Below are 55,788 nucleotides of genomic sequence, written 5' to 3'. Positions count from 1 at the left end.
ATTTTCTCGGCCTGGCGCACACTGAGACCTTCCTCGATAATGCGGGCCGCCAGCTTTTCCGGATTTTCTGCCGTAATCAGGGCGCGGGCATGGCCCATGCTCAGCAATCCATCCATCAGCATATCCTGGACTTTTTTCGGCAGGGCCAGCAGGCGCAGGATATTGGCGATATGACTGCGGCTTTTTCCGACGATCTTGCCCAGTTTCTCCTGGGTATGGCCGAATTCATCGATCAGCCGCTGATACCCCAGCGCTTCCTCGATCGGGGTCAGGTCGTGGCGCTGGACGTTTTCAATAATGGCGATTTCCAGCGCTTCGCCGTCGGTCAGCTCGCGGACAATGACCGGCACCTTGTGCAGGCCGGCGGCCTGGGCGGCGCGCCAGCGCCGCTCCCCGGCGATGATTTCATAGGCCTCAGCCCCTTTGGGACGCACGAGGATCGGCTGCAGGATCCCCTTTTCGCGGATCGACTCCACCAGATCCCGGGCCTTTTCCTCGTCAAAATACTTGCGCGGCTGATAGGCATTGGCTTTCAGGAACTCAATCGGCAGCTCCCGGTCCGGCCGGGCCGGCGCACTCTCTCCCTTTTCAACGGCGGCATATTCCCGGTCGGTGGACCCCAGAAGGGCGGAAAGGCCTTTGCCCAGCCCTTTCTGGCTTTTTGCTTTTACTTTTTCTTCTTTGGTCATATCACTTAAGTCTTTGATATTATTATGTTATTTATGCGGCACGGAAGTTTTTCTCACGCCGGAGAAGCTCGGTCGCAAGCCGGATATAAGCCTGGCTGCCGGTGCATTTATGATCATAGAGCAGCGCCGGCTTGCCGTGCGACGGCGCTTCGGAAATCCGTACGTTCCGGGGAATCACCGTCTTGAACACCTTGTCGCCCAGATAGCTGCGCACATCCTGCGCCACCTGGCCGGACAGGTTATTACGTCCGTCATACATGGTCAGGACAATGCCCTCGATTTTCAGCTTCGGATTAAAGTTGGCCTGGACGGTTTCAATGGTCCGGAGCAGCAGGCTTAGCCCTTCGAGGGCGAAAAACTCGCATTGCAGCGGCACAATCACGGAATCCGCTGCCGACAGGGCATTCAGGGTCAGCAGATTGAGCGACGGCGGGCAATCAATCAGAATATAGTCAAATTGCTCGACTGCCGGGTCCTTGAAGGCATTTCTCAGCCGGAAGGTGCGCTGCGCCTGGTCCACCAGCTCCAGTTCCGCCCCGGTCAGGTCAATGGTGGACGATACCAGAAACAGCCGCGGGATATCGGTTTTCTCGATGGCATCGGACAGAGTTGCTTCCTCCATCATCACGTCGTAGCTGGTGATGTCCCGGTTATCGCGCTCGCGGCCGACGCCGGTGCTGGCGTTGCCCTGGGGATCCAGATCCACAATCAGAACATTTTTCCGGGCCGCCGCCAGGGCCGTGCCCAGGTTGATGGTGGTGGTGGTTTTTCCCACCCCGCCCTTCTGGTTGGCGATGGCAATAATTTCAGGCTTTTTCCGGTCTGTGGATAAGTTTGTGGACATTTATTTTTATTCCTGCTCTCTAATCAGCCGCGAGGCCTTATTCTGCCTAGTTTCAGGATCATACCCGATTCTTCAGTTTTGCTTGTGTATTTTTCCACGTGAAACTGCCAGTTTTTTTCCGCTTCCGCCAGTTCCTCCTGCCAGGTCTTCCCCTTGGGAAACAGGCAGACGGTCTCCTCCGTAATAAAACCGCTCAGCAACTGTAGCAGTTTATCGATGGTGGCCAAAGCCCGGGAGGTGACAAAATCGACCGAAAAGGGGGTAAGTTCCTCAATCCGTTTGCAATGTACCGTCGCCGGCGCCCCGGTCTCCCTGATCACCTGGTTCATGAAGGTGCATTTTTTATTGTTGCTTTCCACCAGATGGACTTCCCCAGCCCCCATAACGGACAACACCAGCCCCGGAAAGCCGGCGCCGCTGCCGATATCGAGGATTTTCAGGGTTCCCAGCCGTTCTTTCGGCAAAAGCTCCATGACCTGGGCGGAATCATAGAAATGGCGCCACCATTTGTCGCTGATGGTTGTCGGGCTGACCAGATTGATGCGTTTCTGCCATTTTTCCAGCAGATCCGCATATATCTCCAGCTTTTCCCGGGTTTCACGTGGAACATTAATCTCGTGGAAAAAGTCGTCCGGCCCAAATCTCATGTTATGCCGAGGCCCTGTTGTCTTTTCTTTTCACAAAACGCAACAGGGTGGTCAGCGCCGCCGGAGTCACACCGGAGATTCGGCCTGCGGCACCCAGTGTCGCCGGTTTGGCCTGTTTCAGCTTTTCCCGGATCTCGTTGGAAAGGCCGTCGATTTTCTGGTAATCCAGATCCAGCGGCAGCAGCAGGTTTTCATCCTTGCGGAAAGCGAGGATATCCGCCTCCTGGCGCTCCAGATAACCGCTGTAGGTGGCATCGATTTCCAGCTGTTCGGCGATTTCCGGGGAAATGTTCCCCAGTTCCGGCCAGATAGCGGCCAGTTTCGGCAAATCAATATCGGGATAGGACAGTAACGTCATGGCCGAGCGGGCCACCCCGTCCTTGTTGATTTTCAGGCCGTATTTCTCCGCTTCATTGGGGGTAATCTTCAATTCCGCCGCCAGATTGCGGTATTTGGCCAGAGTTTCAGCTTTTTCGGCAAAAGCCCTAGACCGGTCCGAGGAAATCACCCCGATCTCTTCCCCAAGCGGGGTCAGGCGCTGGTCGGCATTGTCCGCCCGGAGCTTGAGGCGATATTCGGCGCGCGAGGTGAACATGCGGTAGGGTTCCCGGGTGCCCTTGGTAACCAGGTCGTCAATCATCACCCCGATATAAGCGTCGGCGCGGTCGAGATAGAATTCATGTGAATTGCCGGCCGCCAGCGCCGCATTGATTCCGGCCATCAGGCCCTGCGCCGCCGCTTCTTCATAGCCGGTGGTGCCGTTGATCTGGCCTGCGAAATAAAGGCCGGCGGCTTTCTTGGTTTCCAGCGTCGCCAGAAGCTCCCGCGGATCGACGAAATCATATTCGATGGCATAGCCGGGCTGGAGGATTTCCACATGTTCCAGACCCGGGATACTTCTTATATAGGCGTCCTGCACGTCCACCGGCAGGGAGGTGGAAATACCGTTGGGATAGACCGTGTCATCATCCAGTCCCTCGGGCTCGAGGAAAATCTGGTGCGAGCTTTTATCGGCAAAACGGACAATTTTGTCTTCAATGGACGGACAGTAACGCGGGCCGGTGCCTTCAATATTGCCGCTGTACATGGCGGAACGATGCAGGTTATCGCGGATAATCTGGTGGGTTTTCTCGGTGGTATTGGTGATATAGCAGTCGATCTGCGGCACCGTGATCCGGTCGGTCAGGAACGAAAAGGGGATTTGCGGGTCGTCGCCCTTCTGCGCATCACAGACGGACCAGTCGATGGTTTTGCCGTTGAGCCGCGCCGGAGTACCGGTTTTCAGGCGCCCCAGTTCAAAGCCGATTTTCATCAGGGTTTTGGACAATCCCAATGACGGCGCCTCGCCGACCCGGCCGGCCGGAGTCTGTTGGTCGCCGATATGGATCATACCGCGCAGGAAGGTCCCGGTGGTCAGTACCACGCGTCCGGCCCGAATCTCCTCGCCCTCCGCCGTGATGACTCCTTCCACCAGCGGACGACCATCCGGGCCTTCGACCACGATCAGGTCTTCCGCCGCGGAAGCTTTCACATCGAGGTTTTCATAACCCAGGACAAAGTCCTGCATCGCCGCACGGTACAGCTTGCGGTCGGCCTGGGTTCTCGGCCCCCGTACTGCCGGGCCTTTACGGCGATTGAGCATGCGGAACTGGATCCCGGCCGCGTCAGCCACCCGACCCATCAGGCCGTCCAGGGCGTCGATTTCCCGCACCAGATGCCCCTTGCCGAGACCGCCGATGGCCGGGTTACAGGACATTTCGCCGATGGTTTCCACCTTGTGGGTCAGCAGAAGCGTCCGGGCACCCAGGCGCGCCGAAGCCGCGGCTGCTTCACAGCCGGCGTGTCCTCCACCGATTACAATCACATCATACTGGAACATCAAAAATTTCCCGGGATATCCTGTTGCCCTGACAAGTCGGCGACTTTACTCAGTCACCCCCGTCATGTCAAAGAAGTTTATGGCTTTATCGACGGATTTCAAGACCCCGGTTTTCCGGGCATTATATCGGCTATGCAATGTTTCACGTGGAACATCACTGGTTAACAAATTGTTAACGATCCGAAAGTGTCTTTATTTCCTGCGCTTTATTAGAAAGCTATTTACCAATGCAAAATTCTGAGAAGACAACATCGAGAATATCTTCCACATCAACCGCGCCGGTAATCCGGCCCAGGGCCCGGGCGGCGAGCCGCAAATCTTCCGCCAGAAGCTCCAGTTCCCCGGTCCGGTTGGTCAGAAACCTTTCCAGATGATCCACTGAGTCTTTCAACGCCTGGCGATGGCGGGTCCGGGTCAGGCTCGGCGCCTCGGCCAGATCCATTTTACCAGCCACCGTCTGTTCGAGGCCCCGCATGAATTGATCTAGGCCCTCCCCGTTCTTCAGGGAAACGGGATAAATATTGCCGCCAGCCGCCTTGATCCGGCGCGCCAGCTCTTCCCGGTCCGGTACCAGATCCATCTTGTTGAGGATGATGATTGTCTCGTCGTCAATCATAGCGGAAGTCTCCGTTCCGATTTCCGGCCATGCCGATGCCTCGGTCATAACGATGCGCACATCCGCCTGTTCCGCCCGCGCCCGGGCCCGGCGCATGCCTTCCGCCTCAATCACATCACCGCTTTCGCGCAGGCCCGCCGTGTCAATGATGGTGACCGGAAAGCCCTGGATATCCAGATGCACTTCCAGCACATCCCGGGTGGTGCCTTCAATGTCAGAAACAATGGCCACCTCCCGGCGGGACAAATAATTCATCAGCGACGACTTGCCGATATTGGGCTGGCCCAGAATCACCACCTGCAGGCCATCGCGGATCCGTTCCCCCCGATGACCGTCCGCCAGATGATCCGTTATTTTCACGTGAAGTTTTTCGATGATCGGGCGCACCCGGGCGGTGACATCCTCCGGAATTTCCTCGTCGGCGAAATCTATATCCGCTTCCAGATAGGCCATGGCAGAGATGATTTCCCGGCGCCAGCCGTCATAAAGTTCCCCCAGCTGGCCGTCCATCTGGCGCAATGCCTGCCGCCGCTGGGCTTCGGTCTCCGCGTTCAACAGGTCAGCCAGTGCTTCGGTCGCTGTCAGGTCCATCTTGCCGTTGTCAAAGGCCCGGCGGGTAAATTCCCCGGGCTCGGCCGGCCGCACGCCGGTGAATTTGGACAGCGCCTCCAGTAAGCCGGCGACCACAGCGCGTCCGCCATGGATATGGAACTCGACCACATCTTCGCCGGTAAAGCTGTTTGGTGCGCTGAAATACAGGGCCAGACCATGATCCAGGCGCACCGAGGTTTCGGGATCGCGAAACCAGGTCAGTTTTGCTTCACGTGGAACAGGCCGTCGGGACAGACCGGACAGTTGCAGCAATACCTCGCCGGCTTTCTCACCGGAAAGACGAATGACAGCCACGCCGGCGCGTCCCTTGCCGCTGGAAAGTGCATAAATTGTCATGGTTTGTCTTGTTTACTTGTCGGATTTACCACCGGTATTCCAGAAAATATTCTGGAATGTCTCGAGCCCCTGGCCGGCCATATTCAGGCTCGGCGCCACCCACATCTGAAACATCTTGTCCATGTCTTCCGGAGACAGACCGCTTGTCATCTTGTCCTGCAATTCAGTCATGAACGCCTGCTGAATAGGTTCCAGGTCGGGCAAGCCGAGAAATTGCCGGGCTTCCTTGGGGGTGCAGTCAATATCAATGGTTACCTTCATGATCTATCTCTGAACAGGTGAAAAATCATTTCCGATCAACGAATAAAAGCCGCTAAAAGGTCTAACTCCTTCATATAAGCAGAGATTTCAAGGATTGCCAATATATTTTTATATATCTAAAAGATATATTTATTCGACCAGGACTGCCGTCTCGATCATTCCGCGGCCACCTCTTCCTCTTCCATCGGCGTGATTTTGAAATTTGTATAACCGTAAATCACTGAAATGATCGGGCTTAAAATATTGAAGAAACAATAAGGAGCATAAGCCAGTGTGGCGATTCCGAGAGTCGCCGACATAAAAGCCCCGCAGGTGTTCCAGGGCACGAGTACCGAGGTCACTGTCGCAGTATCCTCGAGCACACGACTGAGATTTTTGGCGGCCAGTTTGCGTCGCTCGAATTCAATCCGGTACATCCGCCCCGGCAATACAATGGCTATATACTGATCCATGGCGATCACATTGATGCCGAAACAGGTCAGTGCCGTTATTAAAATCAGCGATCCTGTACTCTTCGCCAGCCCAAGCAGGCCGACAACCAGTTTTTGCAGCATCCCCAAATGTTCCAGAATTGAGCCAAAGGTGATGGCACACATGATCAGCCAGATGGTGTTCAGCATATTGGCCATCCCGCCGCGGGACAAAAGACTGTCCATCTCTTCATTGCCGGTCTGGGAATTGTAGCCGTCGAACAAAGCGGTCCACACCCCTTTGAACATGGCTACTCCGCGCATCAACCCGTCGTCACCGACAAATTTAAGGATCGTCGCCTGCTGGAAAATCAACGCCATTATCCCGCCGAGGATGGCCCCGAACATCAGGGTAGGAAAGGCAGGATATTTTTTATAGGCCAGGTAAAAAACCACCACCATGGGAATAAACAGATGCGGGCCGATGGAGAAATTTTGATCCAGAATAAGAAGACGCCCTTCAACGGAAATATTGTTCTGAACCGGTTCCTGGGTCAGTCCGATCACCAGGAATAATATCAAGGCAAGGCTGATTGCCGGGCCCGTGGTCCACATCATATGCCTGATATGGGTGAACAGATCTGTACCGGTAATAGCCGGCGCCAGGTTTGTGGTGTCCGACAAAGGCGACATTTTATCGCCGAAATAAGCGCCGCTGATTACCGCCCCGGCGGTAATTTCCAGGGGCAGGCCAAGTCCTGAGGCAATCCCCATCAGGCCGATGCCAACCGTACTCGCCGTCGTCCAGCTGGAGCCGATACTCATTGAGGTGATGGCGCACAGGATGCAGGCGGTAAAGTAGAAGACTGACGGATTAATCACCTGAAGACCGTAGTAGATCATTGCCGGGACCGTGCCGGATAATATCCACGTTCCGATCAATGCGCCAACCATGAGCAGAATTAAAAGCGCCCCCACCGTATTCCCGATCCCGCGGGAGATAGCCTTCTCCATGGTCCGCCATTTGACGCCGTTTTTCCAGCCGACCAGCAAAGCGATGCCACCCGCCAGGATCAGGGCGATCTGGTTCGGGCCGTATGAAGATTCATCTTGATAAAGCAGGACCGATGTGGTCAGCAGGATAATCAGAAAGACTACCGGGATTATGGCATCCAGCAGACTTGGCTCACGGGCGGTTTCTTCCGTCAAATTTTATCCCCTAAGATATTTCTCATTGTTTGTTTTTTGAAAACTATAGGAAAGGCGGACGGAAAAGTATACGGATATTTGCCTCTTTAGCCGGAACAAAAAAAGCCCCCTGTCGAAGAGGGGGCTTTTGCAAAAGCTCAAGACTTTAATTGTTCATGCTTTCGAAGAATTCCTCATTGTTCTTGGTCTCTTTCAGCTTGCCAAGCAGGAATTCGATAGCATCCACGGATCCCATCGGCATAAGAATTCGACGCAGCACCCACATTTTTGACAGGGTTCCCTTGTCAAGCAGAAGCTCTTCCTTGCGGGTACCGGATTTGGTGATATCCATGGCCGGGAAAATACGCTTGTCGCTGACCTTGCGGTCAAGCACGATCTCGCTGTTGCCGGTGCCTTTGAATTCCTCGAAGATCACTTCGTCCATACGGCTGCCGGTTTCAATCAGGGAGGTGGCGATGATGCTGAGCGATCCGCCTTCCTCGATGTTACGGGCGGCACCGAAAAAGCGTTTGGGCCGCTGCAGGGCGTTGGCGTCAACACCACCGGTCAGCACCTTGCCTGAGCTCGGCACCACCGTGTTATAGGCGCGGGCCAGGCGGGTAATACTGTCGAGCAGAATCACCACGTCTTTTTTATGCTCCACCAGACGCTTCGCTTTTTCGATCACCATCTCTGCCACCTGGACGTGGCGGCTGGCCGGCTCGTCAAAGGTGGAGCTGATCACTTCGCCCTTAACCGAACGCTGCATGTCGGTAACCTCTTCCGGGCGCTCATCGATCAGCAGAACGATCAGGTATACCTCAGGATGGTTGGCGGTAATGGCATGGGCGATATTCTGCAGCAAAACGGTTTTACCGGTCCTGGGCGGCGCCACAATCAGGCTGCGCTGGCCCTTACCGATCGGCGCCACCAGGTCGATCACCCGGGAAGAAAGATCTGTCACGGTCGGATCTTCCATATCCAGCTTGAATTTTTCATCCGGATACAGCGGAGTCAGACTGTCGAAATTGATTTTATGACGGCTTTTTTCCGGGTCCTCGAAATTGATCTTGTCCACCTTGAGCAGGGCGAAATAGCGCTCGCCTTCTTTCGGCGCCCGGATCTGCCCTTCAACGCTGTCCCCTGTGCGCAGGGCAAAGCGGCGAATCTGGCTCGGGGAGACATAAATATCATCGGGACCCGGCAGGTAATTGGCTTCCGGAGAACGCAGAAACCCAAAGCCATCCTGCAGCACTTCAATCACACCGCCGCCGCTGATGGTTTCGCCTCTTTCAGCCATCGCCTTGAGGATGGCAAACATCATATCCTGTTTGCGCATGCTGCTGGCATTTTCAATTTCCAGCTCTTCGGCCATAGACAGAAGGTCTGCGGGTGCTTTTTTCTTAAGGTCTAGAAGATTCATGGTGATTTCCGGAAAGTTGGAATATTCAGAACGAATATAAGATTAGATTACCTGTAAATAACTATGGCGCTTCCCTGGCGGGCGCTTTCTACATTATGGAGAGATAAATTAGACAGATTTCCAATTGTTCTTTTTTTATTGGATCAGCACAGAATAACCTAAAAAAAAGAACAAGTGAAGGCGTTTTCTAGGGAACCCGGATCAGTTTGTCAAGGAAAGCCTCGGTTCTTGCTAGAACGGCCGCATAATCACCAGGAAAACGATCAGGATCATCAGTACCGTCGGTACTTCATTCATCTTGCGGTAAAAACCCTCGGTATGGCTGTTTTCATCACGCTCAAACTGTTTGCGCCAACGGGCGAGAAAACCGTGAAATCCGCTCATCAGCAGCACCAGGACAAATTTCAAGTGAAACCAGGGCTCGCTCCAGCGATCCATGCCGAAAGCCAGACCCAGGCCGAAAATCCAGGACGCCACCATGGCCGGATTGATGATGACCCGCATCAGCTTGCGCTCCATCACCTTGAACAGTTCCGAGGTTTCGGACCCTTTTTCCACCTGGCAGTGATAGACAAACAGCCGCGGCAGATAGAACATGCCGGCCATCCAGGAAATTACCGAGATAATATGAAGGGCGAGAAGCCATTCATAACTGTCCTGCAGAAAATCAATCATACTTTCCTCCCCGCTTTTTATCCTGCGGTTTTGATCACCAGTTCGGCCAAGCCATCGATAAAATCGGGCTGGCACTGCAGGGCCGGCACCCGGATATACTCCCTGACCCCGGCTTTTTCGGCAAACTCGCGATATTCAATATCCAGCTCCACCAGGGTTTCGGAATGCTCCGAGACAAAGGCCACCGGCACGATGATCAGGTTTTTGCCATCTTCGCCGGCCCGGTCAATCTCATCCTCGGTGCTCGGCCCGATCCATTCCAGGGGGCCGACCCGGCTCTGGTAACAGGTCACATACTCGAGCCCGGTGTCGCCGAGTTTTTCAATGATCGCAGCACAGGTTTCTTCCACCTGTTTCTGGTAGGGATCGCCGGCCTCAATGACTTTTTTCGGCAGGCCGTGGGCGGAAAACAGCAGCCGGTAATCTGACGGTGTGTCGATTTTATCCAAGGCTTCCCGGATCAGCGCCACATGGGCGTCGATGAATTTGGGATCGGTCGGATATTCCCGGATGATCCAGCTCGGCACTTCCAGCCCCGCCGCCTTTGCCTTTTTGGTCCAGTCGATCAGGGACGAGCCGGTGGTGGTCAGCGAATATTGCGGATAAAGCGGCAGCAAAATAATACGGTCCGGGCCAAAGGCCTTAACCTTTTCGACAGCTTCGTCGGAAAAGGGATGCCAGTAGCGCATGGCGATGAAACAGCCATAGTCGCCGGTGCCGGACTGGTTGAGCTTTTCCTCCAGCGCCCGGGCCTGGTCCTCGGTCTGTTCCAGTAGCGGCGACTTATTCCCGATTTCCCGGTAGATATCCCGGGCAAAGGGGGCGCGGCGGGTCGAAATCAGCTTGGCCAGGAACCAGCGCAACGGATTGGGCACGGAGATAATGGCCGGATCGTAAAACAGGTTATACAGGAACGGTTTTACCGCTTCCAGGCTGTCCGGTCCGCCGAGGTTGAACAGAACGACAGCGATTTTTTCTTTATTCGCTTCTGACATACTCTTTGATCATTTCTGAAACCAGCGCCACATGTTCCGGCGGGGTCTGCGGCACAATGCCGTGACCCAGGTTAAAAATAAACGGCCGCCCCGAAAGACTATCAAGAATATCCGTCACCGCCTGCTTCAGGGCTTCGCCACCGCTGACCAGCAGCAGGGGATCCAGATTGCCCTGCACCGGACACAGCATCTGGATATTATCCCGGGCCCAGTCTGCCGGCATGGAAGTGTCGATGCTGACAGCTGTCACCCCGGTCTCCCGCACATAGTCCGGATAGCGCGGTCCCGCCCCCCGCGGAAATCCGATGATCGGCATGTCCGGAAAACGGGCACGGATATTGTCGACAATCTTTTTCGTCGGCGCCATACACCATTTACGAAATTCGCCCATGGGCAGATTTCCGGCCCAGGTATCAAATATCTGCAGCACCTCGGCCCCCTGCTCCACCTGACGGATCAGATAGCGCGAGGTAGCTTCGACCAGAAGATCCATCAGCGCCTGGAAGGCCACCTCGTCCCGGTAGGCCCAGAGACGGGCTGCCGCCTGATCCGGAGAGCCCTTGCCGCCGACCATATAGGTGGCCACCGTCCAGGGCGCGCCGGCAAATCCGATCAACGCGGTGTGCGAGGGGATTTCCGTCGACAGGCGGGAAACCGTCTCATATACCGGGGCCAGTTTGTCATGCAGATGATCGAGGGAAAGCGCGTCAAGTTTCGCCACACTGTCGACCGGCTCCAGAACCGGTCCTTCGCCCTGTCGGAATTCCAGATGCTGGCCCAGGGCATGGGGAATGACCAGGATATCTGAAAACAGGATCGCCGCATCCATGTCGTAGCGCCGGAGCGGCTGCAAAGTGACTTCAACCGCAAAATCCGGATTGTAACAAAGGTCCAGGAACGACCCCGCTTCCTTCCTGACAGCCATATATTCGGGAAGGTAACGGCCGGCCTGGCGCATGAACCAGAAGGGCGGTCTGTCCGTCAGCTGACCTTTGAGTGTTTCAATAAATCTCTTGTTTTCCGTCATGAAGCTCGGCCTGAAGTTATGCACTGATAGAATTACTATTTATATTTATATAAATAAAAAGATGATGTTGTAGTGGATCCCTGTGGATAACAGGGATTAAATTTTATCCACAGATTTACTGACATAGCAGCCTGAAAGACAAAAAAACAGGAAATTTCGATCCTTTCTGAATAACTTTGTGAACAGCGGAAGATTCAAAGGTTCCGAAAAATGTGGATAATGTGGATAAGTCTCCCGCGGCCCTGGGGGAGAAAAAATTATTGGTGATTCCCACAGAGTTTCCTTTTATCTTATCCAGAGGGGGATTTTTCAGGGACGAAAAAAGAATAATGTGTGTAAAAACGGCATCTGTCCGGAAAAGTCCGGGTTATCCACATAATCCACAATTCAGCCTGATATCCGGGTTCGACCAGAAACAAAAATACGGAATTTTATAATGAAGCAAGTCACTTTCCATCTGGTTTCCGATGCCACCGGGGATACATTGGAACAGGTTGCCAAGGCCGCCCTGGCGCAGTTTCCTGATATTGAACCGATCAAGCATCACTGGCCGATGATCCGCACCACCCGGCACATGGAACGCATCATCCCGGAATTCAAGGAAAAACCGGGCCTGATCATGTTTACCCTGGTCAATCCGGAAATCGAGGAAGTCCTGGTGGGTGCCTGCAAAGAATATAACTGGCCCTATATTTCGGTGATGCAGGGCATTATCCGCGAACTGGGCATGCATCTTGGTGAAACCAGTATCGCCCGGCCGGGCCTGCAGCATGAGATGAATGAAGCCTATTACGACCGGATTGATGCTATTCATTACACTTTGGCCCATGATGACGGCCAGCTGACGGAAGGCCTCAGGGAAGCGGATATCATCCTGGTCGGCGTGTCCCGGACCTCGAAAACGCCGACCTGTATTTACCTGGCCAACCGCGGCATCAAGGCGGCCAACGTGCCGATCGTGCCCGGCTGTCCCATTCCCCGGGAACTGGAAGAAAACAAACATAAATTCGTGGTCGGCCTGGTCAACAGCGCCGACCGGCTGATCCAGATCCGCCGCAACCGGCTTTTGTCCCTGAAACAGGATCCGGAAACCACCTATGTGGACGAAGATGCGGTGCGGGAAGAGGTGAGAATGGCCCGGCGCCTGTTTTCCAAGCACGGCTGGCCGGTGATTGACGTCACCCGGCGCTCCATCGAGGAAACGGCGGTGGCGGTGATGAACCTGAAACAGAAATATGATGCCGAGAAAAAGGGAACTGTATAAGTCATGACCCTGGTCCTGGCGTCCAATAGTGCATCCCGGCAGAAAATCCTGACACATGCCGGCATCAACTTCCGGGCAGTCGGCGCGGATGTCGATGAAGACACCCTGAAAGAGAAATTACAGCAGGAAGGCTGTGACCATAAGGAAATTGCCGAGCAGCTGGCGCTGGCCAAGGCCAGGGACGTTTCCCGCGACTTTCCGGAAGATCATGTGATTGGTGGCGATCAATTATTGGTCTGTGACGGCCGTCTGTTCAGCAAGGCCCGCAACCTGGAGGAAGCGCGGGACAACCTGAAATTTTTCCGCGGGAAAACCCACCAGCTGATCACCAGCCTTGTTATCTTCCGGGGGAATGAGGAAGTCTGGCGCATCACGACCATCCCGGAACTGACCATGCGGAATTTTTCCGATGAGTTTCTCGACGACTATCTGGACCGCAGCGGACCTGACGTCCTGAGTTCGGTCGGCTGCTATTTTTATGAAGGCCTCGGAGCGCAGCTTTTTTCCCATATAGAGGGGGATTATTTTTCAATTCTCGGCCTTCCTCTGATACAACTGATGAAGGAACTGCGGCAACTGGGATATCTGAACACATGAAGCTGACGGGAAAAGCAAAAATAGCGGGGGTGATGGGCCACCCGGTGGGCCACAGCCTGTCGCCGCGCCTGCATGGTTTCTGGCTGGATCTCTATAAAGTGGACGGTGCCTATGTTCCCTTTGAGGTCAAACCGGAGGATCTGGCAGACTGTCTGCGCGCCCTGCCCAAGCTGGGGATCCGGGGCTGTAACCTGACCGTGCCGCATAAGGAGACGGCGATGGAGATCGTTGACGGGATTGATGATCACGCCCGGCGGATCGGGGCGGTCAATACCATCGTGGTCGGGGAGGATGGCAGACTGTCTGCGCGCAACACGGACGGGCTCGGGTTTCTGGAAAATATTCTGGTGAATGCGGAGGGCTGGCAACCGACCAAGGGACCGGCGGTGATCGTTGGCGCTGGTGGTGCGGCCCGGGCATTGATTGTCGCCCTGCTGGATGCGGGGGTGCCGGAAATCCGGCTGGTGAACCGGACCAAAGAGCGGGCGGAAAGTCTGGCCCGGGAACTTGCCCCGCACCAGGTTACCGTGATTGACTGGGACCGGCGCAGCGCGTGCCTGGAAGAGGTCACTCTGCTGGTCAACAGCACGACCCAGGGCATGAAGGGCCAGCCGCCGCTGGATCTCAACCTCGACCGGCTGCCGGCATCGGCGGTGGTCAATGATATTGTCTACAATCCGCTGATCACACCGCTTCTGGCAGAGGCCCGGGACCGGGGCAATCAGATCGTCGACGGTCTCGGCATGTTGCTCTATCAGGCGGTGCCCGGGTTCGAGGCCTGGTTCGGCGTGACCCCGGAAGTAACGGAAGAGTTGCGCCAGCGGGTGCTGGCCGGACTGGTATGAGTACGGTACAAGAATGAAAAAAGCCTGGCACAAGGGATCCGTGATTATTGTCGGTCTGACCGGGTCGATCGGCATGGGCAAGTCGGAAACGGCACGCATGTTCCGGGCCGCGGGCATCCCGGTATTTGATTCCGACGCCGAGGTCCACCGGCTGATGGGGCCGGGCGGCAAAGCCGTGCCGCTGGTGGAACAGGAATTTCCCGGGGTTGCCGGCGAACAGGGGATTGACCGCAAGGAACTGGGGCGGCGGGTGTTTGGCGATGACGCGGCATTGAAAAAACTGGAGAGCATTCTCCATCCCATGATCGCCCGGGAACGCAATCTGTTCGTTCGCCACATGAGGCTGCAGGGCCACCGGATTGTCGTGGTGGATGTGCCGCTGCTGTTTGAGACCGGCGGCGATCGTGCTGTGGATTATACGGTGGTGGTGTCGGCGCCGGCCCTGATCCAGAAAAGCCGGGTCATGGCGCGGCCGGGCATGACGGAAGAAAGGTTACGGGCTATACTGGAAAAACAGATGCCGGATGTGGAAAAACGCCGCCGGGCCGACTTTGTGGTCCAGTCGGGACTTGGCAAACGCCATGCGAGGAACCAGGTCAACAGGATCATCCGCATTCTTGAGGAGGAAGCCAATGCTTGAAATCGTTTTCGATACGGAAACCACGGGGTTTGATCCCTTCAACGGGGATCGCCTGGTGGAGATCGGCTGTGTTGAGGTGCAGGATTTCATGCCCACTGGCCGGGTCTTTCATAAATATATCAATCCGGAGCGGGACATGCCGTCCTCGGCGGAAGCGATCCACGGCCTGTCAGCGGAGTTTCTGAAAGACCATCCGGTCTTTGCCGAGGTTGCTGAGGAATTTGTCGACTTTGTCGGTGATGCCAAGCTGGTGGCCCATAATGCCGAATTTGACATGAAATTCATCAACTGGGAACTTGAAAACCTGGGATTCAAGCCTTTCGCCATGAGCCGGGCGGTGGATACCCTGGCCATCGCGCGGCGTAAATTTCCCGGGTCGCCCAATACCCTGGATGCGCTCTGTAAAAGATTCAGTGTGGACAATTCCGGCAGGATCAAACACGGGGCGTTGCTTGATGCGGAGCTTCTGGCCGAAGTTTACCTGGAACTGATGGGCGGCCGGCAGACCGGCTTTTCCCTGGCGGCGGAACCGGCGCCGGCAGAATCTGAAGCTGCGGTAAAATCAGAACGCAAATTCAGGGCGCCCCGGCCCCATGCGGCAAGCGAGGAAGAACTGGCCCGGCACCGGGAATTTCTCGATCAGATCTCGGAACCGCTGTGGCTGGCCGGCGAGTAACGCTTTTTAGTTTCCGGCCCCAATAAAAAAGCCCTCTCTTGAGAGGGCTTTTCATTTTGCAAAATACTTTTGCTTAGTTGACGGTAATGTCGTCCTGGGGCGCTTCGGCCTGTGCCTTGGCCTGCTGGACTTGCTGGGCGTAAAGGCCGGCAAAGTCGATCGGCTCCAGCATCAGCGGCGGGAACCCACCGTCACGGGTGGCGTCGGCCACGATCCGGCGGGCAAACGGAAACAGCATCCGCGGCGCTTCAATCATCAGGAACGGCTGCAGGGCTTCCTGCGGTACGTTTTTGGCACCGAACAGGCCGGAATAAACCAGCTCAACCACAAAGGCGGTGTCTTCACCGGCTTTGGCCGTGCTGTTGATTTTCAGGTCAACTTCGTAAACTTCCTCACCCAGCTGGCGGGCATTGAGGTTTACATTGATGTCCATGGTCGGCTTTTCATTGGCCAGCTTCTGCAGAGTCTGGGCCGGGGTCGGATTTTCAAAGGACAGGTCTTTGATATACTGACCCAGAATTCCAACCTGAATCCCTTCAGGATTTTTCGTCTCGGCAGCCTGCTCGGCCGGTTTGGTTTCATTTTCTTCTGACATATTTTATTCCCAGTTAAATAGTCTTAACCCCGTTAAAGGAGTCTGGCTAACATGGTTTGCCTGCCAGCACAAGGTCAACCTGTCTGCAGGCGGTAAAAATAGTTGTTTTTATGCTTTGTGGTCGGGATTATCCCGGTCATCTTCCAGCTGGGACGGGCTTTCATCCTCCTGGCGGTATTCGCCATCAATGACGGGGCCCTGTCCTGCACCGGGTCCGGCCCGCGGTCCGCGGCCGTGGCCGTAATAGTGAACCTCGATATTTTTGACAATCGCCCGCCCGAGGAAATTGCGCACCGGCGTGATGGCCAGCAGGACGGCGATGCTGTCGGTGATGAATCCCGGCAGCAGGAAGAAGAGACCGGCAATGAGCAGGAAAAAGCCGTGAAATATTTCCTCGATCGGGCTTTCGCCATTCTGAAGGTTGCGATGCATCCGCTGCATGACCTCGAACCCCTGCAGGCGGATCAGGTAGACGCCGAGAACGGCCGTCAGGATCGTGGCAAGGAACGCGTTAAAGCCGCCGACGGCTTCTCCCACTTCCATGAAAACCAGGAATTCCAGATAGGGAACCAGCAAAATCAGGATGAGGATAAGAAGAGGCATATAATATTTCCATGTCTGGGAACCGGCGGGAGAGTGGCAAATGATCCTTAAAAGATTTTTTAATCCTGTATTCAAATAATATCCGGTTCGTCCTATATATAGGACAACATATATGTAATAATTCCCTTTCGCCAAGGGGAAAGCGGCATATTACCGATCATTCCGTTAACAGGGTACCTGACAGAGAAAAAGTATGGACAGCGGATCTGACAATATTGAACTGATTATCCTGGCCGTGATCGCGGCATTTATCATTTTCCAGTTGCGCAAGGTGTTGGGCAGCCGCACAGGCTATGACGGATCCGACGAAGAGGATAACGGCACATTCGAACGACGCCAGGAAAAAGAAGACAATGTTGTTCCCATTCGCCGGGATCAGGCGCATGCTGAAGATATCGAGAGCCAGAACAAAGCACCGTCCCTCGGGGTAAAGGAAGACTCCCCCTTTTATGGTGTTCTCAGCCAGATCCAGAATATCGACCGCAGTTTCACAGTGGACACGTTTCTCGATGGGGCTGAATATGCCTACGGGATGGTCCTGGAAGCTTTCTGGACCGGAAACAAAAAAGACCTGCGCAACATGCTCAACAAGGACGTCTTTGGCCAGTTTGAAAAAGTCATCGACGACATGCAGGCGGACAAGCATCATTTTGAAAACAAATTGATGGATGTGGAACGCATTGACTTGGAGGATGTCAGCCTCACCGGGTCCATGGCGGAAATCACCGTCAAATATACAAGTCACATGGTTCTTTGTACCAAGGACGAGGAAAACCGGATTATGTCCGGCGATGTGACCGGCCCGGTCCGGGTCACCGACATCTGGACCTTCTGCCGGGATGTAAAAAGTTCCGATCCCAACTGGACTTTGGTAGCGACCAGAAATGGCTAAAGGAGTCCTGCCGCCCGGCTTTTTTCTCGGGACAGGCTTTGGTCTGGCGGTCGGTCTTGCCGTCTTTCTCCTTTTCAGCGACAGATCTGTCGAAGTGCCTGAACCGGATATCAAACCGGTACGGGACTATTCAGTGCTGCCGGTCTCCGACCTGCCGGGCTGGTCCGGGGACGATTTGTCGCCGGCGGTAAAGGCGCTGCAAAAAACCTGCGAAAAATGGTCCAGCCTGCCGGCCGACTATATCGTGTCGTCCGACCCGGTCCGCATGACGGTGGAAGACTGGATCGGCCCCTGCGAGGAATTGCAGGACGCGGCGGAAATGGACAGCCGGACTTTTCTGGAAAGCCGGTTCCAGGCGGTCAAGCTGACGGACAAGGCGGACGAGAGCGGCGAGGCGCCGGAAAAAGGACTTTTTACCGGCTATTTCGCCCCGGAATATGAAGGATCGCTGACCCGGTCCGAAGACTATAATGTTCCCCTCTATACGGTGCCCGATGATCTGCAGGTGCTGGATCTGGGCGATTTTGATCCCGGCCTTCGCGGCAAGGTAATCCGGGGCGAGGTCCGCGACGGGCAGTTCGTCCCCTATAAAACCCGGCGGGAGATCGAAAGCGGCACCCTTGAAGGAAGAGGGCTGGAACTGGTGTGGCTCAAGCATTCCGAAGACGCCTTTTTCCTGCATATCCAGGGCTCCGGCATCATCCGGCTGGAAAACGGCGACCGGCTTTGGGTCGGGTATGCCGGCAAGAACGGCCGGCCGTACCGGGCGGTGGGACGGTTCCTGATTGAGGAAGGGGAAATCAGCCGCGAACATATGTCCATGCAGGCGATCCGGAAATGGATGGCGGACAATCCGGAACGGGCCCGGGACCTGATGTGGCGCAATCCGTCCTATATTTTCTTCCGGCACCTGGAGATGGAAGGGCCGGTGGGATCGCTGGGGGTGACCCTGACTCCGGGGCGTTCGCTCGCGGTTGATCCGGAAAAGGTGCCGCTCGGCATCCCGGTATGGCTGGATATCAAACCCGAAGAGGACGCGTCCGGCCAGACCGCCCTGCAGCGGCTGATGGTGGCGCAGGATACCGGCGGCGCCATTCGCGGCCGGGTCCGGGGCGACATCTACTGGGGTATTGGCGATGATGCCGGCCGGATTGCCGGACGCATGAAGGAAACCGGCACCTATTATCTGTTGTTGCCCAGACCGGTGGTGACAAGGATGACGCAAAAAGGAGCGGAAGATGGCCAGGCGACCGCTGACTGAGGATGAGAAAAAGCTCTGGTCGATCGTAACCCGCGATGTCAAGGCGATGAATAACGGGCTGGTTACAAAAGACACCGCGCTTGATATGGCTCCCGTCCGCAAAAAGGCCAGGGGAACCGCCCGGGCGTCCCATCCGCCGGGACGGACTGCCCCGCAGGGGCGGGAAATCTCGCCGCCCCTGACCATCGATCATAACTGGCAGCAGAAACTGCGCCGCGGCCGGGTGCCGGTGGAAGGCAAGATCGACCTCCACGGCATGACCCAGGAGCGGGCCTACCGGGCGCTGAGCAATTATATCCAACGCGCCAGGTCGTCCGGCAAACGGGTGATTCTGGTTGTGACCGGCAAGGGCGGGCCGAAAAAGGACCTGTCTTCCCTGTCGCTTCGGGAATTTGAAAGCCGCCGCGGCATCCTTCGCGACCAGGTCCCCAACTGGCTGTCCTCTGGCGAGCTGCGCCAATCTGTAGTATCTTTCTTTTCCGCAAACCGGGAGCATGGAGGAGAGGGAGCCCTCTATGTCATTCTGAAAAAGGAAGGATAGATGACGCCGTTTGGCCGGAAAGTCCGGGAGCTGAGAAAAACAAGAAAAATCAGCCAAAAGCAGATGGCCAAGGACCTTGGGGTCAGCGCCGCCTATCTGTCAGCTCTGGAACACGGCCATCGCGGGCGTCCGTCCTGGGCGCTGGTGCAGCAGATCATCACCTACTTCGATCTGATCTGGGACAATGCCGAGGATCTGGAGGAACTTGCCCGCCTCTCCCATCCGAAAATGTCCATCGATACCGCCGGCCTGAGCCCGGAAGCCACCAAACTGGTCAACATGCTGTCCCGCAATATCCACCGGCTGTCGATCGACGAAATCAATCAGATCCTCAGGTTTCTCGAGAAGAAAGGCGATCTTTCCTGAGTTACTCTTCCGCTTGTGCCGGCTGGATACGGATCGAGGTGATCTGGTTGCGCCGGCGGCGGAGAATTTCAAAAGTGAAGCCGTTGATGGTGAACTTTTGTCCCGGCAGTGGAATCGCCTGGGCCATGTCGATGATATAGCCGGCGATGGTGATCGCTTCCTCATCGGACAGTTTCCAGTTGAATTGCCGGTTGAGGTCGCGGATCGGCGTCGTGCCCTCGACAATAATGGAGCCGTTCTTCAGTTCCCGGATGCCGGTCTGGTGGGTGTCATATTCGTCGGTGATTTCGCCGACGATCTCTTCCAGGATATCTTCCAGGGTGGTGATCCCCATCAGGGCGCCATATTCATCCACCACCAGGGCGAAATGAAGTTTGCGGTCGAGAAAGGCAGCCAGCTGTTCCTGCAGGCTTGTGGTTTCCGGCACGAACCAGGGTTTTTGGGTGATTTCCTCCAGGGTAATCTGATCCAGATGGCCGTTCCGGGCCTTCATGGCGCGAAGCAAATCCTTGGCATGGATCACGCCGATAATATTGTCGGGATCTTCCCGCCAGATCGGCAGACGGGTGTAGGGGCTTTTCACCACCTGCCCGAGGATTTCCTCCATGCTGTCGTCCGCGTTGATCATCTCCACATTCTTGCGGTGGACCATGACATCTTCCAGCTGGATGCTTTCCAGGTCGAGGATGCTGGCCAGCATATCCTTGTGTTCCTTGACCAGGCCGCCTTCTTCTGCCTGCAGGGAAATGGCGCCGCGGATCTCGTCATGGGGGGACAGGACCTTCTGCTGGTCGGTAATGTCGATGCCGAACAGTTTCAGGGTGGCGCGGACCACAATCTGCACGGTGCGGACCACCGGAGAGAAAATAAAGACGATTGCCCGGATCAGCGGTGCGACCGTCAGAGCCATCTTGTCCGGATTGGAAATGGCGTAGGTCTTGGGCAGCACTTCGGCAAAGACCAGTACCAGCACAGTCATGGCTATGGTGGCATAGACCACGCCTACATCGCCGAAAAACTGGATAAACAGGGAGGTGGCGAGGGCCGAGGCCAGGATGTTGACCAGGTTATTGCCGAGCAGGATCGCCCCGATCAGGCTTTCCGCATCGCCGATCAGGCGCTCAACCAGCGTCGCCCGCTTGTTGCCTTCCCGTGCCAGCTTGTGCATGTTGGAGGCGGACGCGGCTGTCAGGCTCGTCTCCGAGCCGGAAAAAAATCCCGACAACAGGACAAGAAACAGGATGGCTAGGGCTGTCAAAATCAATTCTGTTTCCATGGCGATCTCATTTGCCCGCACATATGGGTCAGTAAATACTCAATTCAAGGACTTCCCTGACTTGCTGGGGATTCACGTCCTGGGTGATGAAGGCCTTGCCGATGCCGCGGGCCAGGATGAAGGTCAGCTTGCCGTCGGCAACTTTTTTATCCTGGGCCATATGTTTCATCAGGTCTTCGGCGGTCATTTTCACTTTACAGACCGGATGGTCAAAGCCGGTCAGGCGCGCCAGCAGCCGAACCTCGGTCAAATGGGCGGAAACCCGGTTGGCGTCTTCTGCCGGACAAAGGCCCATTTTCACTGACAGATCAAAGGCCATGGCCATGCCGACCGCGACGGCTTCGCCATGAAAGATGGAATCACTATAGCCGCATTCGGCTTCAACGGCATGGCCGAAAGTATGACCCAGGTTGAGCAGCGCCCGCCGGCCGGTTTCCTTTTCATCCTCTGCCACGACCCGGGCCTTGGCCGCACAACTGGTTTTGATGGCATATATCTGTTTTTCCCGGTCGCCGGCAATCAGGTCGCGGCCGTTGCGTTCCAGCCACAGGAAAAACTCCCGGTCATCGATCAGGCCGTATTTTACCACTTCCGCATAGCCCGCCAGCACTTGGCGCGGCTCCAGGGTGTCAAGGGTGGTGACGTCGGTCAATACCAGGCGCGGCTGGTGGAAACTGCCCACCAGGTTCTTGCCGTGGGCGGTGTTGATGCCGGTCTTGCCGCCGACCGAACTGTCGACCTGGGACAGCAGGGTGGTCGGGATCTGGATGAAATCCATGCCCCGGCGCAGGATGCTGGCGGCAAAGCCGGTCAGGTCGCCGATCACCCCGCCGCCAAAGGCGATGATCATATCCTTGCGTTCCAGCTTTTTATCCAGCAGCTCTTCACAGAGTTTTTCCAGCCGGGCAAAGCTTTTGCTGCTTTCGCCGGCCGGCAGGACAATGGTGTCGAACCCGATCCCGCCGTCGCGCAGGGATTTTTCCAGGCGGGGCAACTGATGGCGGGCGACATTTTCATCGGTGACGATCATGGTGCGCGGCCGATGCAGCACAGGTCTGATATAGTCCGCGGCCCGGTCCAGGAGGCCGGTGCCGATCACGATATCATAGCTCCTCTCCCCCAGGTCGACCCTGAGAGTTTCAACGGGATGCGGGTTGTTCATTCCGGGTGCCTTTGTTTTTAATTCGTTCTTCTGCCAGATAATGGTTCAGCTTGCGGATAATATTGTTGACGACTTCCTCATGGGCGCCGGCGCCGCTTTCCACGCAGATATCCGCTTCCGCATAGACCGGGTATCTTTTCGCCGCCAGATCCCGGAGAATTTGTCGCGGGTCGCCCTGTTTCAGCAGCGGCCGGGTATCCCGGCGCGATGTGCGTTCCACCAGAAGTTCCACATCGGCCCTGAGCCAGACGGTGATGGCTTTATCCTTCAGGGTGCGGCGGGTGTCCGCGTCCATGAAGGCGCCGCCACCGGTGCCCAGCACAATATGCGGACCGGTAATCAGCCGGTTGATCACCTTGCGTTCGCCGTCGCGAAAATCCTGCTCGCCGTATTTTTCAAAAATCTCGCTGACGCTGTGGCCGGCGGCTACTTCGATTTCCGCATCGGAATCCATAAAGGGGATCCCCAGCCGGCGCGCCAGGCGCATGCCGACCGTGGTTTTCCCGGCGCCCATCAATCCGACCAGGGCGATGCTCCTTGTCAGGGGGTATCTCAGTCTGGGAACGGGCTTTTTTCTGGTTTTTTTTCTGAATCTCTTCATTCTGGATTTTTCTTAGCATGGCTTTGACCCTCTGGGAAGCGGCAGATTGGCCAGTCATTAAATAAACATAATCTTCTTGCAGCTTTACGCCTTGGAATTGGGTCGCTAAGATGACTTCCCAGGCGGGAAGAATGAAAAGCGTCCCGAAAGTGACTTAAACGGTGGGGTAAAAACAAACCGATGGGTAAATTCTGGTTAATTCTTATTATGTTGTTGATTTTCCTGATTGGCGGCGGCGCCGGTTATCTGATGACGACGGATATTCCCGCGCCGACGGAACATACGGAAAAAACCCTCCCTGACGATATGTTTCCCAAATAAAATCTCCGCAAGAAAAACCGATAAAAAGCTGGACGAATAGCTATGGCGAGGAAATTTCTGCTTAAAACCCTTCTGGCGGGGCTGGTGTATGCCGGTTTTCTCCAGTTTGTTCAGGCTCAGCCCGTGGCGCAGGATCGCCCTGATCCCCAGGCAACCGGGGAAGAGGTCCCGGCGGAGTCTTCCGATGGCACCACAGACGATTTCCTGCCGGCCGACGAGCCGCCGAAATCAATCCTGTTTCCTGACAGCGAACCAGGCCCCTATTTCCCGGCCCAGTCCCCGGATGCAAATGGGCTGCCGGTGCCGCTCGATGCGGGAAGCCGGACCGGTGGTGCGGAAGTGATCACCTCCGACGTGCCGGGCCTGGACGGGGAAGTGGAAGTTGCGGAACTGGGCGAGGAAGACCCGGCGTCCTTCGGGCTGATCACGGAACGCAATGGCGGATTTCGCCGCAGCATGTGGATCGGCAGCAGCCGGGAAAAAGTCATCCTGATGATGTCCGCCCTGCCCGCCTCGGCAAAATCGCCGGTGATGCATGAGCTGGTTGATCGCCTGCTGTTGTCTGCCGCCCAGGTGCCGGCGGGTGATGGCACGGGGGGAGCGGGATCATCTTATCTGGATGCCCGTATCGCGGCCATTCGCGGCACCGGTGACCTGAAAAACCTGTCGTCCTTTTTCCAGATCCTGCCGGAAGGCACGCTGGCCCCCAGCCGGGATACCTCCGACATCCTGCTGCTGGCCGGCGATCTGTCTGCCGCCTGTCGCATGACCCGTCGGGCCATTGACGATATCAGCCAGTCCGCGGAACGAACCTACTGGCTGAAAATGCTGGCCTATTGCCGGGCCCTGGAAGGAAATGCCGACGGTGCCGGTCTGGCGCTGGAGCTGTTGCAGGAAAATGGCAATACCGATTATGGCTTTGTGGACCTGATCAACAAGCTACTGGCCGGAGGCGATACGGCAGCTGATGTTATGCCCTATGGCTATGGCAGCCTTGATCCGCTGACCTACAGCCTGCTCAGCACCCTGGGGCAGGCGGCCTCGCCCGAGCTTCTGGCCCAGTCTTCGCCGCTGGTGCTTTATGCGGTGGCCGGCAATGCCAATCTGGCCAGAGATATCCGGCTGGAAGCGGCGTCCCGGGCCTGGGACCAGGGCTGGTTCCCGGTCAAAACCCTGCGGGCGATCTACAACCTGCAGGAGTTTGCCGCCTCCGAACTGGACAGCGCCGAAACCCTGGCGACTGTGGATGAAACGGCCCTGGCTGATGTCCTGCTCTATCAGGCGGCGGCGGTGGCGGAAGACCCGCAGAAAAAAGCGGAACTGCTCAAGACCATCTGGGCGCGGGCGCTGGAGAAAAATGACCTTGCCCGGGTCGCGCGCCTCAATGCAGCGACGGTCAGCACCCTGCAACCCTCGGCCGAACTGGTGCAGCATACCCATCATATCGTCCGCGCCCTGCTTCTTGCGGGCAACAGGGACAAGGCGCTGGCCTGGTATCAGTTTATCCGCGGCGAGGCCTTTGCCGGTAATGCCGACGCCACCAAGGCGCTGGTGGATATCTGGCCGCTGCTGCTGGTGACAGAGGCCGACGGCACCATTCCCTGGTCCATGGATATTCTGGACCTGTGGTGGAACGGCCAGATGATCCTGAGCCGGGCCGAACGCGACGACAAGGCGGCGCTGTTCTACAGCCTGGTGGAAGCCCTCGACCGGCAGGTGCCGGAAGAAATGTGGCAGCAGGTCGGGCCCGGCGGCCTGGAAACGGATATCTACAGCATGCAGCCGGCGGTCTGGCGCAGCCTGGTGCAGGCAGCCCGGGATGGCCGCCTCGGCGAGACGGTGCTGCTGTCGCTGGTGGGGCTTGGGCCTCACGGGCCGGCGGCGCTGGACGGGACCGGTCTCAGTGCCGTGATCCGGGCGTTGAGATCCTATGGCCTGGAGGCGGAAGCCCGGGCCGTGGCGCTGGAAGCGCTGGCCTCGCGCGGGTTCTGAACCTGGCAATGTTCGAATGACAGAACAGCGACTGATCAGCAGTTTTCTGGAAATGCTGGCCACCGAGCGGGCCGCTTCGCAGAATACGCTGCAGTCCTACAGCCGCGACCTGCAACAGTTTCTGGAAAACATCCCTGCTGTCTCCCTGCTGGAGATCGGCAGCGGCGAGCTCAGGGACTATTTTATCCGGCTGGAAAAACAGGGCCTGGCGGCCAGCACCGCGGCGCGGAAATTGTCCTGTCTCCGGCAGTTTTTCAAATTTCTGCACGGCGAAGGGTTGCGGCCCGATAACCCGGCCCTCAACCTGGAAACGCCGCGCCTCGGCCGGCCCTTGCCCAAACTCTTGTCGGAACAGGAAGTGGACCGGCTGCTGGAGACGGCCAGGGAAAAAGCCGCGAAGGGCGATCTCAAATCGCTCAGGCTCCGTTCCCTGGTGGAACTGCTTTATGCCACCGGGCTCAGGGTCAGTGAACTGGTCGGGTTGCCGCTGGCGGCGCTCAGAAGCGGTCAGCCCTATCTTTATGTCACAGGCAAGGGCGGCAAGGAGCGACTGGTGCCGCTGTCGCCCCGGGCCCAGGCGGCCTGCGCCGACTATATTGATGCCATGACGTCACAGGATGAAAATTTCAGGAAAAACAAATGGTTATTCCCGTCGCGAGGCAGCGGGGGGCACCTGACCCGGCACCGCTTTGCCCAGTTGCTCAAGGAACTGGGGGCCGAGGCAGGTCTGCTGCCGTCCCGGCTCAGCCCTCATGTCGTGCGCCATGCCTTTGCCACCCATCTGCTGGCCAACGGCGCCGATCTCCGGGCGGTGCAGAAAATGCTCGGCCATTCCGACATCAGCACCACCCAGATCTATACCCATGTGCTGGAAGAACGCATGCGCAGCTTGGTGCAGCAGAAACATCCCCTGGCGCGAAAGGATTGAGATGCCCCCCGGTTAATTGGCAATACCACCGGCTAGATACAGCCATTTTACCGTTTATTTTTCCGCCGACGGAGGGTATAAGGGCCTTCACTTGAAAATCTGTAGGAATAAATTCTGTCCATGCTGACTTATCTGGATTTTGAAAAACCCATTGCGGAACTGGAAAGCCAGATCCGGGATATGAAGAACCTTGAGAGCGGGGATGAGCTGAATATCTCCGAGGAAGTGACGCGTCTGGAGACCAAACTGGACAAGTTGCTCCGGGATACCTACAGCAAACTCAGCCCCTGGCAGAAAATCAAGGTGGCCCGTCATCCGAACCGGCCCCATTTCCCTGATTATATTTCCGCCATGGTGACCGATTTCATGCCGCTGGCCGGGGACCGGAATTTTGCCGATGATGCGGCGATTACCGGCGGGATCGGCCGGTTCAAGGGGGAGTCTGTCATGGTGATCGGCCATGAAAAGGGTAATGACACCCAGAGTCGCATCAAACATAACTTCGGCATGGCCAAGCCGGAAGGCTACCGCAAGGCGATCCGCCTGTTCAAAATGGCGGAACAGTTTGACATTCCGGTCATTACCCTGGTGGATACCTCCGGCGCCTATCCCGGGGTCGGGGCCGAGGAGCGCGGCCAGGCGGAAGCCATCGCCCGGTCAACCGAGGCCTGCCTGTCCCTGAAAGTACCGCTGGTCAGCGTCATTGTCGGTGAAGGCGGTTCCGGCGGCGCGGTGGCGCTGGCGGCCGGTAACCGGATCCTGATGATGGAACATGCGGTCTACAGCGTGATCAGCCCCGAAGGCTGCGCCTCGATCCTGTGGCGCACCTCTGACAAGGCGGAAGATGCGGCCACGGCGCTCAAGATCACCGCCCAGGACCTGCTGAAACTGAAAGTGATCGACGAAATTATTCCCGAACCGGTCGGCGGCGCCCACCGGGATCACGGCAAAACCATGCAGGCGCTCGGCAAAAGCATCGACCAGGCTCTGACCGACCTGTCGGCCCTGTCCGCGGACAAGCTGCGCGAACTGCGCCGGGAAAAATTCCTCAACATGGGCAATGTGGGTCTCTAGTCCCTGGTTTAAGATTAAAAAAAAGCGCTGAAGTTTTTTTTCAGCGCTTTTTTGTGTCTGGACTATTTTACTAGATCGTCCCGTGGCAATGCTTGTATTTCTTGCCCGACCCACAGGGACAGGGATCGTTGCGGCCAACTTTCGGGACAATTTTTCCGTGGCAGTTTTTATATTTCTCGCCTGAACCGCAGGGGCAGGGGGAATTGCGCGGTACGCTGCCCCAGGTCTTGGGGTCGCGGGGGTTGATGCCGCCGCTGTAGGCGTCATTTTCGCCGGTGGTGGCGTCGATATGGCTGGTCTGCAGCGCCTCCAGTTCCGGATCCTCGAGTTCCGGCATGGGCTCTTCCCGGTGGATCTGGATATGGGACATGAGGGTCACCACATTCTCCCGGGTCCGCGACAGCATGTCGCCGAACATGGAAAAGGCTTCGGTCTTATATTCGTTGAGCGGGTCGCGCTGGCCGTAGGCGCGCAGCTGGATCACCTGGCGCAAATGGTCGAGCTGGGCCAGATGTTCTTTCCAGTGGCTGTCGATGCTCTGCAGCAGGATCTGTTTTTCCACCTGTTTCATGATGTCCGGGCCGATCTCCTGGGCCCGGTCCTCCATGAATTTATTGGTGGCCTCAACTAAATGATCCTCAAAGGCCACGGCATCAATGCCTTCTTCCTTGATCCACTCTTCCGCACCGAAATCGCGGCCGAACAGCCGCTGCAGTTCGACGCCGAGGCCCTTCATATCCCATTCCTCGGGATAGGCCCGGGCCGGCACATGGGCGGCGACCAGCTCCTCGATGGTTTCATGGCGCATATCTTCCACGGTGTCGCTGACGTCCTCGGCGCTCATCACTTCCAGGCGCTGCTCGTAAATGGCCTTGCGCTGGTCATTCATGACATCGTCGTATTTCAGCAGGTTTTTGCGGATGTCATAGTTGCGGGCTTCCACCTTCTGCTGGGCTTTCTCAATGGCCCGGTTGATCCAGGGGTGGACGATGGCCTCGCCTTCTTCAAGGCCGAATTTCTGCATCAGGCTGTCCATGCGCTCGCCGCCGAAGATGCGCATCAGGTCGTCTTCCATGCTGAGGAAAAAGCGGGACTGGCCCGGGTCGCCCTGACGACCGGAACGGCCGCGCAGCTGGTTGTCGATGCGGCGGCTTTCATGCCGTTCGGTGCCGACCACACAGAGGCCGCCGGCTTGCTTGACGATTTCCTTGTCGCGCTCGATTTCTGCCTTGATCGTCTCGATCGCTTTGGCGCGGGCGCCCTCGTCAATATCGGTGACTTCCTGTTCGATGCGCATTTCCAGGTTGCCGCCGAGCTGGATGTCGGTTCCGCGGCCGGCCATGTTGGTGGCGATGGTCACGGCGCCTGGACGGCCGGCCTGGGCGACAATGTAGGCTTCCTGCTCGTGGAACTTGGCGTTCAGCACGTTATGCTTGATCTTGCGCTTTTTCAGCATGTCGGCCAGATATTCCGATTTTTCGATACTGACCGTACCGACCAGCACCGGCTGGTTGCGTTTCTGGCAATCCTCAATCACATCGATGATGGCGTTATATTTCTCGGCGGCGGTGCGGTAAACCTCGTCGTCCTCGTCCTTACGGGCGACCGGGACATGGGTCGGCATTTCCACCACGGCCAAGCCGTAAATGTCGGCGAATTCATCGGCTTCGGTGGCGGCGGTGCCGGTCATGCCGGCCAGTTTCTCATAGAGCCGGAAGTAATTCTGGAACGTCACTGAGGCCAGGGTCTGGTTCTCGGTCTTGATCTCGACCCCTTCCTTGGCTTCCAGGGCCTGGTGCAGGCCGTCGGAATAGCGCCGGCCTTCCATCATGCGGCCGGTGAATTCGTCAATGATCACCACCTGGCCGTCCTTGACGATATAGTCCTTTTCCGCCTGGAACAGCTTGTGGGCCTTGAGCGCCTGGTTGACATGATGAACCACAGCGACATTGCCGAAATCATACATGCCGCCCTCGATCAGGCCGGCCTCCTGGAGGATCTGCTCCAGATGCTCCATGCCTTCCTCGGTCAGGCTGATATTGTTGGATTTCTCGTCGACTTCATAGTCTTCTTCAACGAGGCTCGGGATCAGCTTGTCGATCGCCACGTAAAGCTCGGACTTGTCTTCGGTCGGGCCGGAAATGATCAGCGGGGTCCGGGCCTCGTCCACCAGGATACTGTCCACTTCGTCGACGATGGCATAGACCGGCGCGCGCTGGACCATGGCGTCCGGGTGAAATTTCATATTGTCGCGCAGGTAATCGAAGCCAAGCTCGTTGTTGGTGGCATAGGTAATGTCAGCCTGATAGGCCTGCTTGCGGGACATCTCATCCAGGTTGGGAACGATACAGCCGACCGTCAGGCCGAGGAATTCATAAACCTTGCCCATCCACTGGCTGTCGCGCTGGGCCAGATAATCGTTAACGGTGACCACATGGACGCCTTTGCCGGGCAGGGCATTGAGATAGGCGGCGAGCGTTGCCACCAGGGTTTTACCTTCCCCGGTTTTCATTTCGGTGATCTTGCCTTCGTGCAGGACGATCCCGCCCATCAGCTGCACGTCATAATGCCTGAGGCCAAGGGAGCGTTTGGCCGCTTCGCGGACCACGGCGAAGGCTTCCGCCAGCAGGCTGTCGAGGGATGCGCCGTCGTCGAGGCGGGCGCGGAACTCGGCGGTCTTGGCCTTGAGTTCTTCGTCGCTGAGCGCGCTGAGGCCTTCCTCGAGGGCGTTGATGGCCTCGATACGCGGCTTCAGACTTTTGATGAAACGATCATTGGAAGAACCGAAAATTTTCCTGGCAACTTTGCCCATTCCCAACATGGTTTAATTCCTCGTGGCCCCTGCGGTACAATCCCCTCCGGCCTTTTTGTATAATGAGACGTCTAGCACAGATAAGTCGGTGCAGGTGCCCTGTCAATGTTTGATCAGTCTATTTGCCCGCAAAGGGGCAGAATTTTGCATATTCTGCTATATGCTTTGGCCGACATGATTTATACAGGCGGCTATAGCATAGGAATTGTGACCAATTGTTTAAGGTTGGAAAGATGGCGACAGAATTTAAGAAATCTCCTCTCGCGCCGGAAAAATTTCCGGAAATGCCAATCATTGACGGTGCCGAACCGGGCACGGCGGCGACCGGCCTGAAATACAAGGGCCGGGACGACCTGCTGCTGGTCCGCTTTCCGGAAGGGGCGGCAGTGGCCGGGGTGTTCACCAAGTCGAAAACCCGCTCGGCGCCGGTCGACTGGTGCCGCAGTTGCCTCGAGACCGAAAAACCGGCCCGCGCGCTGCTGGTCAATGCCGGCAATGCCAATGCCTTCACCGGCCGCGCCGGGGACGAGGCGATGCAGAAATGCATTGCTGCCGCGGCGAAGATCTCTGCCTGCGACGCGGACCAGGTCTATGTTTCCTCCACCGGCGTGATCGGTGAGGTGCTGCCGGCCGACCGGATGCTGGCCCATATCGAGGCGGCGGCCGACCACGGCGCGGACTGGGAGCAGGCGGCAAACGCCATCCGCACCACCGACACCTTTGCCAAGGGCGCGACCCGTCATGCGGCGATCGACGGCCGGGCCTGCGTGCTCAACGGCATCGTCAAGGGCAGCGGCATGATCGCGCCCGATATGGCAACCATGCTCGGCTATATCTTCACCGATGCCGATCTGCCGTCACCGGTGTTGCAGCAGATCCTGAGCGAGACCACTGGTCCGTCCTTTAACAGCATTACTGTCGACAGCGATACCTCGACCTCCGACACGGTGCTGGCCTTTGCCACCGGCAAGAGCGGCGCCGGATCGGAAATTTTCGACGCCGATGACCCGCGGCTCGCGGAATTCAGGGCGGTGTTCCAGGAGCTGATGACCGAGCTTGCCCACCTGGTGGTCAAAGACGGCGAGGGCGCGACCAAATTTATCAGGATTAGTGTCGAGGGGGCGGAAGACGACCGCGCCGCCAAAGTGATCGCGCTCAGCATCGCCAACTCGCCGCTGGTCAAGACCGCTATCGCCGGCGAAGACGCCAACTGGGGCCGCATCGTTATGGCGGTGGGCAAGGCCGGGGAAGCGGCGGACCGGGATAAATTGATCATTGAAATCGGCGGCCAGCGGCTGACCGAGGCCGGCATGGCGGCGCAGAATTATGACGAGGACGCCTGCACCGCCCATCTCCAGGGCCAGGATATCGATATCTTTGTCGATGTGGGCGTGGCCGGGCCCGGCAGGGCCACGGTCTGGACCTGTGACCTGACCCATGCCTATATCGACATCAACGCCGATTACCGGAGCTGATCCATGGTCATGCCCCGGGAAATTGTCACCGAACGCCTTATACTCCGGCCTTATGCCGCCGGCGATGAAGCCGGAGTGTCGGCCATTTTCTCCGACTGGGAAGTGACCCGGTGGCTCAGCACCAATGTGCCTTTCCCGTTCAGCGAACAGGACGGCCGGGACATGATCGCCGCCCGGGCAGCGGACTGGGCGGACGGTAGCGGGGCCTGTTACGGGGCGTTTGACCGGGACAGCGGCGTGCAACTGGGCGGGGTGCGGGTTTTTGCCTTCGACCCGGTGACGGAAGTCGGCTACTGGTTCGGTCGCGCCGCCTGGGGCAAGGGCTATGGCACCGAACTGCTCAGGGCGGTGGTGGAGGCCTGTTTCAGCCATTCGCCGGTCCGCGAGCTTGTCGCCCAGACCGCGGCCGACAATAAGGGCTCGCAGCGGATTCTGGAAAAGGCAGGATTTGTTCATGAAGGGCAGACACCCGAGGAATTTGCCCGCTGCGGTCATGAACATGGCTGCGGGGAATTTTTCCGGCTAAAAAAAGACGATTGGCAAAAAGAAGACTGGAACAACAATGAGTGAAGACAAACTCTGTCCGGACATCCCGAACCGTCCCACCGGCCCCCTGCCCGTTATCACTGTGGCGGCGGTGATCATGGTCGATATTGACGGCCGCATCCTGCTGGCCCAGCGGCCGGAAGGCAAAAGCATGGCCGGGCTGTGGGAATTCCCGGGCGGCAAGCTGGAAGACGGCGAAACCCCGGAACGGGCCCTGATCCGCGAGCTCAAGGAAGAGCTTAACATTGATATCACCGAGGCCTGCCTCGCGCCCTTCACTTTTGCGTCACATAGTTATGAGAAATTTCACCTGCTGATGCCCTGTTTCCTGTGCCGGCGCTGGGACGGCATTGTCCGGGGCCTGGAAGGCCAGGCCCTGAAATGGGTCAGGATCAATGAACTCAAGGACTATCCCATGCCGCCGGCGGACGAGCCACTGATCGCCATGATCCGCGATTTCCTGTAAGAAAAACAAAGAATTGGGGATATAAATGTCTGAGACAACTTATCTGGTGCATCTGGTGGCCGGCTCCACCGGGGCCGGTAAAACGACTTATTCGCTGGCGCTGTGCAAAGAGCTGGGGGCGATCCATATTCCCATTGATGAATGGATGACCACCCTGTTCTGGATGGACAGCCCCGACCCCATCAGTCACGCCTGGGCCATGGAGCGCATCGGCCGGGTCGAGGCGCAGATCTGGACTCTTGTGCAGAAGCTGGCCGAGCAGGGTGTGCCGGTGGTGCTGGACCTTGGCTTCACCAAACGGGAGCATCGGCAGAAATTCGCCGCCCTCGCCCGGGAGGCGGGCCTGCCGCTGCAGCTGCATTATGTTGATGTGCCGGCGGAAGAGCGCTGGGCCCGGGTTGAGAAGCGCAACGCGGAAAAGGGCGAAACCTTCGCCATGGAAGTGACCCGCGACATGTTCGATTTCATGGAGAGCATGTGGCAGGCGCCGGAGGCGGCGGAAATCGCGGACCTCAACGGCGTGCGGGTGGCTTAACCGCCCGGCTTTTCCCCGGTGCTCTGTTCCTTGACCCCGAGGGCATCGGCGAGGCGCATCTTGGCGCTGCCGGGCTTCAAGGGTTTCTGCTGGCTTTCATGGGGCGCCCAGCCCATCAGGTAAAGGATATCGAAGGTCACTTTGATACGGCCGCGCTCGTCGGCGAACAGGTCCTGGTAGACCCGGGCCGTTTCCATGATCATTTCCCGGCTGCTTAGCCCCCTGAATTTTTTGGCAAGCGCATTGCCCTCGCCCATGCCCCTGAGCTCGGTCATCAGCGACAGCGCATCCTTGTAAGTGACGGTGATGCGGTCGGTATCTACCACCGGCAGGGCGAAACCGGCCCGCTGCAGCAGGGAGCCCGCATCACGGACATCGACAAAGGGACTGATATGCGGCGCCGCGCCCTTGTCCATGTTGATTTCCGCCTGCAGCAGGCTCTGGCGCAGTTCGGTCAGGGTCTCGCCGCCGAACATGGCGCCGAGGAACAGGCCGTCGGGCTTGAGGATGTTGCGGATCTGCACCAGCGATCCCGGCAGGTCGTTGACCCAGTGCAGGCTCAGGTTGCTCATCACCAGATCGAGGCTTTCCGCCTGGTAGGGCAGGAATTCCTCATCCGCCTGGACATTGAGGCCGCCGGTATATTGTAGCATCCTGTGGGACAGGTCCTGTCGGATCAGCAGCTCCGGCTTGTCTTTCAGGAGATGCGCCCCCAGTTCGCCGCGATGACAACCGAGATCGAGAATGCGGCTGAAGCTGCGGTTCACATCGAGCAGTTTGTCGCACATCCGGTCGGCCACCTCCCGGAACAGGAAATCATGATTTTCGAAAATCGGCGCGGCCCGGTCCCGGTGCAGCCGCACCTGGCGCCGGTCGAAAATGACCGCCGTCTGTGGGGCGAACGGATTCTGTTCTTTCTTGTCGGACCAGTCGCTGTTTGTCATACTGCCTGTATGGCATTATTCGGGGGTCAGGAAAAGCATAATTCACAGGGAATAACCGTTGGCGGGCTGCTGGCGGGGGCCGGCCGCCGGCTGCTCGACCTGCTGCTGCCCTCCCGCTGCCCGTCCTGCGGCGACTTGGTGCCCGATGCGGCGAAGCTCTGCGCCGAGTGCTGGGCGACCCTCAGCTTCTTGTCCGGTCCGGCCTGCGCCTGCTGCGGCTTTCCCTTTCCCCATGACAAGGGCGACAACGTCCTGTGTGGGGTGTGCCAGGCCCATGTGCGTCAGTTCGACCGGGTCAGGAGCGCGCTCGCCTATGACGGCGGCAGCCGGCCGCTGCTGCTGGGCTTCAAGCACGGCGATCGCACCGATCTCGCCCCGTTTCTGGTGGATCTGCTGCATCTTGCCGGTCGGGACCTGCTGGCGGACAGTGACCTGATCCTGCCGGTGCCGCTGCATCCGCGGCGACTGATCCGGCGGCGCTATAACCAGGCGGCGCTGCTGGCGGCGGGACTGGCGGACAAAAGCGGATTGCCGTGGGACGGCCTCCTGCTCCGGCGCGTCAAGGCGACCACACCGCAGGAAGGCAATTACAGCGCGCGGCAGCAGAATGTCCGGGCGGCTTTCTTGGTCGCGCAAAACCAGCGGGAACGGATAGAGGGGGCCCGGATTCTGCTGATTGATGACGTTTATACCACCGGCGCTACCCTGCAAAGTTGTGCCAGAGAACTTAAGAAGCGGGGCGCGGACAGGGTTTACGGCCTGACCATCGCCCGGGTGGTGCGCCCCGGTATGATTTAGACCGGGTTTGTATTAGAGGGTCATTGAAAGCCCTTCGGGATCGCAATATATATAAAGGCATAATAACAGGGCTTCAGCCGGTCAGGGATTATTCGTCAGGAGTTATTGATTAATGGCCAAAATAACAATTTATACCACCATGTTCTGCCCCTATTGCATCCGGGCCAAGAAACTGCTCAAGTCCAAGGGGCAGGAGTTCGAGGAGATTGATATCGGCGAACACCCCCGGGAACGGGCCGTGATGATGGAAAAGGCCGGCGGCGCCCGTACCGTGCCGCAGATTTTTATCGGCGACCGGCATGTGGGCGGCTGTGACGACCTCTATGCCCTGGAACGCGCGGGCAAACTAGACCCGCTGCTGGCCTGATCCTGCATGACCGGCGATAAATTCACCATAGGTCTGGTGCAGATGACCTCCTCCAACGAGGTGGCGGAGAATGTCGCCGCTGCCGAAGTCTTCATTCGCGAGGCCGCCGCCGGCGGGGCCCAACTGGTGATGACGCCGGAATGCACCAGCCTGCTGGAACTCGGCCGCAAGGCGCTGTTTGCAAAAATCCATGTCCAGGACGAAGAATCGGCGGTTAGGCGTTTTTCCGCCCTCGCTGAAGAGCTGGGCATCTGGCTGGTAATCGGCTCCATGCCGATCCTGGTCGGGGACAAGGTGGCCAACCGCTGTTTTGTGTTCGGCCCGGACGGGGTCCTTGAACAAATTTATGACAAGATCCATATGTTTGATGTGGACCTGCCAAATGGTGAGCAATATCGGGAAAGCCGGTCCTACCAGGCCGGCGAACAGGCCGTGCTGGCGGACCTGCCCTGGGGCAGGATGGGACTGACGATCTGTTATGACCTTCGGTTTCCCTATCTCTTTAGAAAACTTGCACAAGCCGGGGCGACCATGTTATCAGTGCCGGCTGCTTTTACGCAACAGACCGGGGAAGCTCACTGGCATACCCTGCTCAGAGCCCGGGCGATCGAGAATGGCGCCTTTGTCTTTGCGCCGGCCCAGACCGGAACCCACGCCAGTGGCCGCAAGACCTATGGCCACAGTCTGGTGATTGACCCCTGGGGCAAGATACTGGCGGACGGGGGCACCGAGCCGGGGGTAAGCCTGGCGGAAATAGATTTAACGCTGGTCGAGGCGGCGCGGACCAATATCCCGTCGCTGCAGCATGACCGGCCTGTAAAAGATCCGGCCTGACGGCGGATCAGGAAAGTAAGATGATTGTATTTGACCTGAAATGTGCAGAAAATCACGTGTTTGAAGCCTGGTTCCGGAGCAGCGATGCCTATGAGGAACAGCGCGAGGCCGGACAGATTTGCTGCCCGCATTGCGGTGACAACCATATCAGCAAGTCTGTGATGGCGCCCAATATCTCTGCCAAAAGCAATCGTCGTTCCGACGCGGTACAGGATTCCGAAGATCTGGTCGGCCTGGACCAGGTCCCTGTTGCCGCCAGTGCCGGGGTGCCGGAAAATGCCGAAATCAGCGTCGAAGACGTAAAACGGGCTGCGGAACATATGCATGATGTGATGGCCAAATACCGCAAATTCGTCGAGGAAAACTGCGAGAATGTCGGTGACAATTTTGCCGCCGAAGCCCGCAAGATCCATAACGGCGAATCCGAGGAGCGCGGCATCTATGGCCAGACCACCCTCGAGGAAAGCCAGGAACTGCTGGAAGAAGGCATTGATATTTTCCCGGTGCCCGGCGCCGGCAAACTGGACAGCTAAGGCTCTGGCGCCTGGCCGGGAGCCGGGGTAAACTGCCGCCATGACGTCAAATTCCAAAATTCTCGGACTGATCCTGGCCGGCGGCCGCTCCCGACGCATGGGCGGCCGCGACAAATTTCTGCTGCCGTTTGGCGAGGATACGCTGCTTGACCATATCATCAGCCGGGCCCGTCCCCAGGTGGAGGGCCTGGCCCTCAGCTATAACGGGGAAGCGGAAAAGGTCGCTGCCACCGGCCTGCCTGTTGTACGCGATACCATTGACGACCCCGGACCGCTCGGTGGCATCCTGGCCGGCCTGCGTGCCGCCGAAGGGCGGGGCTTTGACTATCTGCTCAGTTTCGCCGGGGATGTGCCCTTTGTGCCGGAAAATTATGCGGCGCGACTTTGTGCGGCGCTGGAGGACGGGAATTGCCTGGCGGCGGTGGCCCGGTCCGGCGATCGAACTCATCCGGTGATGGGCCTGTGGCCGGTTGCCCTGGCAGATGACCTGGAAGCCTGTCTCTTGTCGGGGGAACGCAGGGTCATGACCTGGCTCGCCCGGCACAACTATGAAAAAGTTGTCTGGGATGAGATCCCCGACCCCTTCATGAATATCAACACCCCGGATGACCTGGACCGGGCGCGAAAGCTATTGGGCTGAGGCGACTTTTTCCATCCGCACCAGTGGCACCCGTGTGCCGTCTGAGGTTGCCGCCTCGCAATTTTCGATAACTTCATATCCACAGGCCCGGTACAGCGGTTCACCCGGCAGGGTGGCCATCAACTGAAATGTGCTGAATCCTTCCCGCGCGGCATCCCCTTCGCAAAGCTCGAGGATTTTGCGGCCGATGCCCCGGCGCGTAAATTCCGGATGGGTATACATGGCGCGCACCCGGGCCGGTTCGCTGGCAGGATCAAGCAGCCGGTCGCTGCGCCCGGCAGTGTGATTGCCGCCAAAGAGGGTCTCCCGCCGGCTCCAGCCGCCGCAGCCGACGATCTCGTTTCCCGACAGAATGACGAAATAAGTGCCGTCCTCCACCAGCCGGCTGTCCAGTCCCATGATTTCAGAGGAGGCCGCCACCTGTTGGGGCGTAAGGAAAGGGTCCAGCAATTGGGCCATGGACAACTCCATGACCTGGTGCAGGCCGTCCAGGTCATCCGCTGTGGCGCGCCGCACAGAAAAGGGAAACTCAGTCGCCATGGCCGGTATCGATTCTTGCGCAGCTATCCATATAGAGGCTCATATTGTCATCCCGCACCAGGGCGGCGAGCGAGACGCCGGTCTGCCGGGCGAGCTCGATGGCCAGCTCTGTCGGGGCGGACACGGCGGCAATCAGCGGGAGTCTGGCGGCGGCGCATTTCTGCACCATCTCGAAACTGCAGCGGCTCGACACCAGCACATAGCCCGCTGCGGGATCAAGTTTCTCCCGCATCAGGCGGCCGATGATTTTATCCAGTGCATTATGGCGGCCGACATCCTCGCGCACGGCCAGGATATCCCCCTCCCGGTCACAGAAAGCGGCGGCGTGGACGGCGCCGGTGGTTCGGTTCAGGGGCTGATGGCCGCGCAAGCCCTGCATGCTGCCATGAATGACCGCTGCCTTGAAAGGGGCGCCTTCCGGCACCGGCGGCAGTGGCCGGATCACATGTTCGAGCCGGTCGGCGCCACACAGGCCGCAGCCGGTCCGCCCCGCCATCTGCCGTTTGAAGTTTTCCAGTCGTTTGAAGCACCCTTCCCTGATCTCCACCGCGGCGACGATGCCCTTTTCCACCTCGTGGATGTCGAGGCCGATGATGTCTCCTGCCCCGTCGATGATGCCTTCGGTCAGGCTGAAGCCATAGACGAAATCCTCGAGATTGTCCGGTGTCACCATCATCACGGCGTAGGCGGCGCAGTTATATTCAATGGAGACGGGGATTTCGCAGGCAACGTCCCGGTGCGCGGCCGTTGCTTTTTCAGTTGGTGACCAGATCGTGGCAGACAGGGGCCGGTATGTGGGAAAGTCTGTCATCCCGCCTCCAGCTCAGGCCTTCTCGGCCAGCGCCACATAATTGACGGAAAAATCATGCGCGTCCAGCGACCAGGCGCCGCTGAGGGGGCTGTAGACCATGCCCTTGATGTCGCTGGTTTTGAAGCCGCTGTCGCGCAGGCTGCGGCTCAGTTCGGACGGCTTGAGGAATTTCTGCCAGTCATGGGTGCCCACCGGCAGCCAGCGCAGGATATACTCAGCGCCGGCGATGGCCACCAGCCAGGCTTTGGCTGACCGGTTGATGGTGGACAGGGTCATGCAGCCGCCGTCTTTGAGCAGGCGGTGGCAGGCGTCCAGAAAAGAGGGGATATCGGCCACATGCTCGATCACCTCCATATTGAGGATGGCGTCAAAGGTCTCGCCGGCGTCAGCCAGTTCCTCGGCGGTAATGTAGCGATAGTCGATCTCGAGTCCGGTCTGTTCGGCATGGGCCCGGGCGGTCAGGATATTTTTTTCCGAGGCGTCGGCCCCGACCATGGTGGCGCCGAGCCGGGTCAGGGGCTCGCACAACAGGCCGCCGCCGCAGCCGATGTCGAGGATGCGCAGGCCCTTGAGGGCGTCGGTGGCGGTAACATCCCGGCCGAAATGCCGGCACAGAGAGCCCTTGATAAATTCCAGCCGGACCGGATTCATTTTATGCAGCGGCCTGAACGGCCCGTTCGGGTCCCACCAGGTTTCCGCCAGGGCGGAAAAATTGGCAACTTCCTCCGGATTGACGGATCTGGAGGGGGACGTGGGGGCGGATTTGGCCGTCTTTGTTGCCATAAGCAGAGGGTCCTTCGGCAATATTGTTATAAAAAAACCATATTTTACCCACTATATCTAACTCAAGCCTTGCTTCAAGCAAGGATAAACGTATATGTATAGCGCGATTTTTAAAGATTGCCCCGCAAGAGGCATAACCAGGTTTGAGTGATGTCACGAATTGTCATGAAATTTGGCGGTACTTCCGTAGCCGATCTTGAGCGGATACGGAATGTGGCCCGTCGCGTAAAAAAAGAAGTTGATGCCGGTAACCAGGTGGCCGTCGTGGTGTCCGCCATGGCCGGTACAACGGACCAGCTGGTGGGCTGGGTGGAGGAAGCGTCTCCCCTGCATGATGCCCGGGAATATGATACGGTTGTTGCCGCCGGTGAACAGATTACCTCCGGCCTGCTGGCCCTGACCCTGCAGAATATGGGTATTCCGGCCCGCTCCTGGCTTGGCTGGCAGGTGCCGTTCAAGACCGACGATGTGCACGGTGCCGCCCGGATCAAGGAAATTGATACCACCAACATGCGTGAGCGGCTGGAGGAAAATGTGGTCTGTGTGATGGCCGGCTTCCAGGGCATTGCCGATGACAACCGCATTACGACCCTGGGCCGTGGCGGATCCGATACCTCCGCGGTGGCGCTGGCGGCGGCCCTGGATGCCGACCGTTGCGATATTTATACGGATGTGGAAGGGGTGTTTACCACTGACCCCCGTATCGTGCCCAAGGCGCGCAAGCTTGATAAAATTACCTATGAGGAAATGCTTGAGATGGCCTCTCTCGGGGCCAAGGTCCTGCAGACCCGCTCGGTGGCCATGGCCATGAACCACGGGGTACGGGTTCAGGTTCTTTCAAGTTTTACGGACACACCGGGAACCCTGGTGGTTGATGAGGATGAGATCGTGGAAAAACAAGTCGTCAGTGGCATCGCCTATGCCAACAATGAAGCAAGAATCACGCTGGTTGGCGTAGACAATACGCCGGGTATCGCCGGCGATGTCTTCAGCCCGCTTGCCGAAGGCAACATCAATGTGGATATGATTATCCAGAACGAGTCGGAAGACGGCCTGAAGACAGACATTACCTTTACCGTGCCCCAGGGCGACGTGGAAAAGGCCAGCAAGATCCTGGAAGATGCCGGCAATGTCAAATTCGAGAAACTCATCTCCGACAATAATGTGGTCAAGATCTCTGTGATCGGCGTGGGTATGCGCTCCCATGCCGGTGTCGCCGCGACCATGTTCCAGACCCTTGCCGACAAAGGCATCAATATTCAGGTCATTGCCACGTCTGAAATCAAGATCAGCGTGCTGGTCGATTCTGAATATACCGAGCTTGCCGTCCGGGCCCTGCATACGGCTTACGGGCTGGATGGCGAGTAACAATTGACGCATGACAGGGCGGGGGCAGAAAAATGAGCATTAACGGACTGGACCGACTGAACGAGCTCTGGGCCAGGGGCAAGGAGTTTCTGGGCACGGAATATGCCATTCTCGGCGGCGCCATGAGCTGGGTTTCCGAACGCCATCTGGTTTCGGCCCTGTCCAATGCCGGCGGGTTCGGCGTGATCGCCTGCGGCAGCATGACACCCGATCTTCTGGACCGGGAAATTGCGGCGACGAAGGAGATGACCGACAAGCCGTTCGGCGTCAACCTGATCACCATGCATCCCCAGCTGGACGAACTGATCGATGTCACCCTCGCCCACAAGGTCGGTCATGTGGTGCTGGCCGGTGGCATCCCGCCGGGAGGCGCGATCCAGAAAATCAAGGATGGCGGGGCCAAGGTGATCTGTTTTGCCCCGGCCCTGGTGCTGGCGAAAAAACTGATCCGCTCCGGCGTTGACGCCCTGGTGGTGGAAGGGTCCGAAGCGGGCGGGCATATCGGCCCGGTGTCCACCTCTATCCTGGTTCAGGAGATCCTGCCCCATATTACCGAAGTGCCGGTTTTTGTGGCCGGGGGAATCGGTCGTGGCGAGACCATTGCCGCCTATCTGGAGATGGGGGCGGCCGGCGTGCAGCTTGGCACGCGGTTTGTCTGTGCCGAGGAATCCATCGCCCATGAAAATTTCAAAAAGGCCTTCATCAAGGGTAATGCGCGGGATGCTGTGACCTCGGTCCAACTTGACCCCCGCTTTCCGGTGATTCCGGTGCGGGCGCTGAAAAACGAGGCCACAGAAGATTTTATGAAAACCCAGCAGGATGTGATAAATAAATACCAGGCTGGCGAATTAGATCTCAAGGAAGCCCAGCTGGCCATCGAGCATTACTGGGCCGGAGCCTTGAAAAAAGCAGTCATCGACGGAGATGTCCAGGGAGGATCCGTCATGGCCGGGCAAAGTGTAGGAATGGTAAAGAGCATACAGCCAGCGAAAGAAATCATCGAAGAGCTTGTCGAACAGGCCGCAGCACATCTGGCAATTAAATAAATCAATCCTATGTAGGTTGAGAGGCGGACCGGACCGGCCTGTTTCTCGGGCAATGGCAAAGGAGGGTAGATGACCCCCGCAAGCAGTGCACCGCGTCTTTTGATAAGACGGTTACACCAGATCATGGCCGGAACGGGCGACGCCGAGGACCGCCTGAACCAGCTGGTGCGCCTGATTGCCGGGAATATGGTCTCGGAAGTGTGCTCGGTCTATTTCCTGCGTGGCGGGGAAATGCTGGAACTGTTCGCCACCGAAGGCCTGAAGGAAAGTGCCATCCATGCCACCCGGCTGCAGGTGGGCGAGGGCCTGGTGGGTCATGTGGCCGCTACCGGCATTCCGCTGAACCTGGCCAATGCCCAGAACCATCCCAAATTCGTTTACCGGCCGGAAACCGGTGAGGAAATCTACCATTCCTTCCTTGGCGTGCCGATCCTGCGCGCCAGCAATGTGGCCGGTGTTCTGGTCATTCAGAACAAGACGCTCAGGCAATATTCCGAAGAAGAGGTAGAGGTCCTGCAGACGGTGGCCATGGTGCTGGCGGAGCTTGTGGCCGGCGGGGAACTGTTCGATCCCCTCGAGCAGCCGGAAGGCACCCTGGAACGGGCCGCCACCCCGAGTTTCGAAGGTGTGGTCTTTTCCGAAGGGCTGGCGGAAGGCCGGGCCGTGCTGCACGAACCCAAGGTCGAGGTGACCCACCATTTGTCCAGTGATCCTGCACGCGAACTCAAACGTCTGGATGAGGCGCTGGAAAACCTGGTCGGCCAGATCGACGAAATGATGCTGGCGGAAGATTTCAGACACCACGGGGAACATCAGGAAATCCTCGACGTCTACAAGATGTTCGCCCGGGACAAGGGCTGGAAGACCAAGATCTCGGAAGTGATCGAAACCGGCCTCACCGCCGAGGCGGCAGTCGAACGTATTCAGACCGACAACCGCAGCCGCATGCAGCAGACCGACGACCCCTATCTCAGGGAACGGCTCAGCGACCTGGATGATCTGTCCAACCGGCTGATCCGCCATCTGGTGGGCAAGACCGGAACGGCCGCGGCGGACAATCTGCCGGATAACGTCATTCTCGTGGCTCAGAATATGGGGCCGGCAGAACTGCTCGATTATGACAGGGACAAACTTCAGGCGGTGATCCTGCAGCAGGGGGCGCCGACCGCCCATGTGGCCATTGTCGCCCGGGCCCTCGGCATACCCATGGTCGGTCAGGTGGAAGGCGCCCTGCGTCATGTGGAGGAAGGGGAGCAGGTCATCGTCGATGGTGTTGACGGCATCATCTATTTCTCGCCGCTGCCGGAAATCCTGCAAAGCTACCAGGAGAATATCCGGAGCCGGGCTGAACTGCTGGCCAGTTACGAAGCACTTCGGGACAAAAGGGCCGTGACCCAGGACGGGGTGGAAATCGACCTGTTCATCAATGCCGGCCTGACCATCGATATGGACGGCCTGGAACACACCGGCGCCAAGGGCGTCGGTTTGTTCCGCACCGAATTCCAGTTCATGATCGGCGCCACCATGCCCAAGGTGGACAGCCAGGCAGAATTTTACAAATCCATACTGGATACCGCCGGGGACAAGCCGGTGGTGTTCCGCACTCTGGATATCGGCGGCGACAAACCGGTGCCGTTCCTGAAGCGGGACGAGGAAGCAAACCCGGCGCTGGGCTGGCGGGCAATGCGGATCTCGCTCGATCGGCCGGCCCTTCTGCGCTATCAGTTGCGCGCCCTGTTTCTGGCGGCGGAAGGACGGGAAATCAGCATCATGTTCCCGATGATTGCCGATGTGCATGAATTCAGGTCGGCCCGGTCTATCCTCGACAAGGAACTTGCCTGGCTCGACCGGTTCGGCAAGGTCAAACCGAAAAAGGTCCGGGTCGGTACCATGCTGGAAGTGCCGTCCCTGGTCTGGCAGCTGGACAACCTGCTGCCGCTGGTGGATTTTGTCTCCATCGGCAGCAACGACCTGATGCAGTTCTTTTTTGCCTGTGACAGGGAAAATCCGAAACTAGCCGAACGGTATGACCCGCTATCTCCGGCAGCGCTCGGCATGATGAAATTTATCATCGACAAATGTAACGAGTATGACGTCCCGGTCACCTTGTGCGGGGAACTGGGCGGCAAGCCGCTTGCCGCGCTCGGCCTGTTGGGGGTCGGCCTCAGGCGACTGTCCATTGCGCCCGCATCAGTGGGGCCGGTCAAGATGATGATCCGCAGCCTCAACCTGGGGCAGTTGCAGGATTATATGCAGGGGCTGCTGAGTCGCTCTGATCATTCGGTTCGAAACAGCATTTTGACATTTGCCAAGGATCACGGCATTCAGATTCGCTGATTTTAGTCGAATCAGACTAGAATTCATGTTCTAGGCCCGCAAGTTGCACTTTTTTATTGACTCCCCACATTAATATAAGTTTCACTTCCGGGGTAACCGTTAACATAAGATTAACGGGCGGGGGTAAATAAGGAAAATAGATATAAAATTAACCAAATAATAATTCGGGCAGACTATTATTCATATCTGTTTTCAAAGGGGTGGCATTCCTACACCGGGAACGACAAATGAAAATAATGCGCCGCTGGAAAACACAGCGGGGGTAATTATTTGATTGGATAGAATGGTGGTTATGACAGGGGAAGAAGTAAATAAGGCAGAGGCGGGGGATAAAAATATCCCCGATGTAGGCAGTTTGCTCTCAGAGGCCCGGAAATCAAAAGGACTGGATAGTCTCGACTATGTAGCCCGGGAACTTTGTATTCGACCGCATCTGCTGGAAGCTCTCGAACAGAATAATTTTTCTGCTTTTCCGACAGCCTGCTACGCGAGCGGTTTTCTGAAAAGCTATGCAACCTATCTTGGCCTGGATGCGGCATCCGTCGTCAGCCAGTTCAAATCCGAATATGAAGGCGCCACCGAGAAAGTGGAGCTGGTGTTCCCGGAGGTGCCGCCGCGGGCGCATCTGCCGCGAACCATCGCCGCCTCCATCGGCAGCCTGTCACTGGTGATCATGCTGGGCGTATGGATGATGTTCGGCAGTGAAAATATCAGCGGGGATATGCTGGCGCTGGAAGATCTCACCGGCATTACCCTGGCGCAATCTACTTCCGAACCGGTCCAGGCGCCAAACCAGGAGCCGGTGGCTGAAACAACAGAACTGGCCTCTGTTGAGCAGCCGGTCGAGGACAAAGCCGAAACAGGACGCAAGTTCACTTTCGTTCAGCAGGCCACCGCCAAGACCGGCGAGGCCACCCGCAAGGATGTGATGGCCACTGCGGTTGTGACTGACCGTATCCGGCTGACTGCTGACGCAGACATCTGGGTCCGGATCTCCGGCCCGGAAGGCGAAATCCTGTTTGACCGTGTGGTGCAGAAAGGCGAGGAATTCTTTGCCCCGGATCGCAAGGGCCTGACCCTGATGACCAGCAATGCTTCCGCTCTTTCCGTCTTTGTCGGCGATGTGGCCATTTCTCCGCTCGGGGATTACGGCCAGATTGTTTCCGAACTGGCGCTGGACCAGAAAAAACTGCTGCAGAAAACCGCGTTGTTGCAGTATTAACCGCAAAAAAATCATACACATACCGAATGGCGGCCCTTTCTCCTTGAAATCGGGCCGCTTTTTGCGCATGTTTAGGCCGATTTTGACAAAGCCTGTCCTAAGGCAGGCAAATGCCGGATATATGATATGAGTGTACGTCCCTATCGCGACATTATACGCAGGAAAAGCCGCCAGGTCATGGTGGGCGATGTGCCTGTGGGCGGTGACGCGCCGATCTCGGTCCAGAGCATGACCAACACGCTGACCCATGATGTCGAGGCGACCATGGCGCAGATCCGGTCGCTGGAAGAGGCCGGCGCCGATATTGTCCGCGTCTCCTGTCCGGACGAGGAAAGCACTGCGGCGCTGAAGGACATCGTGCGCCAGGCCAATGTGCCGATCGTGGCCGACATTCATTTCCATTACAAGCGGGCCATCGAAGCGGCGGAAGCCGGCGCGGCCTGCCTGCGCATCAATCCCGGCAATATCGGTTCCGCCGACCGGGTCCGGGAAGTGGTCAGGGCGGCCAAGGATCACGGCTGCAGCATGCGTATCGGCGTCAATGCCGGCTCGCTGGAAAAACACCTGCTGGAGCAGTTTGGTGAGCCCTGCCCCGAAGCCATGGTGCAGAGTGCGCTGGAGCATGCGAAAATTCTCGAGGATAATGATTTCCGCGACTTCAAGATCAGCGTCAAAGCCTCTGACGTGTTCCTGGCGGTGGCGGCCTACCAAGGCTTGGCCGAAGCCTGCGACTATCCGCTGCATCTCGGCATTACCGAAGCCGGCGGTCTGCGCGGCGGCACGGTGAAATCCTCCATCGGCATGGGCATGCTGCTGTGGTCGGGGATCGGCGATACCATCCGGGTGTCCCTGTCCGCTGACCCGGTCGAGGAAATTAAGGTCGGCTTTGAGATGCTGAAAAGCCTGGACCTGCGTCATCGCGGCGTGCGGATTGTGTCCTGCCCGTCCTGTGCGCGCCAGGCGTTTCCGGTCATCAAAACGGTGGAAACCCTGGAAAAAAGACTGGAACATATCTCCACACCCATGAGTCTCAGCATCATCGGTTGTGTGGTGAACGGTCCCGGCGAGGCCCGGGAAACGGATATTGGCCTGACCGGTGGCGGCAACGGCAACCATATGGTTTACCTGTCGGGCGTAACCGATCACAAGATTGACGACGCCCATATTGTGGATCATATCGTCGAACTGGTGGAACAAAAAGCGGCCGAACTGGAAGCGGAACGAGCTAAAGACGCTTCCGTCCGGCAGGCATCATAAAATTCAAGGAGTATAGAGGTGGCGCGTCTCCAGCCGGTGCGCGGGACTCACGACATATTAGGTGACCAGGCCCGCGCCTTCAGATACATCACGGAAACTTTCGTCAAGGTGGCAGAACGCTATGGCCATCAGGAAATCTCCACACCAATATTTGAATTTACCGAAGTGTTCAAGCGGACCCTCGGTGAAACGTCCGATGTGGTCTCCAAGGAGATGTACACTTTTGAGGACCGCGGCGGGGAAAGCCTGACCCTGCGTCCGGAATATACCGCGGGCATTGCCCGGGCCTTCATCTCCGGCGGCCTGCAGCAGGACCTGCCGCTCAGGTTTTACGGCTATGGACCCATGTTCCGCTACGAGCGGCCGCAAAAGGGCCGCATGCGCCAGTTCCACCAGATTGATGTGGAAATCCTCGGCGTGCCGGAACCGCAGGCGGATATCGAACTTCTGGCCCTGGCGGCGGACTTGCTCGGCGAGCTCGGCCTGATGGACCATATCACCCTGGAAATCAACTCACTGGGCGATACCGAAAGCCGCCATGCTTACCGCGACGCGCTGGTGGATTATCTCACCGCCCATAAGGACCGGCTCAGCGAGGACAGCCTCAATCGTCTGGACAAGAATCCGCTCCGTATCCTCGACAGCAAGGATGAGGGGGATCGGGCGATCGTCGCCGATGCCCCGGTGCTGCAGGACTATTTCAATGACGCCTCGACCGGCTTTTTCCAGCAGGTGAAAGACGGCCTCGAGGCGCTGGGCATTGCCTATGTGGTCAATCCGCGCCTGGTGCGCGGTCTCGATTATTACAGCCACACCGCCTTTGAATTTACCACCGACCAGCTCGGCGCCCAGGGCACGGTGCTGGCCGGCGGCCGCTATGACGGTCTGATCGAACAGATGGGTGGCCCGGCAACGGCGGGAATCGGCTGGGCGGCCGGGCTCGAGCGCCTGGCGGAACTGGTGTCTCACAATCATGTGCCGCAAAGCGCACGACCCGTTGCCATTATACCGGTCGGGGGCGAGGCCCAGGCCGAAGCCCTGAAGCTGGCCCGGGCCCTGCGCCATGACGGCTATGTGGTGGACATGGGCTACCGCGGCAATGTGGGCAAACGCATGAAGCGGGCCAACAAGCTGGACAGCGCCGCCGCCATCCTGATGGGCAGTGACGAGCTGGCCCGCGGCAAGGTCACCATCAAGGACCTGGACGAAGGATCACAGCAGGAAGTGGACCTGGACAAGGTCTCCGATCACCTGATGCAATATCGCTAGCCTGGTTTTCTGTATCGCATTTTTAGAAACAGGAAAAACAGGACAGGACGATTATGATACCACAGGAAAAACTGAACCAGCTGATTACACGCCATGAAGAGCTCGAACATCTGATGTCCGGGGGCGGTGATCTCAGTTCCGATGATTTTGTCAAAATTTCCCGCGAGTACAGTGACCTGACGCCGGTGGTGAAAACCGCCCGCGACTATATGGCGCTGCAGCAGGAAATCAGCGACCTCGAGGAGATGCTGGAAGATTCCGACACCGATGCAGAAATGCGGGAGCTGGCGGAGATGGAACTGCCGGACCTGAAGGAAAAGCTTCCCGGCCTCGAGCATGAGGTCCAGATCCTGCTGCTGCCCAAGGATATCGATGACGAAAAAAACGCCCTGCTGGAGATCCGCGCCGGCACCGGCGGCGACGAAGCGGCCCTGTTTGCCGGCGACCTGTTCCGCATGTACCAGCGGTATGCCCAGCTGCAGGGCTGGCAGTTTGAAGTGGTCAGCGCCTCGGAAAGCGACCAGGGCGGCTTCAAGGAAGTGGTGGTCAACGTCAGCGGCAAGGGCGTGTTTGCCAAACTGAAATATGAATCCGGCGTGCACCGGGTGCAGCGGGTGCCGGAGACCGAAGCCGGCGGCCGCATCCATACCTCTGCCGCCACTGTGGCGGTGATGCCGGAGGTGGAAGAAGTGGATATCAAGATCGATGAAAAGGACCTGCGCATTGATGTGTTCCGGGCCAGCGGTCCCGGCGGCCAGTCGGTGAATACCACCGACAGCGCCGTCCGCATCACCCATATCCCGACCGGGATTGTGGTCAGCCAGCAGGATGAAAAATCCCAGCACAAGAACAAGGCCAAGGCCATGAAGGTGCTGATGGCCCGCATCTATGACGCCGAACGCGCCAAGATGGAGGCGGAACGGGCGGCGGACCGGAAAAGCCAGGTGGGCTCCGGCGACCGTTCCGAGCGGATCCGGACCTATAACTTCCCGCAGGGCCGGGTCACCGATCACCGGATCAACCTGACGCTGTACAAGCTTGACCAGATCATGGCCGGCGAGGGGCTGGGAGAGGTGATTTCCGCCCTGATCACAGAGGACCAGGCCGCCAAGCTTGCCGAGATGCAGCTCTGAGCCTGCCCCGATCATGACTGCCGACCTGCCCGCAGAGAAAAATACCGTCGCCGCCCGCCTGCGGGAGGGCCGCCGCCGTCTGGCGGCGTGCGGTATTGACACTGCCGAACTGGATGCGCGGCTGCTGCTGTCCCATGTCCTCGGCTGCGGCCCGATGGAGCTCTATCTGCAGCAGGACCGGCAACTGACGGCGCCGGAGGCCGGCTGTTTTAAGGCCGTGCTGGCGCGGCGCGAACAGCGGGAACCCCTGTCGCAGATCCTGGGCGAAAAGGAATTCTGGAGCCTGACTTTCCGGGTAACAAAGGATGTTCTCACCCCGCGGCCGGACAGCGAGACTTTGATCGAGGTGGCGTTGGCCAGGATCCCGGACCGCGCTGCCCCATTGCGCATACTTGACCTTGGCACCGGCAGCGGCTGCCTGCTGCTCAGCCTGCTGAGCGAGCTTCCCAACGCCAGCGGTGTCGGTCTTGATATTTCGGATGCTGCGCTTGACGTGGCGCGGGACAATGCGAAGCGGCTCGGCTTTGCGGACCGCACAGATTTCCTCATCAGCGACTGGACGAGGGCCCTGGACCCGGAGGAGAAATTCGACATTATTCTCTCCAATCCGCCGTACATTGGTGAAGCAGAAAAAGACAGCCTGCCGCCGGAAGTGCGCCACTACGAACCGGAAAGCGCCCTTTACGCCGGTGCGGAGGGACTGGATGACTACCGGAAACTGATTGACCAGTTGCCGGATTTTCTTGCCCCTGGGGGTTATATCCTGTTCGAGATCGGCGCCGGTCAGGCGGCGGCCGCGCGGGCTCTGCTGCAGGCGAGGGGCGTTTCCGATGTGGAGGTCATACAGGACCTGGCGGGGAAAGACCGGTGCGTCTGCTGGCGTCCCTGAAATATGCAGCAAAATAACTGTATAAAAAAAATCAAAAGATTCTTGGCATTTCCAATTCGCCGGGGTACTGTAGGGCGTTGCCTGAGGGCAGTAAAAAATCCGGTGAGGGAAATACCGGTATATAAACCCCACAAAATCTGAAAATCTAACTTATGTCGTCCCCCTGGTCGGGACGGTTAACCTTGTGACAGGCATCGGTATAAACCGGGCCTTGGTAGTATATTTAAATGAAACAAAGTCAAAATTCACGCCGCGGTCGTCAGAACGCGAAACCCAACAACAATCAGCAGCGGGGAAAAAGCAACAAGGGCAGAAAAGGCGGACGCGGTTCCCAGCCCCAAGGTAATCCCGCAACCCGCCAGGTGGATAGCCACGGGCCACTGGGAAAACAGCGTGGAAATGCAAAACAGCTTTATGAAAAATATAAAACCCTGGCTCGTGAGGCATTTTCTTCCGACAGAATGATTTCGGAATCCCTGTCCCAGTTTGCCGACCATTATTACCGGATCTATGCGGAATATGCGGCTGCTGAAGCTGCGGCCCAGGCGGCCCGGGATGAAGAGCAAAAGCGCAAGGCTGAAGAGGCCGCCGAAAACCAGGCCAATTTCATAGAGGTTGACGGCGATGAAGCAGACGCCGGCGCGGTGAAATCTTCTTCCTCCAAGGAGCCCGAGGGCGGAAAAGACAGCGGAGAAGAAGCTGAAAGTGCCACGATTCTGAGCCTGGATCTGGGCGACGGCACCGGCGCTGCAGCAGGGGAAGAGGCGAAGCCGAAGCGGCGGACTGTGAGCCGCAGCCGCAAGAAAGCGGATTCGGAAAACGGTGAATTGCCCTTGGCGGAAGAGGAAAAGAAGCCGGTCCGCAGAACCCGCAAGAAGAAAGAAGAACAGGCAGAGCAGCAGGTTTCCGAATAGAAACCTCGGGAAAAGTTCAAAAACATTGCGAAGGCCGGTACAACAACCGGCCTTTTTTATGGTAAAATCCACAAAGAACCCTTGTGTTGCAGAAAAGTCACATCATATGTGAACTAACCATGAATTAAGGAGTTTTTTGAATGGACTTCGATAAATATACAGATCGCAGCAAAGGATTTATCCAAAGCGCCCAGAATCTGGCGCTCCGTGAGGGTCATCAGCGGTTTACACCGGAACATATCCTGAAAGTGCTGCTGGAGGACAAGGAAGGCCTGTGCGCCAACCTGATGCAGGCGGCGGGCGCCGATCCCAAACAGGCCCTGCTGGCCGTTGAAAAAGAGGTTGCCGGCTATCCGAAGGTGGAAGGCAGCGGCGCCGGCCAGCTCTATATGGATCCGGCCACGGCGCGCCTGTTTGACGGTGTCCAGGAACTGGCGAAAAAGGCCGGCGATGAATATGTCACCGTGGAACGCCTGCTGCTCGCCCTGACGCTTGCCAGCGGCAGCAAATCCGCGGATATCCTGAAAGCGGCCGGGCTGACCGCCCAGAATCTCAATTCTGCCATCAATGAAGTCCGCCAGGGCCGTACCGCCAGCAGCGCCAGCGCGGAAGACAGTTACGAGGCGCTGAAGAAATATGCCCGGGACCTGACCGCCGCCGCCCGCGACGGCAAGCTTGACCCGGTGATCGGCCGCGACGAGGAAATCCGCCGCACCATCCAGGTGCTCAGCCGCCGGACCAAGAACAACCCGGTGCTGATCGGCGAACCCGGCGTTGGCAAGACCGCCATTGTAGAAGGCCTGGCGTTGCGTATTGCCAACGGCGATGTGCCTGATTCCCTGAGTCAGAAAAAAATCATGGCCCTGGACATGGGCGCCCTGGTGGCCGGGGCCAAATATCGCGGCGAGTTCGAGGAGCGCCTCAAGGGCGTACTTCAGGAAGTGCAGGCGGCCGAAGGCGAGATCGTGCTGTTTATCGATGAGATGCATACCATTGTCGGCGCCGGCGCCTCTGAAGGCTCCATGGATGCTTCCAACCTGCTGAAGCCGGCCCTGGCCCGGGGTGAACTGCATTGCATCGGCGCCACCACGCTGAATGAATATCGCAAATATGTGGAAAAGGATGCCGCTCTGGAGCGTCGTTTCCAGCCGGTTATGGTCGGTGAACCGACGGTGGAAGACACTATTTCCATCCTGCGCGGCCTCAAGGAAAAATACGAACTTCACCACGGAATCCGGATTACTGACGGCGCCATTGTCGCCGCGGCGACCCTGTCCAACCGCTATATCAATGACCGTTTCCTGCCGGACAAGGCCATCGACCTGGTGGACGAAGCGGCGTCCAAGATCAAAATGGAAGTGGACAGCAAGCCGGCCGAACTGGACGAACTGGACCGTCGCATCATTCAGCTCAAGATCGAGCGCGAGGCCCTGAAGAAGGAAAAAGACGAGGCGTCGCGCGACCGGCTGGAAAAACTGGAAAAAGAGTTGGGCGAACTGGAACAGCAGTCTGCTGAAATTACCGCCCAGTGGCAGAAGGAAAAAGACCGGATCAGTGGTGACCAGCAGATCAAGGAACAGCTGGACCATGCCCGGCTTGAACTGGAACAGGCCCAGCGCTCCGGTGATCTGGCCCGGGCCGGGGAGCTGCAGTATGGCACCATTCCCGACCTGGAAAAACGCCTCGGCGAAGCCGAGCAGGCCGAAGCCTCCGGGAACCAGCTGCTCAAGGAAGAGGTCAGTGACGAGGACATCGCCTCTGTGGTCAGTCGCTGGACCGGTATTCCGGTCGACAAGATGCTGGAAGGCGAACGGGAAAAACTGGTGCATATGGAAGACTGGCTCGGCCGCCGCGTGATCGGCCAGGACGAAGCTGTCAAGGCGGTGTCCGCCGCCGTGCGCCGGGCCCGCGCCGGCCTGCAGGATGAAAACCGCCCGATCGGCTCGTTCCTGTTTCTGGGGCCGACCGGGGTCGGTAAAACCGAACTGACCAAGGCGCTGGCCGAATTCCTGTTTGACGACGAACATGCCATGGTGCGGATCGACATGTCCGAATTCATGGAGAAACATGCGGTGGCCCGGCTGATCGGGGCGCCGCCGGGATATGTGGGTTATGAAGAAGGCGGGGTGCTGACCGAAGCCGTTCGGCGGCGGCCTTACCAGGTGGTGCTGTTTGACGAGGTGGAAAAAGCCCATCCCGACGTGTTCAATGTGCTCTTGCAGGTGCTGGACGACGGCCGCCTGACCGACGGCCAGGGCCGCACCGTGGATTTCAAGAACACCCTGATCATCCTGACCAGCAACCTGGGCAGCCATATTCTGGCCGACCAGCCGGAAGGGACGGATGTGGAAGCCGTGCGCGACCAGGTGATGGAAGTGGTGCGGGCGTCGTTCCGGCCGGAATTCCTCAACCGCCTGGATGAAATCACCCTGTTCCACCGTCTCGGCCGTGAACATATGCACGGCATTGTCGAGATCCAGCTGAAACGACTGAAAAAGATGCTGGCGGACCGCAAGATCACCTTGGATCTGGATCAGACCGCCCTCGACTGGCTGGCCCATGCAGGCTACGACCCGGTTTACGGCGCCCGGCCATTGAAAAGGGTGATCCAGCGCAATCTGCAGGACGCGCTGGCCAACAAGATCCTTGAGGGCACGGTCCATGACGGCTCCACCGTTCATGTCACCGCCGGCGCGGACGGCCTGGAACTCACTGTATAGACACACTGGTTAGCACAAAAAAGAAAGGCTCCCGGTTGGGAGCCTTTTCGATTCGATAGGAGAATTTGACCGGGATCAGCCGGCAGTTCCGCTACGCAGTTCGCTGAGCAGGTTGTCCACCACATGGGACAGGGTGCCGGATTGTTCACCCAGTTCGCCGGAAATGCTCATGACCTTGTCGGCAGAGCCTTTGGTTTTCTGCGCTGTTTCATGCAGCCGACCGATATTGTCGGTGGTGTCGCGGGTGCCCTGGGACGCGCTCTGGGCATTGCTGGCGATTTCGTTGGTGGCTGCATTCTGCTCTTCGATGGAAGAACTGATCACGCCGGCGCTTTCGTTGGTCTGGGAAATGATTTTGGAAATTTCCTCGATGGAGGAAACGGCCTCCTGGGTCACGGCCTGCATGTTGCTGATCTGGGCGTCAATCTGTTCCGTCGCCTTGGCCGTTTCATCGGCCAGCGATTTCACTTCATTGGCGACCACGGCGAATCCCTTGCCTGCTTCCCCGGCGCGCGCGGCTTCGATGGTGGCGTTGAGCGCCAGCAGGTTGGTCTGGTTGGAAATATCCGTGATCAGGTCCAGCACCTCGCGGATGTTGCGGGTCTGATCGGCCAGGGACTGAATGGTATGGGTGGTCGATTCGGCCTGTTTCACCGCCTCGTTGGAAATATTGGAGGTATGGGACACCTGGCGGGTAATCTCGCGAATGGAGCTGGACAGTTCTTCGACCCCGGCGGCCACGCTCTGGATATTGCCGGAGCTGGCTTCGGCGGCGCGGCGCACTTCCGAGGACAGGGTTTCTTCCTCGCTGGCCAGATGGGACAGGGTGTCGGCATTATGCCGGAGGTTTTCCGCTGAGTCGACCAGGCGGGAGGAAACCTCCTTGATGGCATGCTCCAGCCGGTCGGCCAGGGCCAGCTGGCGGTCGCGGTTTTCCTGGGCGGCTTTCTGCTGCAGGGTTTCCTGCTCGGCGGACAGGCGTTCCGCCTCAGCCTGGCTGTCGCGCAATGCGGACAGGGTCTGTTCCGCTTCGGCAGCGAGCTTGCTGGCTTCTTCACTGGCCTGACTGGCCTGCTCGGCGGCAAGCTGAGCGTCGGACACCGCCGCTTCGCTGTTGGCAAAGGCCTTGGCCAGTTCCTGGGTCATCAGGAACAGGAAGCCGGTCTCGATCACGACGATCACCGCATGCAGGACCACCCGCATAAAATCCGCCCCGTCCGGGAACACGGCGGACGGCATCAGGAAATTCAGCAGCAGGTGATGGGTGGCGGTGGTGCCGGCAGAGATCAAAATTGCTTTTTCATCACAATAGACCGCAGTCAGGGCCAGGGCGGCGAAGAAGCTCATGTGCACGTCGATCTGCCAGGGGTGGCCGGTAAATTCATAGAGCCAGAAGGCGATCAGGGCGACCAGCGCGACGGAGGAATAATAGCGGTAGGCGGCCTCGCCCGGTGCGGTTTTCCACAGGAAGGTGGCGCCGCCGGAAATCAGGGCGCTGACCAGGGTGCAGAGAATCCAGCTGCCGGTGCCAAGGATAAGGCCGGTAGTGCCGACAACGGCGGTCATCAGCCACAGGATGTACAGAAAATAAGTCGAGGTCTTTTGTCTCAGATTTTCCAGTTCAAGCATTTGTCGCGACTTTCTTTTGATATTGGGCGGGGGTGCGGGCAAAACAGCCGACCGCGCCAAACGGGTTGATTACGATTACAGCCCCGGCGGCATAGAGTTTATCCAGGATGTCCTGCCGGGATCCCCCACGTGGCGTTCTGAAATGAACGATATTGTCAAATGCGCCGCTGCCGGTGACATAGACGCCGCTGCCGGCGGTTGCACGGAAACTTTCCTCCAGGCTGTACCCTGCCGGAAAAACAACAGCCAGGTCGCGGCTGTCTGCCGGCGCCAGCTTTATAAAAAGAAGAATGATAAAAGAGGCCAGAAAACAAAACAGGGCGGGGCCGTAGGTCGCCAAATGGCCGGTCCGGCTGCGAGACTGTTGATGCAGACTGCTGAACATATACTCTTAACCCCTCATTCTTAAGATACATTAGTATGACCGAAAATAGTTAAGAAATCGTTCCGGGCTAAGGTCTCTCGGGGAAAAGCGGCTGAATCAGTCCTGTTTGTTCCAGGCCAGCAGGATATTGTTTTTCTGCAGGTTGATTTCGTGATCAATGGCGCCGGCAACCTGGATGAATTTTTCCAGGTCGGCGCCCTTGAGCTTGCGGCCGGTGGGAATTTTCAGGCTTAGCGGATTGACCTGCTTGTCGTTGACCAGCACTTCATAATGCAGGTGGCGTCCGGTGACCCGGCCGG

55 protein-coding genes (2 of these 55 cut by a window edge) are annotated in these 55,788 nt (G+C 57.9%); 31 read left to right on the top strand and 24 right to left on the bottom strand.

Annotation, left to right across the window (positions count from 1 at the left end; all coding sequences use genetic code 11):
- From FIV46_RS04260 to hemE, 11 genes are all read right to left on the bottom strand, one after another.
- Positions 1-689 carry the 5' portion of a ParB/RepB/Spo0J family partition protein gene (locus FIV46_RS04260; protein WP_139938762.1) on the bottom strand. Its footprint begins 232 nt before the window's first position, so 689 of the gene's 921 nt are visible here — the first part of the coding sequence; its start codon is at positions 687-689; its stop codon lies off the left edge, out of view.
- A gap of 31 nt (positions 690-720) precedes the next feature.
- On the bottom strand, positions 721-1,533 hold the full coding sequence (locus FIV46_RS04255; RefSeq protein ID WP_139938760.1) for a ParA family protein: 813 nt from the start codon (positions 1,531-1,533) through the stop codon (positions 721-723).
- A gap of 23 nt (positions 1,534-1,556) precedes the next feature.
- Positions 1,557-2,180 carry a 16S rRNA (guanine(527)-N(7))-methyltransferase RsmG gene (gene rsmG, locus FIV46_RS04250; RefSeq protein WP_139938758.1) on the bottom strand — a complete coding sequence of 208 codons (624 nt, stop codon included), beginning with the start codon at positions 2,178-2,180 and terminating at the stop codon, positions 1,557-1,559.
- 1 nt (position 2,181) lies between these two features.
- On the bottom strand, positions 2,182-4,059 hold the full coding sequence (gene mnmG, locus FIV46_RS04245) for a tRNA uridine-5-carboxymethylaminomethyl(34) synthesis enzyme MnmG (RefSeq protein ID WP_139938756.1): 1,878 nt from the start codon (positions 4,057-4,059) through the stop codon (positions 2,182-2,184).
- A gap of 217 nt (positions 4,060-4,276) precedes the next feature.
- On the bottom strand, positions 4,277-5,623 hold the full coding sequence (mnmE, locus tag FIV46_RS04240; protein WP_139938754.1) for a tRNA uridine-5-carboxymethylaminomethyl(34) synthesis GTPase MnmE: 1,347 nt from the start codon (positions 5,621-5,623) through the stop codon (positions 4,277-4,279).
- Between the two features lie 12 nt (positions 5,624-5,635).
- Complete coding sequence (locus FIV46_RS04235) at positions 5,636-5,884, bottom strand: DUF6489 family protein (RefSeq protein WP_139938752.1); 249 nt, start codon at positions 5,882-5,884, stop codon at positions 5,636-5,638.
- A 155-nt stretch (positions 5,885-6,039) separates the two neighbouring features.
- Positions 6,040-7,503: a Na+/H+ antiporter NhaC gene (gene nhaC, locus FIV46_RS04230; protein ID WP_139938750.1), complete on the bottom strand. Its 1,464-nt coding sequence runs from the start codon at positions 7,501-7,503 to the stop codon at positions 6,040-6,042.
- 145 nt (positions 7,504-7,648) lie between these two features.
- Entirely contained in the window at positions 7,649-8,905 is a 1,257-nt protein-coding gene (rho, locus tag FIV46_RS04225) for a transcription termination factor Rho (protein WP_139938748.1), read from the bottom strand.
- A 231-nt stretch (positions 8,906-9,136) separates the two neighbouring features.
- Positions 9,137-9,580 carry a protoporphyrinogen oxidase HemJ gene (gene hemJ, locus FIV46_RS04220; protein WP_139938746.1) on the bottom strand — a complete coding sequence of 148 codons (444 nt, stop codon included), beginning with the start codon at positions 9,578-9,580 and terminating at the stop codon, positions 9,137-9,139.
- 17 nt (positions 9,581-9,597) lie between these two features.
- Positions 9,598-10,575 carry a ferrochelatase gene (gene hemH / locus FIV46_RS04215; RefSeq protein ID WP_139938744.1) on the bottom strand — a complete coding sequence of 326 codons (978 nt, stop codon included), beginning with the start codon at positions 10,573-10,575 and terminating at the stop codon, positions 9,598-9,600.
- Positions 10,559-11,602 (bottom strand): uroporphyrinogen decarboxylase, encoded by a 1,044-nt coding sequence (hemE, locus tag FIV46_RS04210; RefSeq protein ID WP_139938742.1) that lies wholly within the window; start codon positions 11,600-11,602, stop codon positions 10,559-10,561. Before hemE ends, hemH begins: the two co-directional genes overlap by 17 nt.
- A 436-nt stretch (positions 11,603-12,038) precedes the next feature.
- Between hemE and FIV46_RS04205 the strand changes: the two genes are divergently transcribed.
- The 5 genes from FIV46_RS04205 to dnaQ are packed head-to-tail and all read left to right on the top strand — an operon-like array spanning position 12,039 to position 15,624.
- A complete protein-coding gene (locus FIV46_RS04205; protein WP_139938740.1) occupies positions 12,039-12,866 on the top strand; it encodes a pyruvate, water dikinase regulatory protein in 828 nt (275 codons plus the stop codon).
- Positions 12,867-12,869: 3 nt separating this feature from the next.
- On the top strand, positions 12,870-13,463 hold the full coding sequence (locus FIV46_RS04200; protein WP_139938738.1) for a Maf family protein: 594 nt from the start codon (positions 12,870-12,872) through the stop codon (positions 13,461-13,463).
- Complete coding sequence (locus FIV46_RS04195) at positions 13,460-14,308, top strand: shikimate dehydrogenase (protein ID WP_139938736.1); 849 nt, start codon at positions 13,460-13,462, stop codon at positions 14,306-14,308. Before FIV46_RS04200 ends, FIV46_RS04195 begins: the two co-directional genes overlap by 4 nt.
- Positions 14,309-14,321: 13 nt before the next feature.
- Positions 14,322-14,948, top strand: coding sequence for a dephospho-CoA kinase (coaE, locus tag FIV46_RS04190; protein ID WP_219845875.1), 627 nt, complete (start codon positions 14,322-14,324; stop codon positions 14,946-14,948).
- A complete protein-coding gene (gene dnaQ / locus FIV46_RS04185; RefSeq protein WP_139938734.1) occupies positions 14,941-15,624 on the top strand; it encodes a DNA polymerase III subunit epsilon in 684 nt (227 codons plus the stop codon). The genes coaE and dnaQ overlap by 8 nt, the downstream gene beginning before the upstream one ends.
- A 73-nt stretch (positions 15,625-15,697) precedes the next feature.
- Here dnaQ and secB read toward each other — a convergent pair whose 3' ends face one another.
- Together secB and FIV46_RS04175 are read right to left on the bottom strand one after the other, a co-directional pair.
- Positions 15,698-16,219 carry a protein-export chaperone SecB gene (gene secB, locus FIV46_RS04180; RefSeq protein ID WP_139938732.1) on the bottom strand — a complete coding sequence of 174 codons (522 nt, stop codon included), beginning with the start codon at positions 16,217-16,219 and terminating at the stop codon, positions 15,698-15,700.
- Positions 16,220-16,327: 108 nt separating this feature from the next.
- A complete protein-coding gene (locus FIV46_RS04175; protein WP_139938730.1) occupies positions 16,328-16,822 on the bottom strand; it encodes an FxsA family protein in 495 nt (164 codons plus the stop codon).
- Positions 16,823-17,015: 193 nt separating this feature from the next.
- Here FIV46_RS04175 and FIV46_RS04170 point away from each other — a divergent pair, with 193 nt between their 5' ends.
- Genes FIV46_RS04170 through FIV46_RS04155 form a run of 4 tightly spaced genes read left to right on the top strand, consistent with a single transcriptional unit; the run spans position 17,016 to position 19,882 of the window.
- Positions 17,016-17,714 (top strand): Tim44/TimA family putative adaptor protein, encoded by a 699-nt coding sequence (locus FIV46_RS04170; protein WP_139938728.1) that lies wholly within the window; start codon positions 17,016-17,018, stop codon positions 17,712-17,714.
- Positions 17,707-18,975: a murein transglycosylase A gene (gene mltA, locus FIV46_RS04165; protein WP_139938726.1), complete on the top strand. Its 1,269-nt coding sequence runs from the start codon at positions 17,707-17,709 to the stop codon at positions 18,973-18,975. Before FIV46_RS04170 ends, mltA begins: the two co-directional genes overlap by 8 nt.
- Positions 18,953-19,516, top strand: a complete 564-nt coding sequence (locus FIV46_RS04160) for a Smr/MutS family protein (protein WP_139938724.1) — start codon at positions 18,953-18,955, stop codon at positions 19,514-19,516. Before mltA ends, FIV46_RS04160 begins: the two co-directional genes overlap by 23 nt.
- Entirely contained in the window at positions 19,517-19,882 is a 366-nt protein-coding gene (locus tag FIV46_RS04155; protein ID WP_139938722.1) for a helix-turn-helix domain-containing protein, read from the top strand.
- Between the two features lies 1 nt (position 19,883).
- Here FIV46_RS04155 and FIV46_RS04150 read toward each other — a convergent pair whose 3' ends face one another.
- The 3 genes from FIV46_RS04150 to FIV46_RS04140 are packed head-to-tail and all read right to left on the bottom strand — an operon-like array spanning position 19,884 to position 22,921.
- Positions 19,884-21,158 (bottom strand): HlyC/CorC family transporter, encoded by a 1,275-nt coding sequence (locus FIV46_RS04150; protein ID WP_139938720.1) that lies wholly within the window; start codon positions 21,156-21,158, stop codon positions 19,884-19,886.
- 28 nt (positions 21,159-21,186) lie between these two features.
- Positions 21,187-22,320, bottom strand: coding sequence for a 3-dehydroquinate synthase (gene aroB / locus FIV46_RS04145; protein WP_139938718.1), 1,134 nt, complete (start codon positions 22,318-22,320; stop codon positions 21,187-21,189).
- On the bottom strand, positions 22,298-22,921 hold the full coding sequence (locus FIV46_RS04140) for a shikimate kinase (RefSeq protein ID WP_139938716.1): 624 nt from the start codon (positions 22,919-22,921) through the stop codon (positions 22,298-22,300). The genes aroB and FIV46_RS04140 overlap by 23 nt, the downstream gene beginning before the upstream one ends.
- Positions 22,922-23,284: 363 nt before the next feature.
- Between FIV46_RS04140 and FIV46_RS04135 the strand changes: the two genes are divergently transcribed.
- The 3 genes from FIV46_RS04135 (at position 23,285) to FIV46_RS04125 (ending at position 27,236) form a co-directional block, all read left to right on the top strand.
- Complete coding sequence (locus FIV46_RS04135; RefSeq protein WP_139938714.1) at positions 23,285-25,234, top strand: hypothetical protein; 1,950 nt, start codon at positions 23,285-23,287, stop codon at positions 25,232-25,234.
- A gap of 16 nt (positions 25,235-25,250) precedes the next feature.
- On the top strand, positions 25,251-26,162 hold the full coding sequence (locus tag FIV46_RS04130) for a site-specific tyrosine recombinase XerD (protein ID WP_139938712.1): 912 nt from the start codon (positions 25,251-25,253) through the stop codon (positions 26,160-26,162).
- Between the two features lie 123 nt (positions 26,163-26,285).
- A complete protein-coding gene (locus tag FIV46_RS04125; protein WP_181163103.1) occupies positions 26,286-27,236 on the top strand; it encodes an acetyl-CoA carboxylase carboxyltransferase subunit alpha in 951 nt (316 codons plus the stop codon).
- Between the two features lie 70 nt (positions 27,237-27,306).
- Here FIV46_RS04125 and secA read toward each other — a convergent pair whose 3' ends face one another.
- Entirely contained in the window at positions 27,307-30,057 is a 2,751-nt protein-coding gene (gene secA, locus FIV46_RS04120; protein WP_139938708.1) for a preprotein translocase subunit SecA, read from the bottom strand.
- Between the two features lie 224 nt (positions 30,058-30,281).
- On the opposite strand from secA, the gene argJ reads away from it, so the two are divergent.
- From argJ to FIV46_RS04100, 4 genes are read left to right on the top strand one after another with little or no spacing between them, the layout of a single operon-like run.
- Positions 30,282-31,523 carry a bifunctional glutamate N-acetyltransferase/amino-acid acetyltransferase ArgJ gene (gene argJ / locus FIV46_RS04115; RefSeq protein WP_139938706.1) on the top strand — a complete coding sequence of 414 codons (1,242 nt, stop codon included), beginning with the start codon at positions 30,282-30,284 and terminating at the stop codon, positions 31,521-31,523.
- Positions 31,524-31,526: 3 nt separating this feature from the next.
- A complete protein-coding gene (locus FIV46_RS04110; protein WP_139938704.1) occupies positions 31,527-32,093 on the top strand; it encodes a GNAT family N-acetyltransferase in 567 nt (188 codons plus the stop codon).
- A complete protein-coding gene (mutT, locus tag FIV46_RS04105) occupies positions 32,086-32,535 on the top strand; it encodes an 8-oxo-dGTP diphosphatase MutT (protein WP_139938702.1) in 450 nt (149 codons plus the stop codon). The genes FIV46_RS04110 and mutT overlap by 8 nt, the downstream gene beginning before the upstream one ends.
- Before the next feature lie 25 nt (positions 32,536-32,560).
- Complete coding sequence (locus FIV46_RS04100; RefSeq protein WP_139938700.1) at positions 32,561-33,070, top strand: P-loop nucleotide/nucleoside kinase family protein; 510 nt, start codon at positions 32,561-32,563, stop codon at positions 33,068-33,070.
- On the opposite strand, the gene FIV46_RS04095 is transcribed toward FIV46_RS04100, so the two are convergent.
- Positions 33,067-34,014, bottom strand: a complete 948-nt coding sequence (locus tag FIV46_RS04095; RefSeq protein WP_139938698.1) for a methyltransferase domain-containing protein — start codon at positions 34,012-34,014, stop codon at positions 33,067-33,069. The genes FIV46_RS04100 and FIV46_RS04095 overlap by 4 nt on opposite strands.
- A 9-nt stretch (positions 34,015-34,023) precedes the next feature.
- On the opposite strand from FIV46_RS04095, the gene FIV46_RS04090 reads away from it, so the two are divergent.
- The 5 genes from FIV46_RS04090 (at position 34,024) to mobA (ending at position 37,186) form a co-directional block, all read left to right on the top strand.
- Positions 34,024-34,812, top strand: coding sequence for a ComF family protein (locus FIV46_RS04090; RefSeq protein WP_139938696.1), 789 nt, complete (start codon positions 34,024-34,026; stop codon positions 34,810-34,812).
- 112 nt (positions 34,813-34,924) lie between these two features.
- Complete coding sequence (gene grxC / locus FIV46_RS04085; protein WP_139938694.1) at positions 34,925-35,179, top strand: glutaredoxin 3; 255 nt, start codon at positions 34,925-34,927, stop codon at positions 35,177-35,179.
- A gap of 6 nt (positions 35,180-35,185) precedes the next feature.
- Entirely contained in the window at positions 35,186-36,013 is an 828-nt protein-coding gene (locus tag FIV46_RS04080; RefSeq protein WP_139938692.1) for a carbon-nitrogen hydrolase family protein, read from the top strand.
- 20 nt (positions 36,014-36,033) lie between these two features.
- Positions 36,034-36,546: a DUF1178 family protein gene (locus tag FIV46_RS04075; RefSeq protein WP_139938690.1), complete on the top strand. Its 513-nt coding sequence runs from the start codon at positions 36,034-36,036 to the stop codon at positions 36,544-36,546.
- A 40-nt stretch (positions 36,547-36,586) separates the two neighbouring features.
- Positions 36,587-37,186: a molybdenum cofactor guanylyltransferase MobA gene (mobA, locus tag FIV46_RS04070; RefSeq protein ID WP_139938688.1), complete on the top strand. Its 600-nt coding sequence runs from the start codon at positions 36,587-36,589 to the stop codon at positions 37,184-37,186.
- Here mobA and FIV46_RS04065 read toward each other — a convergent pair.
- The 3 genes from FIV46_RS04065 to ubiG are packed head-to-tail and all read right to left on the bottom strand — an operon-like array spanning position 37,175 to position 39,320.
- A complete protein-coding gene (locus tag FIV46_RS04065; RefSeq protein WP_139938686.1) occupies positions 37,175-37,726 on the bottom strand; it encodes a GNAT family N-acetyltransferase in 552 nt (183 codons plus the stop codon). The two genes, mobA and FIV46_RS04065, sit on opposite strands and share 12 nt — an antisense overlap.
- Positions 37,716-38,537 carry a formate dehydrogenase accessory sulfurtransferase FdhD gene (gene fdhD / locus FIV46_RS04060; RefSeq protein WP_139938684.1) on the bottom strand — a complete coding sequence of 274 codons (822 nt, stop codon included), beginning with the start codon at positions 38,535-38,537 and terminating at the stop codon, positions 37,716-37,718. The genes FIV46_RS04065 and fdhD overlap by 11 nt, the downstream gene beginning before the upstream one ends.
- 12 nt (positions 38,538-38,549) lie before the next feature.
- Positions 38,550-39,320, bottom strand: a complete 771-nt coding sequence (gene ubiG / locus FIV46_RS04055) for a bifunctional 2-polyprenyl-6-hydroxyphenol methylase/3-demethylubiquinol 3-O-methyltransferase UbiG (protein WP_139938682.1) — start codon at positions 39,318-39,320, stop codon at positions 38,550-38,552.
- A gap of 150 nt (positions 39,321-39,470) precedes the next feature.
- On the opposite strand from ubiG, the gene FIV46_RS04050 reads away from it, so the two are divergent.
- The 10 genes from FIV46_RS04050 to clpB all read left to right on the top strand — a co-directional run bounded on the left by FIV46_RS04050 (position 39,471) and on the right by clpB (position 53,475).
- A complete protein-coding gene (locus FIV46_RS04050) occupies positions 39,471-40,688 on the top strand; it encodes an aspartate kinase (protein WP_139938680.1) in 1,218 nt (405 codons plus the stop codon).
- Between the two features lie 32 nt (positions 40,689-40,720).
- Positions 40,721-41,734: an NAD(P)H-dependent flavin oxidoreductase gene (locus FIV46_RS04045; protein WP_181163050.1), complete on the top strand. Its 1,014-nt coding sequence runs from the start codon at positions 40,721-40,723 to the stop codon at positions 41,732-41,734.
- Between the two features lie 69 nt (positions 41,735-41,803).
- A complete protein-coding gene (gene ptsP / locus FIV46_RS04040) occupies positions 41,804-44,071 on the top strand; it encodes a phosphoenolpyruvate--protein phosphotransferase (RefSeq protein WP_139938678.1) in 2,268 nt (755 codons plus the stop codon).
- Positions 44,072-44,363: 292 nt separating this feature from the next.
- Positions 44,364-45,293, top strand: a complete 930-nt coding sequence (locus tag FIV46_RS04035) for a helix-turn-helix domain-containing protein (RefSeq protein WP_181163049.1) — start codon at positions 44,364-44,366, stop codon at positions 45,291-45,293.
- A 126-nt stretch (positions 45,294-45,419) separates the two neighbouring features.
- Entirely contained in the window at positions 45,420-46,550 is a 1,131-nt protein-coding gene (ispG, locus tag FIV46_RS04030) for a flavodoxin-dependent (E)-4-hydroxy-3-methylbut-2-enyl-diphosphate synthase (protein ID WP_139938674.1), read from the top strand.
- 18 nt (positions 46,551-46,568) lie between these two features.
- The gene (gene hisS / locus FIV46_RS04025) at positions 46,569-47,819 is read left to right on the top strand and encodes a histidine--tRNA ligase (RefSeq protein WP_139938672.1); all 1,251 of its coding nucleotides are present in this window, start codon (positions 46,569-46,571) and stop codon (positions 47,817-47,819) included.
- Positions 47,820-47,872: 53 nt separating this feature from the next.
- Positions 47,873-48,952 (top strand): peptide chain release factor 1, encoded by a 1,080-nt coding sequence (gene prfA, locus FIV46_RS04020; RefSeq protein WP_139938669.1) that lies wholly within the window; start codon positions 47,873-47,875, stop codon positions 48,950-48,952.
- A 13-nt stretch (positions 48,953-48,965) separates the two neighbouring features.
- Positions 48,966-49,841, top strand: coding sequence for a peptide chain release factor N(5)-glutamine methyltransferase (gene prmC, locus FIV46_RS04015; protein ID WP_139938667.1), 876 nt, complete (start codon positions 48,966-48,968; stop codon positions 49,839-49,841).
- Positions 49,842-50,068: 227 nt separating this feature from the next.
- Entirely contained in the window at positions 50,069-50,755 is a 687-nt protein-coding gene (locus tag FIV46_RS04010; RefSeq protein WP_139938665.1) for a DUF4167 domain-containing protein, read from the top strand.
- 140 nt (positions 50,756-50,895) lie between these two features.
- The gene (gene clpB, locus FIV46_RS04005; protein WP_139938663.1) at positions 50,896-53,475 is read left to right on the top strand and encodes an ATP-dependent chaperone ClpB; all 2,580 of its coding nucleotides are present in this window, start codon (positions 50,896-50,898) and stop codon (positions 53,473-53,475) included.
- 75 nt (positions 53,476-53,550) lie between these two features.
- On the opposite strand, the gene FIV46_RS04000 is transcribed toward clpB, so the two are convergent.
- The 3 genes from FIV46_RS04000 to FIV46_RS03990 form a co-directional block, all read right to left on the bottom strand.
- Positions 53,551-55,104, bottom strand: coding sequence for a methyl-accepting chemotaxis protein (locus FIV46_RS04000; RefSeq protein ID WP_139938661.1), 1,554 nt, complete (start codon positions 55,102-55,104; stop codon positions 53,551-53,553).
- Positions 55,097-55,489 (bottom strand): hypothetical protein, encoded by a 393-nt coding sequence (locus FIV46_RS03995; RefSeq protein ID WP_139938659.1) that lies wholly within the window; start codon positions 55,487-55,489, stop codon positions 55,097-55,099. The genes FIV46_RS04000 and FIV46_RS03995 overlap by 8 nt, the downstream gene beginning before the upstream one ends.
- 96 nt (positions 55,490-55,585) lie before the next feature.
- Positions 55,586-55,788 carry the end of a M23 family metallopeptidase gene (locus FIV46_RS03990; protein WP_139938657.1) on the bottom strand. It continues 1,210 nt past the right edge of the window, so only the last 203 of its 1,413 coding nucleotides appear in the window; its start codon lies off the right edge, out of view — the gene reads right to left on this strand; its stop codon occupies positions 55,586-55,588.

This window comes from Emcibacter nanhaiensis (assembly GCF_006385175.1).
Lineage (GTDB): Bacteria > Pseudomonadota > Alphaproteobacteria > Sphingomonadales > Emcibacteraceae > Emcibacter > Emcibacter nanhaiensis.
The sequence above is the reverse complement of the archived record's forward strand: the minus strand, read 5'-3'. Positions and strand labels throughout refer to the sequence as shown.

What these genes read in the sequence shown, in the direction of transcription:
- FIV46_RS04255 (WP_139938760.1), bottom strand. Translation starts at nt 1,533, where the DNA reads ATGTCCACAAACTTATCCACAGACCGGAAAAAGCCTGAAATTATTGCC.
- rsmG (WP_139938758.1), bottom strand. Translation starts at nt 2,180, where the DNA reads ATGAGATTTGGGCCGGACGACTTTTTCCACGAGATTAATGTTCCACGT.
- mnmG (WP_139938756.1), bottom strand. Translation starts at nt 4,059, where the DNA reads ATGTTCCAGTATGATGTGATTGTAATCGGTGGAGGACACGCCGGCTGT.
- mnmE (WP_139938754.1), bottom strand. Translation starts at nt 5,623, where the DNA reads ATGACAATTTATGCACTTTCCAGCGGCAAGGGACGCGCCGGCGTGGCT.
- FIV46_RS04235 (WP_139938752.1), bottom strand. Translation starts at nt 5,884, where the DNA reads ATGAAGGTAACCATTGATATTGACTGCACCCCCAAGGAAGCCCGGCAA.
- rho (WP_139938748.1), bottom strand. Translation starts at nt 8,905, where the DNA reads ATGAATCTTCTAGACCTTAAGAAAAAAGCACCCGCAGACCTTCTGTCT.
- hemJ (WP_139938746.1), bottom strand. Translation starts at nt 9,580, where the DNA reads ATGATTGATTTTCTGCAGGACAGTTATGAATGGCTTCTCGCCCTTCAT.
- hemH (WP_139938744.1), bottom strand. Translation starts at nt 10,575, where the DNA reads ATGTCAGAAGCGAATAAAGAAAAAATCGCTGTCGTTCTGTTCAACCTC.
- hemE (WP_139938742.1), bottom strand. Translation starts at nt 11,602, where the DNA reads ATGACGGAAAACAAGAGATTTATTGAAACACTCAAAGGTCAGCTGACG.
- FIV46_RS04205 (WP_139938740.1), top strand. Translation starts at nt 12,039, where the DNA reads ATGAAGCAAGTCACTTTCCATCTGGTTTCCGATGCCACCGGGGATACA.
- FIV46_RS04200 (WP_139938738.1), top strand. Translation starts at nt 12,870, where the DNA reads ATGACCCTGGTCCTGGCGTCCAATAGTGCATCCCGGCAGAAAATCCTG.
- FIV46_RS04195 (WP_139938736.1), top strand. Translation starts at nt 13,460, where the DNA reads ATGAAGCTGACGGGAAAAGCAAAAATAGCGGGGGTGATGGGCCACCCG.
- coaE (WP_219845875.1), top strand. Translation starts at nt 14,322, where the DNA reads ATGAAAAAAGCCTGGCACAAGGGATCCGTGATTATTGTCGGTCTGACC.
- dnaQ (WP_139938734.1), top strand. Translation starts at nt 14,941, where the DNA reads ATGCTTGAAATCGTTTTCGATACGGAAACCACGGGGTTTGATCCCTTC.
- secB (WP_139938732.1), bottom strand. Translation starts at nt 16,219, where the DNA reads ATGTCAGAAGAAAATGAAACCAAACCGGCCGAGCAGGCTGCCGAGACG.
- FIV46_RS04175 (WP_139938730.1), bottom strand. Translation starts at nt 16,822, where the DNA reads ATGCCTCTTCTTATCCTCATCCTGATTTTGCTGGTTCCCTATCTGGAA.
- FIV46_RS04170 (WP_139938728.1), top strand. Translation starts at nt 17,016, where the DNA reads ATGGACAGCGGATCTGACAATATTGAACTGATTATCCTGGCCGTGATC.
- mltA (WP_139938726.1), top strand. Translation starts at nt 17,707, where the DNA reads ATGGCTAAAGGAGTCCTGCCGCCCGGCTTTTTTCTCGGGACAGGCTTT.
- FIV46_RS04160 (WP_139938724.1), top strand. Translation starts at nt 18,953, where the DNA reads ATGGCCAGGCGACCGCTGACTGAGGATGAGAAAAAGCTCTGGTCGATC.
- FIV46_RS04155 (WP_139938722.1), top strand. Translation starts at nt 19,517, where the DNA reads ATGACGCCGTTTGGCCGGAAAGTCCGGGAGCTGAGAAAAACAAGAAAA.
- FIV46_RS04150 (WP_139938720.1), bottom strand. Translation starts at nt 21,158, where the DNA reads ATGGAAACAGAATTGATTTTGACAGCCCTAGCCATCCTGTTTCTTGTC.
- aroB (WP_139938718.1), bottom strand. Translation starts at nt 22,320, where the DNA reads ATGAACAACCCGCATCCCGTTGAAACTCTCAGGGTCGACCTGGGGGAG.
- FIV46_RS04140 (WP_139938716.1), bottom strand. Translation starts at nt 22,921, where the DNA reads ATGAAGAGATTCAGAAAAAAAACCAGAAAAAAGCCCGTTCCCAGACTG.
- FIV46_RS04135 (WP_139938714.1), top strand. Translation starts at nt 23,285, where the DNA reads ATGGCGAGGAAATTTCTGCTTAAAACCCTTCTGGCGGGGCTGGTGTAT.
- FIV46_RS04130 (WP_139938712.1), top strand. Translation starts at nt 25,251, where the DNA reads ATGACAGAACAGCGACTGATCAGCAGTTTTCTGGAAATGCTGGCCACC.
- secA (WP_139938708.1), bottom strand. Translation starts at nt 30,057, where the DNA reads ATGTTGGGAATGGGCAAAGTTGCCAGGAAAATTTTCGGTTCTTCCAAT.
- argJ (WP_139938706.1), top strand. Translation starts at nt 30,282, where the DNA reads ATGGCGACAGAATTTAAGAAATCTCCTCTCGCGCCGGAAAAATTTCCG.
- FIV46_RS04110 (WP_139938704.1), top strand. Translation starts at nt 31,527, where the DNA reads ATGGTCATGCCCCGGGAAATTGTCACCGAACGCCTTATACTCCGGCCT.
- mutT (WP_139938702.1), top strand. Translation starts at nt 32,086, where the DNA reads ATGAGTGAAGACAAACTCTGTCCGGACATCCCGAACCGTCCCACCGGC.
- FIV46_RS04100 (WP_139938700.1), top strand. Translation starts at nt 32,561, where the DNA reads ATGTCTGAGACAACTTATCTGGTGCATCTGGTGGCCGGCTCCACCGGG.
- FIV46_RS04095 (WP_139938698.1), bottom strand. Translation starts at nt 34,014, where the DNA reads ATGACAAACAGCGACTGGTCCGACAAGAAAGAACAGAATCCGTTCGCC.
- FIV46_RS04090 (WP_139938696.1), top strand. Translation starts at nt 34,024, where the DNA reads ATGGCATTATTCGGGGGTCAGGAAAAGCATAATTCACAGGGAATAACC.
- grxC (WP_139938694.1), top strand. Translation starts at nt 34,925, where the DNA reads ATGGCCAAAATAACAATTTATACCACCATGTTCTGCCCCTATTGCATC.
- FIV46_RS04080 (WP_139938692.1), top strand. Translation starts at nt 35,186, where the DNA reads ATGACCGGCGATAAATTCACCATAGGTCTGGTGCAGATGACCTCCTCC.
- FIV46_RS04075 (WP_139938690.1), top strand. Translation starts at nt 36,034, where the DNA reads ATGATTGTATTTGACCTGAAATGTGCAGAAAATCACGTGTTTGAAGCC.
- mobA (WP_139938688.1), top strand. Translation starts at nt 36,587, where the DNA reads ATGACGTCAAATTCCAAAATTCTCGGACTGATCCTGGCCGGCGGCCGC.
- FIV46_RS04065 (WP_139938686.1), bottom strand. Translation starts at nt 37,726, where the DNA reads ATGGCGACTGAGTTTCCCTTTTCTGTGCGGCGCGCCACAGCGGATGAC.
- fdhD (WP_139938684.1), bottom strand. Translation starts at nt 38,537, where the DNA reads ATGACAGACTTTCCCACATACCGGCCCCTGTCTGCCACGATCTGGTCA.
- ubiG (WP_139938682.1), bottom strand. Translation starts at nt 39,320, where the DNA reads ATGGCAACAAAGACGGCCAAATCCGCCCCCACGTCCCCCTCCAGATCC.
- FIV46_RS04050 (WP_139938680.1), top strand. Translation starts at nt 39,471, where the DNA reads ATGTCACGAATTGTCATGAAATTTGGCGGTACTTCCGTAGCCGATCTT.
- FIV46_RS04045 (WP_181163050.1), top strand. Translation starts at nt 40,721, where the DNA reads ATGAGCATTAACGGACTGGACCGACTGAACGAGCTCTGGGCCAGGGGC.
- ptsP (WP_139938678.1), top strand. Translation starts at nt 41,804, where the DNA reads ATGACCCCCGCAAGCAGTGCACCGCGTCTTTTGATAAGACGGTTACAC.
- FIV46_RS04035 (WP_181163049.1), top strand. Translation starts at nt 44,364, where the DNA reads ATGACAGGGGAAGAAGTAAATAAGGCAGAGGCGGGGGATAAAAATATC.
- ispG (WP_139938674.1), top strand. Translation starts at nt 45,420, where the DNA reads ATGAGTGTACGTCCCTATCGCGACATTATACGCAGGAAAAGCCGCCAG.
- prfA (WP_139938669.1), top strand. Translation starts at nt 47,873, where the DNA reads ATGATACCACAGGAAAAACTGAACCAGCTGATTACACGCCATGAAGAG.
- prmC (WP_139938667.1), top strand. Translation starts at nt 48,966, where the DNA reads ATGACTGCCGACCTGCCCGCAGAGAAAAATACCGTCGCCGCCCGCCTG.
- FIV46_RS04010 (WP_139938665.1), top strand. Translation starts at nt 50,069, where the DNA reads ATGAAACAAAGTCAAAATTCACGCCGCGGTCGTCAGAACGCGAAACCC.
- clpB (WP_139938663.1), top strand. Translation starts at nt 50,896, where the DNA reads ATGGACTTCGATAAATATACAGATCGCAGCAAAGGATTTATCCAAAGC.
- FIV46_RS04000 (WP_139938661.1), bottom strand. Translation starts at nt 55,104, where the DNA reads ATGCTTGAACTGGAAAATCTGAGACAAAAGACCTCGACTTATTTTCTG.
- FIV46_RS03995 (WP_139938659.1), bottom strand. Translation starts at nt 55,489, where the DNA reads ATGTTCAGCAGTCTGCATCAACAGTCTCGCAGCCGGACCGGCCATTTG.